This is a genomic window from Rhizobium sp. SL86, from assembly GCF_026672545.1.
Classification (GTDB): domain Bacteria; phylum Pseudomonadota; class Alphaproteobacteria; order Rhizobiales; family Rhizobiaceae; genus Neorhizobium.
In genome coordinates this window covers 1,401,170-1,458,023 of sequence record NZ_JAPPRJ010000001.1, presented here as the reverse complement: position 1 = coordinate 1,458,023, position 56,854 = coordinate 1,401,170, and the positions used below count along the sequence as shown (strand labels likewise).

53 protein-coding genes and 1 tRNA gene (1 of these 54 only partly in view) are annotated in these 56,854 nt (G+C 60.9%); 30 read left to right on the top strand and 24 right to left on the bottom strand.

The genetic code is table 11. The features are described from left to right. Nucleotides 1–274 precede the first annotated feature (274 nt). Nucleotides 275–2,401, top strand: a complete 2,127-nt coding sequence (locus OU993_RS07350) for a DUF3363 domain-containing protein (RefSeq protein ID WP_268155798.1) — start codon at nucleotides 275–277, stop codon at nucleotides 2,399–2,401. An 8-nt stretch (nucleotides 2,402–2,409) separates the two neighbouring features. Here OU993_RS07350 and OU993_RS07345 read toward each other — a convergent pair whose 3' ends face one another. After that, on the bottom strand, nucleotides 2,410–2,610 hold the full coding sequence (locus OU993_RS07345) for a transcriptional regulator (protein WP_326493827.1): 201 nt from the start codon (nucleotides 2,608–2,610) through the stop codon (nucleotides 2,410–2,412). Nucleotides 2,611–2,775: 165 nt separating this feature from the next. Here OU993_RS07345 and OU993_RS07340 point away from each other — a divergent pair, with 165 nt between their 5' ends. Beyond that, a complete protein-coding gene (locus OU993_RS07340; protein ID WP_268155796.1) occupies nucleotides 2,776–3,429 on the top strand; it encodes a hypothetical protein in 654 nt (217 codons plus the stop codon). Nucleotides 3,430–3,603: 174 nt separating this feature from the next. Here OU993_RS07340 and OU993_RS07335 read toward each other — a convergent pair whose 3' ends face one another. Next, nucleotides 3,604–3,990: a hypothetical protein gene (locus OU993_RS07335; protein WP_268155794.1), complete on the bottom strand. Its 387-nt coding sequence runs from the start codon at nucleotides 3,988–3,990 to the stop codon at nucleotides 3,604–3,606. Nucleotides 3,991–5,416: 1,426 nt separating this feature from the next. Between OU993_RS07335 and OU993_RS07330 the strand changes: the two genes are divergently transcribed. Further along, a complete protein-coding gene (locus tag OU993_RS07330) occupies nucleotides 5,417–5,689 on the top strand; it encodes a hypothetical protein (protein WP_268155792.1) in 273 nt (90 codons plus the stop codon). Nucleotides 5,690–5,995: 306 nt separating this feature from the next. Continuing rightward, the gene (locus OU993_RS07325) at nucleotides 5,996–6,856 is read left to right on the top strand and encodes a reverse transcriptase domain-containing protein (protein WP_268155790.1); all 861 of its coding nucleotides are present in this window, start codon (nucleotides 5,996–5,998) and stop codon (nucleotides 6,854–6,856) included. Here OU993_RS07325 and OU993_RS07320 read toward each other — a convergent pair. Then, nucleotides 6,849–7,469 (bottom strand): hypothetical protein, encoded by a 621-nt coding sequence (locus OU993_RS07320; RefSeq protein ID WP_268155788.1) that lies wholly within the window; start codon nucleotides 7,467–7,469, stop codon nucleotides 6,849–6,851. The two genes, OU993_RS07325 and OU993_RS07320, sit on opposite strands and share 8 nt — an antisense overlap. A gap of 1,149 nt (nucleotides 7,470–8,618) precedes the next feature. Between OU993_RS07320 and kynU the strand changes: the two genes are divergently transcribed. The 5 genes from kynU (at nucleotide 8,619) to OU993_RS07295 (ending at nucleotide 13,147) form a co-directional block, all read left to right on the top strand. Further along, complete coding sequence (kynU, locus tag OU993_RS07315) at nucleotides 8,619–9,824, top strand: kynureninase (protein WP_268155786.1); 1,206 nt, start codon at nucleotides 8,619–8,621, stop codon at nucleotides 9,822–9,824. Continuing rightward, nucleotides 9,821–10,660: a tryptophan 2,3-dioxygenase gene (kynA, locus tag OU993_RS07310; RefSeq protein WP_268155785.1), complete on the top strand. Its 840-nt coding sequence runs from the start codon at nucleotides 9,821–9,823 to the stop codon at nucleotides 10,658–10,660. The genes kynU and kynA overlap by 4 nt, the downstream gene beginning before the upstream one ends. A 39-nt stretch (nucleotides 10,661–10,699) precedes the next feature. Continuing rightward, nucleotides 10,700–11,527 carry an alpha/beta hydrolase gene (locus OU993_RS07305; protein ID WP_268155784.1) on the top strand — a complete coding sequence of 276 codons (828 nt, stop codon included), beginning with the start codon at nucleotides 10,700–10,702 and terminating at the stop codon, nucleotides 11,525–11,527. A gap of 123 nt (nucleotides 11,528–11,650) precedes the next feature. Continuing rightward, nucleotides 11,651–12,361: a YoaK family protein gene (locus tag OU993_RS07300; RefSeq protein WP_268155783.1), complete on the top strand. Its 711-nt coding sequence runs from the start codon at nucleotides 11,651–11,653 to the stop codon at nucleotides 12,359–12,361. 3 nt (nucleotides 12,362–12,364) lie between these two features. Further along, complete coding sequence (locus OU993_RS07295; protein ID WP_268155782.1) at nucleotides 12,365–13,147, top strand: YdcF family protein; 783 nt, start codon at nucleotides 12,365–12,367, stop codon at nucleotides 13,145–13,147. A 3-nt stretch (nucleotides 13,148–13,150) separates the two neighbouring features. On the opposite strand, the gene OU993_RS07290 is transcribed toward OU993_RS07295, so the two are convergent. Further along, complete coding sequence (locus OU993_RS07290; protein WP_268155780.1) at nucleotides 13,151–13,624, bottom strand: hypothetical protein; 474 nt, start codon at nucleotides 13,622–13,624, stop codon at nucleotides 13,151–13,153. Between the two features lie 126 nt (nucleotides 13,625–13,750). Here OU993_RS07290 and OU993_RS07285 point away from each other — a divergent pair, with 126 nt between their 5' ends. Next, entirely contained in the window at nucleotides 13,751–14,401 is a 651-nt protein-coding gene (locus tag OU993_RS07285) for a trimeric intracellular cation channel family protein (protein WP_268157557.1), read from the top strand. A 3-nt stretch (nucleotides 14,402–14,404) separates the two neighbouring features. Here the strand turns inward: OU993_RS07285 and irrA are convergent, their stop codons facing one another. Then, a complete protein-coding gene (gene irrA, locus OU993_RS07280) occupies nucleotides 14,405–14,821 on the bottom strand; it encodes an iron response transcriptional regulator IrrA (RefSeq protein WP_268155779.1) in 417 nt (138 codons plus the stop codon). A 284-nt stretch (nucleotides 14,822–15,105) separates the two neighbouring features. On the opposite strand from irrA, the gene fabA reads away from it, so the two are divergent. From fabA to fabI, 3 genes are read left to right on the top strand one after another with little or no spacing between them, the layout of a single operon-like run. Then, a complete protein-coding gene (gene fabA / locus OU993_RS07275) occupies nucleotides 15,106–15,615 on the top strand; it encodes a 3-hydroxyacyl-[acyl-carrier-protein] dehydratase FabA (protein ID WP_268155778.1) in 510 nt (169 codons plus the stop codon). A 54-nt stretch (nucleotides 15,616–15,669) separates the two neighbouring features. Next, complete coding sequence (gene fabB / locus OU993_RS07270) at nucleotides 15,670–16,893, top strand: beta-ketoacyl-ACP synthase I (RefSeq protein ID WP_268155776.1); 1,224 nt, start codon at nucleotides 15,670–15,672, stop codon at nucleotides 16,891–16,893. 4 nt (nucleotides 16,894–16,897) lie between these two features. Then, nucleotides 16,898–17,704, top strand: coding sequence for an enoyl-ACP reductase FabI (fabI, locus tag OU993_RS07265; RefSeq protein WP_268155774.1), 807 nt, complete (start codon nucleotides 16,898–16,900; stop codon nucleotides 17,702–17,704). A 93-nt stretch (nucleotides 17,705–17,797) separates the two neighbouring features. On the opposite strand, the gene OU993_RS07260 is transcribed toward fabI, so the two are convergent. The 5 genes from OU993_RS07260 to rbfA form a co-directional block, all read right to left on the bottom strand. Next, nucleotides 17,798–18,814: a class I SAM-dependent methyltransferase gene (locus OU993_RS07260; protein WP_268155772.1), complete on the bottom strand. Its 1,017-nt coding sequence runs from the start codon at nucleotides 18,812–18,814 to the stop codon at nucleotides 17,798–17,800. Nucleotides 18,815–18,892: 78 nt separating this feature from the next. After that, on the bottom strand, nucleotides 18,893–21,025 hold the full coding sequence (gene pnp / locus OU993_RS07255) for a polyribonucleotide nucleotidyltransferase (RefSeq protein ID WP_268155770.1): 2,133 nt from the start codon (nucleotides 21,023–21,025) through the stop codon (nucleotides 18,893–18,895). A gap of 364 nt (nucleotides 21,026–21,389) precedes the next feature. After that, a complete protein-coding gene (rpsO, locus tag OU993_RS07250; protein WP_215568120.1) occupies nucleotides 21,390–21,659 on the bottom strand; it encodes a 30S ribosomal protein S15 in 270 nt (89 codons plus the stop codon). A 166-nt stretch (nucleotides 21,660–21,825) separates the two neighbouring features. Further along, nucleotides 21,826–22,755: a tRNA pseudouridine(55) synthase TruB gene (gene truB, locus OU993_RS07245; protein ID WP_268155767.1), complete on the bottom strand. Its 930-nt coding sequence runs from the start codon at nucleotides 22,753–22,755 to the stop codon at nucleotides 21,826–21,828. A 24-nt stretch (nucleotides 22,756–22,779) separates the two neighbouring features. Next, nucleotides 22,780–23,193 carry a 30S ribosome-binding factor RbfA gene (rbfA, locus tag OU993_RS07240; protein ID WP_268155765.1) on the bottom strand — a complete coding sequence of 138 codons (414 nt, stop codon included), beginning with the start codon at nucleotides 23,191–23,193 and terminating at the stop codon, nucleotides 22,780–22,782. A gap of 454 nt (nucleotides 23,194–23,647) precedes the next feature. Here rbfA and OU993_RS07235 point away from each other — a divergent pair, with 454 nt between their 5' ends. Both OU993_RS07235 and OU993_RS07230 read left to right on the top strand, forming a co-directional pair. Further along, nucleotides 23,648–24,736 (top strand): DUF475 domain-containing protein, encoded by a 1,089-nt coding sequence (locus OU993_RS07235; protein ID WP_268155763.1) that lies wholly within the window; start codon nucleotides 23,648–23,650, stop codon nucleotides 24,734–24,736. 196 nt (nucleotides 24,737–24,932) lie between these two features. Then, nucleotides 24,933–25,691 (top strand): siderophore-interacting protein, encoded by a 759-nt coding sequence (locus OU993_RS07230; protein ID WP_268155761.1) that lies wholly within the window; start codon nucleotides 24,933–24,935, stop codon nucleotides 25,689–25,691. Here the strand turns inward: OU993_RS07230 and OU993_RS07225 are convergent, their stop codons facing one another. Further along, the gene (locus OU993_RS07225; protein ID WP_268155759.1) at nucleotides 25,692–27,416 is read right to left on the bottom strand and encodes a chemotaxis protein; all 1,725 of its coding nucleotides are present in this window, start codon (nucleotides 27,414–27,416) and stop codon (nucleotides 25,692–25,694) included. It lies immediately after the preceding gene. A 297-nt stretch (nucleotides 27,417–27,713) separates the two neighbouring features. Between OU993_RS07225 and OU993_RS07220 the strand changes: the two genes are divergently transcribed. From OU993_RS07220 to OU993_RS07175, 10 genes are all read left to right on the top strand, one after another. Beyond that, the gene (locus OU993_RS07220) at nucleotides 27,714–28,043 is read left to right on the top strand and encodes an STAS domain-containing protein (RefSeq protein ID WP_268155757.1); all 330 of its coding nucleotides are present in this window, start codon (nucleotides 27,714–27,716) and stop codon (nucleotides 28,041–28,043) included. After that, a complete protein-coding gene (locus tag OU993_RS07215; protein WP_268155755.1) occupies nucleotides 28,040–28,408 on the top strand; it encodes a response regulator in 369 nt (122 codons plus the stop codon). The genes OU993_RS07220 and OU993_RS07215 overlap by 4 nt, the downstream gene beginning before the upstream one ends. Continuing rightward, the gene (locus OU993_RS07210) at nucleotides 28,405–30,513 is read left to right on the top strand and encodes a chemotaxis protein CheA (RefSeq protein WP_268155753.1); all 2,109 of its coding nucleotides are present in this window, start codon (nucleotides 28,405–28,407) and stop codon (nucleotides 30,511–30,513) included. Before OU993_RS07215 ends, OU993_RS07210 begins: the two co-directional genes overlap by 4 nt. Further along, on the top strand, nucleotides 30,510–31,025 hold the full coding sequence (locus OU993_RS07205; protein ID WP_268155751.1) for a chemotaxis protein CheW: 516 nt from the start codon (nucleotides 30,510–30,512) through the stop codon (nucleotides 31,023–31,025). Before OU993_RS07210 ends, OU993_RS07205 begins: the two co-directional genes overlap by 4 nt. A 24-nt stretch (nucleotides 31,026–31,049) precedes the next feature. Continuing rightward, the gene (locus OU993_RS07200; protein WP_268155749.1) at nucleotides 31,050–32,744 is read left to right on the top strand and encodes a methyl-accepting chemotaxis protein; all 1,695 of its coding nucleotides are present in this window, start codon (nucleotides 31,050–31,052) and stop codon (nucleotides 32,742–32,744) included. Between the two features lie 124 nt (nucleotides 32,745–32,868). Then, nucleotides 32,869–34,800 carry a HAMP domain-containing methyl-accepting chemotaxis protein gene (locus OU993_RS07195; protein ID WP_268155747.1) on the top strand — a complete coding sequence of 644 codons (1,932 nt, stop codon included), beginning with the start codon at nucleotides 32,869–32,871 and terminating at the stop codon, nucleotides 34,798–34,800. Between the two features lie 3 nt (nucleotides 34,801–34,803). Beyond that, nucleotides 34,804–35,292 (top strand): chemotaxis protein CheW, encoded by a 489-nt coding sequence (locus tag OU993_RS07190; RefSeq protein ID WP_268155745.1) that lies wholly within the window; start codon nucleotides 34,804–34,806, stop codon nucleotides 35,290–35,292. Nucleotides 35,293–35,303: 11 nt separating this feature from the next. Next, nucleotides 35,304–36,161 carry a CheR family methyltransferase gene (locus OU993_RS07185; protein WP_268155743.1) on the top strand — a complete coding sequence of 286 codons (858 nt, stop codon included), beginning with the start codon at nucleotides 35,304–35,306 and terminating at the stop codon, nucleotides 36,159–36,161. A gap of 6 nt (nucleotides 36,162–36,167) precedes the next feature. Further along, entirely contained in the window at nucleotides 36,168–37,253 is a 1,086-nt protein-coding gene (locus OU993_RS07180; protein WP_268155741.1) for a protein-glutamate methylesterase/protein-glutamine glutaminase, read from the top strand. 192 nt (nucleotides 37,254–37,445) lie between these two features. Next, on the top strand, nucleotides 37,446–38,144 hold the full coding sequence (locus OU993_RS07175) for a ParA family protein (RefSeq protein WP_268155740.1): 699 nt from the start codon (nucleotides 37,446–37,448) through the stop codon (nucleotides 38,142–38,144). 46 nt (nucleotides 38,145–38,190) lie between these two features. On the opposite strand, the gene ccoS is transcribed toward OU993_RS07175, so the two are convergent. The 4 genes from ccoS to ccoG are packed head-to-tail and all read right to left on the bottom strand — an operon-like array spanning nucleotide 38,191 to nucleotide 42,750. After that, on the bottom strand, nucleotides 38,191–38,358 hold the full coding sequence (ccoS, locus tag OU993_RS07170) for a cbb3-type cytochrome oxidase assembly protein CcoS (RefSeq protein WP_268155738.1): 168 nt from the start codon (nucleotides 38,356–38,358) through the stop codon (nucleotides 38,191–38,193). After that, nucleotides 38,355–40,655 carry a cation-translocating P-type ATPase gene (locus OU993_RS07165; RefSeq protein ID WP_268155736.1) on the bottom strand — a complete coding sequence of 767 codons (2,301 nt, stop codon included), beginning with the start codon at nucleotides 40,653–40,655 and terminating at the stop codon, nucleotides 38,355–38,357. The genes ccoS and OU993_RS07165 overlap by 4 nt, the downstream gene beginning before the upstream one ends. Next, the gene (locus tag OU993_RS07160; protein ID WP_268155734.1) at nucleotides 40,652–41,146 is read right to left on the bottom strand and encodes a FixH family protein; all 495 of its coding nucleotides are present in this window, start codon (nucleotides 41,144–41,146) and stop codon (nucleotides 40,652–40,654) included. The genes OU993_RS07165 and OU993_RS07160 overlap by 4 nt, the downstream gene beginning before the upstream one ends. After that, nucleotides 41,146–42,750: a cytochrome c oxidase accessory protein CcoG gene (gene ccoG, locus OU993_RS07155; protein ID WP_268155733.1), complete on the bottom strand. Its 1,605-nt coding sequence runs from the start codon at nucleotides 42,748–42,750 to the stop codon at nucleotides 41,146–41,148. Before ccoG ends, OU993_RS07160 begins: the two co-directional genes overlap by 1 nt. 145 nt (nucleotides 42,751–42,895) lie before the next feature. Between ccoG and OU993_RS07150 the strand changes: the two genes are divergently transcribed. Further along, nucleotides 42,896–43,168 (top strand): hypothetical protein, encoded by a 273-nt coding sequence (locus OU993_RS07150; protein WP_268155731.1) that lies wholly within the window; start codon nucleotides 42,896–42,898, stop codon nucleotides 43,166–43,168. Beyond that, nucleotides 43,165–43,587, top strand: a complete 423-nt coding sequence (locus OU993_RS07145; protein WP_268155729.1) for a type II toxin-antitoxin system VapC family toxin — start codon at nucleotides 43,165–43,167, stop codon at nucleotides 43,585–43,587. The genes OU993_RS07150 and OU993_RS07145 overlap by 4 nt, the downstream gene beginning before the upstream one ends. Nucleotide 43,588: 1 nt before the next feature. Here OU993_RS07145 and ccoP read toward each other — a convergent pair whose 3' ends face one another. From ccoP to ccoN, 4 genes are read right to left on the bottom strand one after another with little or no spacing between them, the layout of a single operon-like run. After that, entirely contained in the window at nucleotides 43,589–44,452 is an 864-nt protein-coding gene (ccoP, locus tag OU993_RS07140; RefSeq protein WP_268155727.1) for a cytochrome-c oxidase, cbb3-type subunit III, read from the bottom strand. Nucleotides 44,453–44,454: 2 nt separating this feature from the next. Next, entirely contained in the window at nucleotides 44,455–44,607 is a 153-nt protein-coding gene (locus tag OU993_RS07135; RefSeq protein ID WP_165216298.1) for a cbb3-type cytochrome c oxidase subunit 3, read from the bottom strand. 12 nt (nucleotides 44,608–44,619) lie between these two features. Further along, a complete protein-coding gene (gene ccoO / locus OU993_RS07130) occupies nucleotides 44,620–45,351 on the bottom strand; it encodes a cytochrome-c oxidase, cbb3-type subunit II (protein WP_268155726.1) in 732 nt (243 codons plus the stop codon). A gap of 12 nt (nucleotides 45,352–45,363) precedes the next feature. Then, entirely contained in the window at nucleotides 45,364–46,983 is a 1,620-nt protein-coding gene (gene ccoN / locus OU993_RS07125) for a cytochrome-c oxidase, cbb3-type subunit I (RefSeq protein WP_268155724.1), read from the bottom strand. Between the two features lie 258 nt (nucleotides 46,984–47,241). On the opposite strand from ccoN, the gene OU993_RS07120 reads away from it, so the two are divergent. Next, a complete protein-coding gene (locus OU993_RS07120) occupies nucleotides 47,242–48,783 on the top strand; it encodes a putative bifunctional diguanylate cyclase/phosphodiesterase (RefSeq protein WP_268155722.1) in 1,542 nt (513 codons plus the stop codon). A gap of 36 nt (nucleotides 48,784–48,819) precedes the next feature. Here the strand turns inward: OU993_RS07120 and OU993_RS07115 are convergent. The 4 genes from OU993_RS07115 to OU993_RS07100 all read right to left on the bottom strand — a co-directional run bounded on the left by OU993_RS07115 (nucleotide 48,820) and on the right by OU993_RS07100 (nucleotide 53,759). After that, nucleotides 48,820–48,896, bottom strand: a tRNA-Pro gene (locus OU993_RS07115). A gap of 122 nt (nucleotides 48,897–49,018) precedes the next feature. Continuing rightward, nucleotides 49,019–50,335, bottom strand: coding sequence for a UDP-glucose dehydrogenase family protein (locus OU993_RS07110; protein ID WP_268155721.1), 1,317 nt, complete (start codon nucleotides 50,333–50,335; stop codon nucleotides 49,019–49,021). A gap of 182 nt (nucleotides 50,336–50,517) precedes the next feature. Then, nucleotides 50,518–51,885: a sigma-54-dependent transcriptional regulator gene (locus OU993_RS07105; protein ID WP_268155720.1), complete on the bottom strand. Its 1,368-nt coding sequence runs from the start codon at nucleotides 51,883–51,885 to the stop codon at nucleotides 50,518–50,520. Next, a complete protein-coding gene (locus OU993_RS07100) occupies nucleotides 51,882–53,759 on the bottom strand; it encodes an ATP-binding protein (RefSeq protein WP_442792882.1) in 1,878 nt (625 codons plus the stop codon). The genes OU993_RS07105 and OU993_RS07100 overlap by 4 nt, the downstream gene beginning before the upstream one ends. Nucleotides 53,760–53,966: 207 nt before the next feature. Here OU993_RS07100 and OU993_RS07095 point away from each other — a divergent pair, with 207 nt between their 5' ends. Together OU993_RS07095 and OU993_RS07090 are read left to right on the top strand one after the other, a co-directional pair. After that, a complete protein-coding gene (locus OU993_RS07095; protein ID WP_268155717.1) occupies nucleotides 53,967–55,298 on the top strand; it encodes a dicarboxylate/amino acid:cation symporter in 1,332 nt (443 codons plus the stop codon). Between the two features lie 289 nt (nucleotides 55,299–55,587). After that, nucleotides 55,588–56,739, top strand: a complete 1,152-nt coding sequence (locus tag OU993_RS07090) for a fumarylacetoacetate hydrolase family protein (RefSeq protein ID WP_268155716.1) — start codon at nucleotides 55,588–55,590, stop codon at nucleotides 56,737–56,739. A gap of 2 nt (nucleotides 56,740–56,741) precedes the next feature. Here the strand turns inward: OU993_RS07090 and OU993_RS07085 are convergent, their stop codons facing one another. Continuing rightward, nucleotides 56,742–56,854, bottom strand: the 3' portion of a protein-coding gene (locus OU993_RS07085) for a DMT family transporter (protein WP_268157555.1). It continues 745 nt past the right edge of the window; only the last 113 of its 858 coding nucleotides appear in the window; its start codon lies beyond the right edge, outside the window; the stop codon is at nucleotides 56,742–56,744.

Below are 56,854 nucleotides of genomic sequence, written 5' to 3'. Positions count from 1 at the left end.
CAAAAAGTCGACCGATTAAGAGGGCAAGATAAAGCGAACCGGGGTTCGCCCGAGCTGCGCCCGTAAGTGATTGTCTGCACATTGTTTTCCAGCTGGAAAACGGGGAAGTGTCGCGGTTCGCGATGTGAGACGAATTTTAGATCCGACTGATCTTCTTTGTGATCTGTGATGATGGCGGCCACCTGCCGCGAGGTGCGCTACGCTGATCTACGCAGGTTCAAGTCTTTTTACGCCGGCCTGCGATGACCGCAAAATGCCTCTTGTCAGGCCAGTGATGGGCACCGAACCTGCCGATATGGCAGACCGTAACGACGACAGTTTCCGCATCAGACCGGGCCCCCCGAAGAGCCGGGGCGCCGGCGCAAGCCTCTACTCGAAGCCGTTCATCACGCAGGTGAAGATCGCCGTTCGCAAGGCCGGCGGAAACCCGGACCGGATCGGCGGGGAGTCGGGCAACGGCGGCGGGCGCTTCAATGCCCGTGGCCGGGGCGCGAAACTCTTAGCCTCCTTTCCTAAAGACGGTGGAGGTTGGACGCGCGACGGCAGCGGCACACGCTTCCGCTCGCGGCGTGTCGTCGTCAAGGCACGGGTGGTCAAACTTGCCCCGCAACGGGGACAGTCGCGCGGTTCCAAATTCCGGGCGGCGACGGCCAAGGCAGTCGACGCGCACCTACGTTATCTGGAACGGGACGGCGTGACGAAGGATGGCGAGAAGGGCAGGGTCTATTCCGCATTTGAGGACGAAGCCGACGGCAAGGCTTTCGTCGAGCGTGGACGCGACGACCGGCATCAGTTCCGGTTCATCGTCGCACCCGAAGATGCAGCCGACATGGCAGACATGCGATCCTTCACCCGCGATCTTATGAAGCAGATAGAAAGCGATCTGGATACCCGGCTGGATTGGGTAGCCGTCGATCACCACAATACCGGTCATCCCCACACCCATGTCATCGTTCGGGGCGTTCTGGACGATGGCCGCATCCTCAACATTGCCGGCGACTATATCGCCTACGGGGTCCGTCATCGGGCCGAGGCACTGGTGACGCTGGAACTGGGCCAGCAGAGCGAACTGGAGGTAGCGGAGAAGCTGCGCCATGAGGTGCAGGCCGAACGCCTGACCCGGCTCGACCGCATGCTGATCGCGGCGAGCCAGGAACAGGGGATCATTGACCTGCGTCTCGATGGCTCCGACAGCTACACAGTCCGGGCCAATCGATCGCTGCTGATCGACCGGGCGAAGCGCCTGGAGCGGTATGGCTTGGCGGATGAGATCGACACCGGGCGATGGACGATCCGCGACAATGCGGAACAGACGCTACGCGCACTCGGCGAGCCCGGCGATATCCTCAAGACCATGCACCGGGCGCTGGAGGATCATGGTCTTGCCGATGGGCGTGGCGCCCGCGATTACATCACCCACGGCAAAAGCATCACCGAGCCCGTGGTTGGACGGGTCCTGGCCAAGGGACTGGCCGGCGACGAGATGAGCGACCGGCTGCATCTGGTCATCGATGGCGTTGACGGGCATACCCATTATGTCGAGACAGCAGACATTCACGGGTTGGAGGATATCCAGCGCGGCCACATCGTGTCCCTCGATCCGATCCCGCCAAAGGCCGAGCCCAGGGCATCCGACATCAACATCCGCGATCTCGCCGCCAACAACGACGGCATCTATCGCCCAAGTGATCATCTGGAGCAGGCGAGGGCAAAGATCGACAAGATCGGTGGTGATCCCGACGCCTTCATCCGCTCCCATGTCCGCCGTCTCGAAGCACTCCGTCGCGCCGGTCATGTCGAGCGTATCGACGCCGATCACTGGAAGATACCCAACGATCTTCCCGAGCGCGGTATGGCCTATGACGCCAGAGACCGGGCGAAGGATTTTACCGTCCGCACGCTGTCCACCCTCGACCTCAACAGACAAATCGGAAGCGACGGCGCGACATGGCTCGACCGGGAGCTTGTCTCACGCGACCGGACGCCACTCGCGCAGGCGGGCTTTGGCCTGGAGGTCAGCGAAGCGCTGGACCGCCGCCGCCGGAGCCTTGTCGATCAGGGGCAAGCCGTGCGTCTCGACAATGGCAGTATCCGCGCGCCGAAGGATCTGCTGGAACGATTGGAGCGAACCGAGATCGACCGCGTCGGACGGCAGATGGCGGCGGAGAGGGGGCTACCCTACACGCCGAGCCAGCCGGGGGAATATGTCAGTGGATCACTGAAGGGCAGCGTCAACCTCGCCAGCGGGCGTTTCGCCATGCTCGATGATGGTATCGGCTTCCAGCTTGTGCCGTGGCAACCGGCGCTCGAGCAGCACGTCGGCCAGCATATCAGCGGCGTGGTCAGAGACGGCGGTCGAGTTGATTGGAGTTTTGCGAGAAAGCGGGGGCTGGGGTTGTGAGGAGGCTGCTATTCCCCGTCGTCGGGCTTTTTCGGGTCTGAAGCCTTTGCCAGCCGGACGCCAACGCCCTGACCGCGTTCCTCTTCGATGAATATCACCCCTGCGTCTTCAAATGCAGCACGCATGATGTTGACCGTGGCTAATTTCAGATCTTCTCCACGCTCCAGACGCGCCACTGTATCCGGTGAAACTCCAGCATTTCGTGCCAAGTCCCGGGTTCCCCAACCGAGCGCTGCCCGAGCCATTTTGGATTGGATTGAATTCATTTCGTAGCGTCGATACGATTTCTGTTGATCTGATTTGCAAAGGTCTTTATCGTATCAGTGATACGAAAGTGGATTTGACGACGGCCCAAGTTATAGGGGACTCGGATCATGGCTGATTCCGACAATAGCAGAACTTTGCCTGCCGTCACGCGACGCAGATTGCTTTCCACGTCGGCGGTATGGCTGGCGGCGCAGGTTGGGGATGTGAATGCGGCGCTTCATTCCGACAACGGTCGCTCTGACCGTGTCGATCCAACGCTGATGTTGTGGCGGGAGTGGAGGGTGGCCCATAATCAGGTCGAGAAGTTCTGCCGAAAACAGCAGCGGCTTGAAACCGCCCTGATCGCGGCTGTCGGGTTCCCCCATGTTGACATTGTCGTGCCCGATCAGGATTGCTTGGTCGCGGCTTTCTCAATGGAGGAGATCGACCACCGATTTGGTGATGCGCCCGAAAACGTCAATGCAATGATGCGTGCCAAGGCGGTTCTTGCACAACGGCAAGCCGCTTGGGACGAACTGGCCGAGCGGACGGGATACAGCCGGGCAAAGCAAGCGGAGGAAGAAGCGTTTGTGCTGCGCGCGGAACGATTGAATGAGCTGTGCGCGCAACCAGCCCGGTCTGTCGCCGGAGCTGCGGCAAAACTCAATGCCGTCCTTTTGATGGCAGAGGAAGACGGTCCCTGTGATGAATTCCCGTGGCCGCAAATACAGGCTGTGATGGCTGACCTGATCGATCTCGGGAGCGGACGTTCGGGAACTTGATCGGACGCAGCATGCCGGTCACGCTTCAAATGCTCGCTTTGCGCCTTCATATCGGTTGTTACGAGTGGAGTATGCAGTTCCTGATAACCGCCACCGTTGGCGACGGATCTAGGTCGGACTCCAGCCTCCAGTTCTGCCTGACACGACCGCATCGGGCAAGAACGGTCAGGAGGGCTAACGCGGGGCCTCCGGTACAGTGTAGTACCTTTTGTCAAACTCACTGAGAACCATTTCCAGCGTCGCCTCGAAAGCGCCGCGTTCGAACATCGTCGACTTAGGCTCGTGCATGTAGCGCCAGTCTACAAAGGCATCCTTGTGCTGATAAAGCACATGTTCAATGCCGTAATCGACATAGAAGATGTTGGGATGATACGGTGCGACCGACTTTTTGAATTCCTGATCCAGTTTTTCCTGACTTTCCGATTTGAGCCGGCCGAATAACTTGGAGAGGTCATGTGACTTGGAGTGTTTAGGGTCATCGAAATCGAAGACAAACCATGCCTTCAATGCCAGCTCCATTGCGAGAGCAAGGAGCATCGGTTCAACCCCCATCTCTTTCATATGAAGGATATCGTCATTGCCGCTAGACGCCTCGCCGGGGAAACTTCGGGTCTTGCGGAGTATCGCCTTCGCAGCGTCGCATATTCGTATGGCTGTCGTTAAGCGATGACTCACCCGTCAATCTCCAGTTCTCATGCGAGCATGGAGCGTGCGTGAGAGTATGGCAACAGGGCGCGCCGCCCAGTGCCGTTGGAAGGGGAGTTTTGCGCCATCATATCGGACGTTTGACGCCCTTCTCGCACTACGCTGAAAGCGGGCGTTACCGCAGTCGCCACGCAACTACTAGATAGTGATGGGTTACCGGATCGGCGCTAAGAAGGGACGTGTGAGCACCCGTACGCTGACGCCGGCATGAAGACCATCCGAATGCCGCTACCGATCTATCTGAAGAAGCACGGGGCGAAAGACATCTGCAGAGAGAAAGCCAAACCGCGTGGAATTAAATGCACAAGCCCCCTGCGGGGCTTTTGCATTTTCGTATAGGTGGGTAGGCAATTTGCGGGGCGCCCCTTGACGGTGCCTCTGAGATGCAGAGATTAAGCGCTTCGCCCGACTCGAAAATAAATTTGGCAGCATTTTCAGCGTGCGGGTGGGACGAGTCTTGTACCAGGCTCGGCGCCGACTCGACGTGACCCCTTGTGGGGTGTCCGCGATATGATATTTTGCGCAGCAAGCAGCCGACGTTCTTCACTTACTCTTTTTGGTGAAAGGACCGGCCATGCACGTCTCTACAAATATCTCAGTTTCATTATGTGGCGTCGTTCACGATCTGCAGAGCGTGAACGCGCGCAGACTTCCATTGACCCCTTCGCCGGCTCCGGTGGCTCGTGGCAAAAATAGATGTGGAGTATTTGTGAATTATATTGACATGGTGTATTCCGCAAAACCGACGGGGTGGCAGAAAATACTGTATAAGGCGCTTGACTCGATCCGATTAAATTTTGGGATTCAAAGTGTATCGCTTCATTTGACTCAAAAGTTTGCCCGTTTCAAGCAATTGCAAGAAAAATTTCCCGTTTTTATATTTCGTCACCCTCGAATTCGCTCCTGGGTGTATTCGATATTGACAGGGAAAAAATATATAACAAACAGTATGTTGCGGCGAAATTCGTCTCGAGGCCCGCCCGTCTTGACTATTCTAAGTGTTTCGACCACCATTTCTGCATTCATAAAACGGAAACAGAAAAGAGCCCGAGTTCATTTAGGACTCCATAGGCGCTCGCGATGTTTTGGAAACTCGGAAGGTTGGGACAATGTTTATGCAGTTAGATCGAGTAACAAGCACTTAATAACGAAGTGCCACGCTTTGATGACTGAACGAGTCATTCGCGTCCGGCGTTTTCAATAGACTGATTTAGTAAGCAAGAAATCGAGAGAATTAGCCACGCACTTCTAAAACGAAGTGCAGGAATGGAGATGCTGTGCCATGTGGTCAGCTATTGAGTTTGTGAATTCGCCATGGGCGCTGGCCGCATTTGTGGCAGCGTGCTTTGTCACGATACTAATCGCGCTTCTGAAGCAGGGGCCGATCCTGACAATTAGAGATATTCCGAGGGAACATCGCCACCTTACAGCGGACAAAATGCTGGAGATTCATAGAGAAAACGCCAAAGCGAGACATCGCTTGGTGCTATTCCTTTTGATCATCCTGATGTTGGTGCTGATCGCAGCATTTGCCTGGGAGGCCTTAGCGCTGTGATCGAGAAAATATCTCCAGCGGGCAATTGCAGGGAGTTGAAAATGCAACTGCCCGCACATACATATATGGTGACTTTAGCAATAGGCTGCGGCTCCACGGCTCTCTGCTGATGGTCGACCCTCGGGTTGTCCTGATGTACGAGCTTCGAGACTTCCCTGTTCTCTCAGTTGACGACTCCATGGTTAAACATGGGTTGCAGTTTGCTGAAGTCTCGCAATGGAGGATTCGCCATGAATAAAATTCAAAAGCGTCTCGACCTTGCTGTAGTGATTCTAACCGGCGTGTACGTCTCTCTGGAGATTATCAATGTCGCTCTGGATCTGCTCAGCAAGGTTGTCAACTATGGCCGTACAGTTCGAAAACTTCCTATATTCCTTTATGCGCAACGGGAAGCCGATCTACGCGCCTAATCCGTTTTCGGAAAAGCTCGGGTGTGACATAAAACGCCAGGTGAACAAGGCGCACACGTTCGACAGCTTCATATACCATTTTAAGGACGGCTCTCACGTCGTTGCGCTCCACCGGCATCGCGCGAACAAATATTTCTGCCGCATCGACATTACCCGCTTCTTTTACAGTATTCAGCGCAACCGCCTGAAGCGAGTGCTTAAAGACCTGGGCATCTTCCGCGCCGAATATTATGCGAAGTGGTCAACGGTAAAGAACCCGTATGAAGGCGGCGGCTATGTCATTCCTTACGGGTTCGTTCAGTCGCCCATCCTTGCGACGCTGGTTCTATCCAAATCTGCGGTCGGAAACTATCTGCGCGGGCTTCACCCCGCCATAACCGTGTCTGTGTACATGGATGACATTTGCCTCTCGGGAAATGACCTCGAAGCGCTCCAGGTTGCTTTCGATGGCCTTCTGGCGGCAGTAGCTGAGGCGGGATTCTCTCTTAATGATGAGAAGACCCGACCACCAGCCGAAGCCATCGACATATTCAATTGCAGCCTTGAGCAGGGCGACACCAAAGTGCTGCAGGAGCGCGTGGATGAATTCTATGCGGTAGAGCGGACCCCGCAGAGTGAGGAGGGGTTCGAAACATATCGCGATATCGTTGAATCACATACATGGCGCATCGGCGCCAAGAAACGGCGGCGCCGCGCGTATTTCCGCAGTAAGCCCAAAGTTGCTTCCGTAGCTCCTGCTGTTCCCGAAGCTACCTAAGTCTTCCCGTATTAGCGCCGGTCAACATGCCGAGCGCGAAGCCGATTATCGTGGTGATTGTTTTTTCTGCAAAGGCGGTTTTCGTTTTGTCCTTCGAGAAGACATACATCAGGCAGAACACAACCAGTACGAAGGCGACCAGCCCGAGGATGATGTAAAGAAACATGTTGGGCGAGTGGTCTTCGGCCGGCGACGTCTGAGCCGCCTGTTGGGCGTGAGCGGGGCTGAACACATCGGGTACTAAATCAAGAGAAGCCCGGCGCTCAACGTAGGGCAGGGAACGCAGCAATTCCTTTGTTGCAGAGATATCCGCCGTCAGGGTCTCCACCAGTTGCACGGCCTTGGGGTTGTCCGCCACCATCACTTTCAATGTCGCGGCATCCATGCCTGATTTCTCGAGGCGGTTCAATATCGCTTTTTGGTCGAAGTCAGAAAGCTGCCAGACGGTGACCTGTTCTGGCTTCCAAAACCTATAAAGAAGATCGGAGACCGATCCTGCTATAAGGGTCATCATAAGCGCCGCCATTACTGATGACGTCAGCAGCCGGAATAAGCTCCTGATCTTTTGGCTCTGCGTTTTTGCCTGTGCGCTTTCAGAATCGTTCTCGGCCATGTTCCCCACCCCATTGCTAATCGATCTATAGCAGGAGTTCTTGCCACAGAATGACAGAGACAGTGAAGGCGCAAAGCGGCCATTGGAAATCCACCTCACAAAATCCGCAGAATACCAGCACCGGGAGTAATTTCCGCTCTGCGCAGAGAGCTGCCGGTCGGTGTGCCGCCCTGGTAGTGACGGACAGCGCAGGGAGCAGGCTTTGCTCCTGAAACAGACGGTAGCACCTCAATCAACGTGACCGGCCGAGGCTGGCGCCAATCCTGGCCGACAGCAGGCTCTCAGAAACTTTGTCCATACGGAATAACCCGATCACCCTCACCGCCGCTGATGGGGACAGTGAGGCAAAGTGCCTCCGGCCTGACCTCGATTTTGGCGGGGTGTTGCTACTGTATCAACATCCATTGGGCCTTGACTTCAGCCAGAACTAGTGTGGACTGTTACATAATATTGCTGTGTCCTAAGCCCCGTCAGAAGGTACGCGCAGGCTTATTTTCTTAAATCAAAAAAGGAGAGCATTCATGGCACTTAAACCAGGACCGAAGCCGATAGCGAAATCCACAGGGAAACCGGATCAGCGCCGCCGTGATAACAAAACGACACCAGGGAATACACCGTCCCTCAAACCTAGCAAGTCCACCAAATAAGGCGCATAAAACAGGGCTCTCGCTGATTTGCACGTCTACCCCGGTATACAATTAAACCTGCGGGAATTGCCGCGCGGACTGCGTGCTTGTCGGATGTTGGATGTCAGCTTTCTCGAATTCCCCGCCGATACCGGTCAGTCCGATAACGGCCCTATACCGGGCGACAGGGTAGTCGGTTCGTGTCTTTTCAAGGCAGCAGATAAGTCTACGCTGCGATTTTGGGAACGCGCCGCTCGGTCAATCGCAGGAATCGTTGGTTGAGGGCCCCCGCAACCAGAAATCAAAACGATAATCCACAAAAGCCCCCAAAGGGGGCTTTCGGCGTTCATGGGACGCCTTGCCGTCATCGCGATCACCGGCGGCTATCCAGCCATGCAGAGCCGGTTTTCTGAAAATCTCCTTTAAACTTAAAAGGTCTCTGGTATTCTCCTCAGCATGGTTCAGGTGAGGCGGCTTCGCACCTCGCTGCGCATGCCCGCTTGAACGAGAGGGGACAAAGACGATGACGGATTTTGCACAGACACGCCGCCTGTTTCACCTGCCCGACGGCGTGATCTATCTGGATGGAAACTCGCTCGGGCCACTGCCGAAGGCAGCGAAGGATCGTGTCGCGGCCATGATGGTCGACGAGTGGGGCGACATGCTGATCCGTGGCTGGAACGAGGCCAACTGGATGACGATGCCGCGGCGGATCGGCGATCGGGTCGGCCGGCTGATCGGTGCGCCGGATGGCTGCGTCGTGATGGGCGACACCCTCTCCATCAAAGTCTACCAGGCGTTGGCTTCCGCCCTCGACATCATGGCCGAACAGGATCCGAAGCGGCGCACCATCCTGTCGGACAACGGTAATTTTCCCTCCGATCTTTATATGGCCGAGGGCCTCATCCAGACGCTCGACCGCGGTTATCAGTTGAAAGTGGTGACGCCTGAGGAAGTCGAGGCCGCGATCGACGAGACGATCGCCGTCACCATGCTGACGGAAGTCGACTATCGCACGGGCCGTCTGCACGACATGAAGGCCCTCACCCGCAAGGCCCATGCCGTCGGCGCACTCACCGTCTGGGATCTCGCCCATTCGGCTGGCGCCATTCCGGTTGACCTTGCCGGCGCCGATGCGGATTTTGCGGTGGGTTGCAGCTATAAGTATCTGAATGGTGGTCCCGGCGCGCCGGCCTTCATCTATGTCTCGCCCCGCTGGGCCGATCGCGCCCGCCCGGCCCTGTCCGGCTGGCTGGGACACGAACGGCCTTTCGCCTTCGACCTGCATTACCGGCCGGGTGATGGCGTTGACCGGATGCGGGTGGGTACGCCGCCGATCCTGGCGCTCGCAGCGCTTGATGCCGCGCTTGATGCCTGGGAGGGTGTCGACATGGCGGATGTCCGCGCCCGATCCATGGCGCTTTGTGACCTGTTCATCACAAAGGTGGAGGCGCGCTGCCCGGAACTTAGCCTCGGTTCGCCCCGCGACGGTTCGAAGCGCGGCAGTCAAGTCTCGTTTCTGCACGACGAAGGTTACGCGATCATGCAGGCACTGATTGCCCGCGGCGTGATCGGCGATTTTCGCGCGCCGAACGCCATCCGTTTCGGTTTTACGCCGCTCTATATCGGCGAGGCGGAGGTGATGGCCGCGGTCGACATCCTGGCGGACATCATGACCAACCGGCTCTGGGATCAACCGCAGTTCAAGCAGAAGGCGCTCGTGACATGACATCGAAACCCTATGATCCCGCCCAGGAAGGCGCCGAGATGTCCTTCCGCGAGCGTATGTCCTACACGGACTATCTGCAGCTCGATCCGATCCTCTCGGCGCAGAAGCCGTTGTCGTCGGCACATGACGAACTGCTGTTCATCATCCAGCACCAGACATCGGAACTCTGGATGAAACTCGCGATCCACGAGATCACCTCGGCGATCAGCGCGATCCGCCGCGACGATCCGCAGCCGGCCTTCAAGATGCTGACGCGGGTGGCGCGGATCTTTGAACAGCTGAATGGTGCCTGGGACGTGCTGCGCACGATGACGCCCAGCGAATATACCGAATTCCGCAACGCGCTTGGCCAGTCGTCCGGTTTCCAGTCCTACCAGTACCGGGCGATCGAGTTTCTGGCGGGCAACCGCAATCTGGCCATGCTCGGCCCGCACAGCCACCGTCCGGACCTGATGGAGCATCTGGAAGCGATCCTGGCGAAACCGAGCCTCTATGACGAGGCGATCCTGCTTCTGGGGCGAAACGGCTTCGAGATCGGCGATGATGCGCGGCGCATGTCCTGGCGCGACAAACGCGGCGAGAGCGAGGCGGTGCTTCAGGCCTGGCGTGCGGTGTATGCGGAGCCCGCCCGTTATTGGGATCTCTACGAACTGGCGGAAAAGCTGGTGGATTTCGAGGATTATTTCCGTCGCTGGCGTTTCAACCACGTGACGACCGTCGAGCGGGTGATCGGCTTCAAACGTGGAACAGGCGGCACCTCGGGCACGCATTATCTGAAGAAGATGCTGGAGGTCGAACTCTTCCCGGAACTGTGGCGGGTGCGTACGGTACTCTGAGGGGCGCCATGACGCGCGACAGGAACGAGCGAGGACACGATGCTTTTTTACCGGATCACCGATTGGGACGATGCCTATACCAACGGCGCGAACATTCCGCGCGGCGACACATGGCCGGCTGCCTGGGTGGAACCGGCGAAAACCTTCCGAGAGGCGCTGGCCGCGGAAGGACGCGCCCGGCTCGATCTTTCCTATGGTGAAAAGCCTCGCAATCGTTTCGATCTCTTCCTGCCGCAAGAGGCCCCGAAGGGTCTCGTCGTCTTTGTGCATGGCGGATACTGGCAGGCGCTCGACAAGTCCTATTGGTCGCATCTGGCAGCCGGAAGCCTCGCGCATGGTTATGCGGTCGCCATGCCGAGCTATACGCTCTGCCCCGAGGCCCGTATCGGTGAGATTGTCGAGGAGATTGCCGCCGCGATTGCCGATGCCGCCGGAGAAATCGACGGACCGATCCACCTGACCGGTCATTCGGCCGGTGGCCACCTCGTCACGCGTATGGTGGCTGCAGGCTCGCCGCTCGCCGCGCCCGTGCGGGAGCGGGTGCGCACGGTGGTCTCCATCTCCGGCGTGCATGATCTCCGACCGCTGGTGCTGACCGGACTCAACCGGAACCTGCGGCTCGATGCCGAAGAGGCTGCCGCGGAAAGCCCGGTGCTGATGACGCCGTCTGCCGATACCCGCCTTTTCTGCTGGGCCGGCAGCAACGAGCGGTCGGAATTCATCCGCCAGAATGCGCTGATGGCAAGCCTGTGGCTCGGACTCGGTGCGGAAACCGGCGCCTATGTGGAGCCTGACCGCCACCACTTCAACGTCATCGACGGACTGGCCGATCCTCAGCATCCGCTCACCCTCACGCTGTTGTCCTGACCGCAGCAGAATGTGATCGGGCGGTTTTCGCGGAACCGCTTTCATGCGGAGGCTTTGACCGGATAGGTTTGCCTGGGGGGCGATTCGCATGCGGCCTTTTCCGCATGCAGCCTGGGGCAGCACATGACACGCGAGAGACGGCGCAAGATCATCCGAACACAGCGGACCTGGACGGGGCTTGGCCTCGTTGCCGCGATTTCCTTCATTGCGGGACTGACGGATGCGATCGGTCTTCGGCTCTCGGGTGATTTCGTCTCGTTCATGACGGGCAATACGACAAGAGCCGCCATTGCCCTGGCAGATGGCGACTGGCATCACGGTTTCGTCCTGCTCGCTGCCATTTTTGTCTTTGTCATCGGCAATGCGCTTGGCATCATCGTGGCGCATCTGGTGCCGCGACGGATTTTTGGCGTGCTGGCAAGTGTCGCGCTGCTTCTCGCCTTCGCATCGATCCTGCAGGCCGAGCAGTTCCGCCTGTTGCGCTTCTATCTGGTGGTGGCTTCGATGGGCATGGTCAACGCGACCGTGGAGCACATCGAGGGGCTGCCGATCGGCCTCACCTATGTTACGGGCGCTTTGTCCCGTCTCGGGCGTGGCATTGGCCGTTTTGTGATGGGAGAGCGCAATCTCGACTGGACCATCCAGGCGGTTCCGTGGTTCGGCATGGTCTCCGGTGCGATGTGCGGCGCTCTGCTCGGTCTGTCGGTGCCAGACCATGCGCTGGTCGTGGCCGCAGTCCTGGCAATGATCGTCGCACTCTCGTCGCTTTTCATCCGCAGAACCCTGCACAGGCGTTTCAATCAACGCACCCTGTCGAGCTCCAGACGCAAGTAGCTGATGTTTTATCTCTCGAAAATCTTCTGGCTGCTGGTGCAGCCGCTCTCGCTCGCCTTTTTCCTGGCGGCTCTTGCGGCGCTGGCCTGTCTTGTGCGGCGAGGAACCATCGGCGGCTGGCTTGCCGGCCTGTCGGCGCTCACCCTGTTCGTGACGCTCTACACGACGGCGGGCAATGTGTTGCTGCAGTCGCTGGAAGATCGGATCCCGCGCGCTGACCGGGCGCCGGACACGATCTCCTGCATCATCATGCTGGGCGGCGGCGTCGAGAACGAGGTGATGAGCGGGCGCGGTGGCGTCGAGTTCAACGCTGCGGCCGACCGCTATACGGAAACGCTGCGCCTGGCGCTCGCGCATCCGGATGCAAAAATCCTCGTTTCCGGTGGGGATGGTTCGTTCAGCGGCCGTTATGAGGGCGAGGCCGGCGCCTCGGCAGCGTTCTTTGCGGCCTTCGGCGTGCAGCCGGAGCGGCTGATCCCGGAGAACGCCTCACGCAATACCTGGGAAAACACGCTGAACACGAAAAAGCTTCTGGAGCAGGAAGGCTTGAAGGACTGCCTGCTGGTAACCTCGGCCTTCCATATGCCGCGCTCTATCTCCCTGTTTGCGAAGGCGGGCCTCACGGTCACGCCTTGGCCGGTGGATTACCGCACCAGCGGAACGCTGACGCTTGGCTTCGACTTTACCCAGCCGTCGCTGAATGCCCAGAACACCTCCACCGCCGTGCGCGAATGGCTCGGCCTCCTCGGTTATTATTGGGTGGGCCGTATCGACTGGCCCTTCTGAGCATTATTGCTTCGAGATGGTGACCATGCGCGCACCGCGCACCCGGACCGTCATCTGGCACTGCTTGTCGTCGGTGCGGTCGCAATAATGCGGCGCCATCTTGAAGACGAACACCATGTTGCCGAAGCGCTTGACGAAATCGTAGCCGAAGATCTGGGCAGTTGCGATCATGAAATAACCGCCCTCCTTGACCTGCAGGTAGAAATTATAGGGGCAGCCCTCGTCATTGCAGCCAACACCCTGCTTGCCGTTGCAGCTCAGATCGCCGTGATTGGCAATCGCATCGATGATCCCGTCATTGTTGATGTCGAGGCGGGTGATGAACTTCTCGCCGAACTGTACGCTCTGACACTGCTTGCGGAAGAAGTCCTTTTCGTAGATTTCCGGATCACTGAGCAGCTGCTGTTGTGCGGCGGCGAGAGACGGCAGGAGTATGAGCGCAATCAGCTGAACGACCGCGAAGACAAGAGTCCGCACAAGCATCTTCCTTTTGTTCAATCGTCTGTAGACAAAGCCGTCGATCCGATGGCCGCCGGGAGCTTAGGCGATTATTATTTAAGAAAATGCACTTGCGCGACGCTGGTGCCGGAGAACCCAATGGCCGTGTCCCTTCTGACCCTTCTGGACTATGCGGGTGTCGCGCTGTTTGCGGCAACGGGTGCGCTGGCCGCCTCGCGCAAGCAGCTGGATCTCATCGGTTTCCTGTTCTTCGCCGCCGTCACCGGGGTCGGTGGCGGCACGCTACGCGATCTCGTGCTGGGTCAGGCGCCGGTGTTCTGGGTCAAGGATCCGACCTATCTGGTGATCTGCGGCGGCGTCGGCATCTTCCTGTTTCTCACGGCACATCGGGTCGAATGGCGTTATCGCCTGCTGATCTGGCTCGATGCGGTCGGGCTTGCCGCCTACAGTGTCATGGGTGCGGCCAAGGGGCTTGCCATCACCGGTTCGCCGACGATTGCGATCGTCACCGGCACCATGACCGCGACCTTCGGTGGTATCTTGCGCGATCTCATCGCCAATGAGCCGTCGATCCTGCTGCGCCCGGAGATCTATGTGACGGCGGCGCTTGCCGGTGCAGCCGCCTTTACGGCCACGGCGCTCCTGGGGCTTCCATTGCCTTACAGTTCGGCCGCCGGCATTTTCACGGCCTTTGCCCTGCGCGGCGGCGCCATTCATCACGGCTGGACATTGCCGCGTTATCGCCCACGTCCCGGCCGGCCCGCAGACGAAGCGATGAAAAAGAAGAGGAAATAGGGATCAGGATTTCTTTTCGCGCAGGCGGATGATCACATCCACATGGGCGATTTCCATGCCCGCGGGCGGATCCGGAAGATTGTCGATCTGCAGATTGCTGACCGGAATGTCGAGAACCTCGTTGCGGCCTTCAACGAAAAAGTGGTGATGATCCGAAACGTTTGTATCAAAATAGGTCTTGGCGCTTTCGACCGCGAGAACGCGAATCAGCCCGGCTTCTGTGAACTGGTGCAGGGTGTTGTAGACGGTGGCGAGCGACACCGGCACGCCGGCGGTCGTGGCTTCCTCGTGCAGTTCCTCCACCGTCAGATGGCGGTCGCCCTTGGCGAACAGAAGGTCGGCCAGAGCCACGCGCTGGCGCGTCGGGCGCAAGCCGAAGTGGCGCAATCTGGTTTCCACATCCATGCTGGCGTCGGCCATAGGCGGCTCAAGCTCCGTCAACCCAGTATTTCTCGATTTTTCGATATAACTTTTGGCGCCGCTTCTTTCAATAGCTTCCTCAAAGCTTCTGGTTTTCCGTTGGGCGAAATGCAAAAAATTGAGCGTGAGTCCCCTAGTTTGGCGGGTCGGGTTCCTATATGCGGACCTATCTCACTACGGAAACGGCAACCATTAAGTCTGGCTGTCGGTGCCTTGCGCTTCAATTTACAACGGTCTTGCTTTAAAGACGCAGGAACCGACGACGAGGGGGACACAGAGACCTCATGGACAGCAGAAAATCCAGTTTCACTTATGAAGAGCTTATTGCCTGTGCACATGGCGAACTCTTCGGACCAGGCAATGCGCAACTGCCTCTGCCGCCCATGCTGATGGTCCACCGGATCACCGAGATCTCGGAAACCGGCGGTGCCTTCGACAAGGGCTATCTGAGGGCGGAATATGATGTGCGGCCCGACGACTGGTATTTTCCCTGCCATTTCGAAGGCAACCCCATCATGCCCGGCTGCCTCGGCCTTGACGGCATGTGGCAGCTGACGGGTTTCTTCCTGGGCTGGCTGGGTGAGCCCGGTCGCGGAATGGCACTGTCCACCGGCGAGGTGAAGTTCAAGGGCATGGTCCGCCCGCAAACCAAGCTTCTCGAATACGGGATCGACTTCAAGCGCGTCATGCGCGGTCGTCTGGTTCTCGGTACGGCTGATGGCTGGCTGAAGGCGGACGGCGAAACCATATATCAGGCATCCGACCTGCGCGTCGGATTGTCCAAGGACAAATAAGACGCCCGGACACGCGGTTCGGGTGCGTCAGGAAACAAACAAGGGTTAGATCAGATGCGACGGGTAGTTGTCACCGGCCTCGGTGTGGTGTCCTCGATCGGCAACAATGCCGCGGAAGTCACCGCCTCTCTGCGCGATGCCAAGTCCGGCATTTCCTTCTCCAGCGACTTCGCCGAACATGGCTTCAAGTGCCAGGTCTGGGGTCGTCCGAACATCGACACTGCGGATCTCGTTGATCGTCGCGCCATGCGCTTCCTGTCTCAGGGCGGCGCCTGGAACCACGTGGCGATGAAGCAGGCGATTGCCGACGCAGGCCTTGAGGACAAGGATTACGCCGAAAACGAACGCGTCGGCATCATCATGGGTTCGGGCGGTCCCTCTACCCGCACCCTGATCGAAGCGGCCGATATCACCATCAAGAACAACAGCCCGAAGCGCATCGGCCCGTTCGCCGTGCCGAAGGCGATGTCTTCGACGGCGTCTGCCACGCTTGCCACCTGGTTCAAGATCCACGGCGTCAACTACTCGATCTCGTCGGCCTGCTCGACCTCGGCACACTGCATCGGCAATGCGGTCGAGATGATCCAGTGGGGCAAGCAGGACATGATGTTTGCCGGCGGCCATGAGGACCTCGACTGGACGATGTCGAACCTCTTCGACGCCATGGGCGCCATGTCGTCCAAGTACAACGATCAGGCGGCAACGGCGTCCCGCGCCTACGACGTCAACCGTGACGGCTTCGTGATTGCCGGCGGTGCGGGCGTTCTGGTTCTGGAAGAACTGGAGCATGCGAAGGCCCGCGGCGCCAAGATTTATGCCGAAGTGGTCGGTTACGGCGCAACCTCGGACGGTTACGACATGGTCGCCCCGTCGGGCGAGGGTGCCATCCGCTGCATGCGGCAGGCATTGGCGACCGTTGAAGGCTCTGTCGATTACATCAACACCCACGGCACTTCGACGCCGGTGGGTGATTCGAAGGAAATCGGCGCCATCCGCGAAGTGTTTGGCGACAAGATGCCTCACATCCAGTCGACCAAGTCGCTGACCGGCCATTCGCTCGGCGCAGCCGGCGTTCAGGAATCGATCTATTCGCTCCTGATGATGCAGGCGGGCTTCATTGGCGAAAGCGCTCATATTCAGGAACTCGATCCGGAATTCGACGGCGTGCCGATCGTGCGTGAGCGCATCGACAATGCCAAGATCGACATTGCCCTCTCCAACTCCTTCGGCTTCGGTGGCACCAACGCCACGCTCGTCTTCCAGCGTTACAACGGGTAAACCCATGAGCGGTATCATGCAGGGTAAGCGCGGCCTCATCATGGGCGTCGCCAACAATCATTCGATCGCCTGGGGCATCTCCAAGGCGCTCGCCGCCCAGGGTGCCGAACTCGCCTTCACCTTCCAGGGTGAGGCGCTGGGACGGCGTGTGAAGCCGCTGGCGGCGGAGGTCGGGTCCGATTTCGTCCTGCCATGCGACGTGGAAGATCTCGCCTCGGTCGATGCGACCTTCGACGCGATCAAGGAACGCTGGGGCAAGCTCGATTTCGTCGTGCATGCCATCGGTTTTTCCGACAAGAACGAGCTGAAGGGCCTCTATTCGGACACCACGCGGGAAAACTTCAGCCGCACCATGGTGATCTCATGCTTCTCGTTCACCGAGATCGCCAAGCGTGCCGCCGAACTGATGGTCGATGAAGGCGCCATGCTGACGCTGACCTATGGCGGCTCCATGCGGGTAATCCCCAACTACAATGTCATGGGCGTCGCCAAGGCGGCACTCGAATCCTCCGTCCGCTATCTTGCTGCCGATTACGGTCCGAAGGGCATTCGCGTCAACGCGATCTCCGCCGGTCCGGTTCGCACACTCGCCGGCGCCGGCATTTCGGATGCCCGCGCCATCTACTCCTGGAACCAGAAGAACTCGCCGCTGCGCCGCACCGCAACGATCGAGGATATCGGCGGTTCCGCGCTCTACCTCCTGTCGGACCTGTCGCGCGGCGTCACCGGCGAAATCCATTACGTGGACGCTGGCTACAACATCACCTCGCTGCCGACGCTGGAGCGTCTGCGCAACGCCGACGCCGAATAAACCGGCATCGCTCTCTTGAAAAGAAAGAGGCCCCGGATGCGCGTCGCATCCGGGGCCTCTTGCGTTTCTGCCACCCGGTTTGACGGGTGTTGATTACTTGCGGGCCTGCAGCACCTTAAAGCGGGCATTGCGGCACACTTCGCCGCTGTCCTTGAACTCGGAAGCCAGGACCGGCTCATAGGGAAGGCCGCGATTGGCGACCATCAGCAGTTGACCACCGATGCGCAGCGCAGAGGCGGCGGCCTTGATGAAAGCCTGCCCGATCGCCGGGTCGGCCGCATGGCCCTCATGGAAGGGCGGATTCATGATGACGAGATCGTATTTCTCCTTAACCGGCTCGGAGACGAGATCCTGCCAGAAGAAGCGGGCCGGAAGGTCCGGGCAATTGGCCGCAAGATTCTTCCTGGCGAATTCCAGCGCCCGGTGATCGGCCTCGAACAGATCGATACGGTTGGTGCGCGGTGACGCTTCCGCCAGCATGACGGAGAGATAACCCCAGCCGGCGCCGAGATCGGCGGCATTGCCGTCAAAATCCCGCGGCAGGCGGCTGGCGAGCAGCTCCGAGCCTGCGTCGATCCGGTCATGCGAGAAGGTGCCTGGCACGGTCTCAAAGCGGTTCTCGATCAGTTGCGGCTGTTTGGAGAACTTTGCGACGGCTGCCGAAACATCCGCGGGGCGAGCGAACCACGCGACCACGCCGTGATATTTCGGCATATGCTCGATGGCAAAACCGAGATTGGCGATCTGCTTGCGCAGCGGCTGCACGCCGTCTTCCTTCGAACCCGCCAGCACGATCAGGCCGCCTTCGCGCACGCGCGACAGTGCCTCGGCGACATTCGCCTCGTTTTCACCCTTGTGCTTGCCACAGAGGATCAGCGCGCCGTCATAGGCCTCACCTTCCACCTCGGGCACCACATGCGCGCCATTGACGCTGAGCGGCCGAAACAGCGGGCGTAGCGGCTGTACGTTGACGATCTCGGCGGCAAAGCCGTCCGGCAGGCGCGGGCCGGCTTCGGCCGCCAGGAACAGAATACGCTCTCCTTCGCCCGGCACGGGAAGTGTTCCGATGGCAAAGGGGTGGAACAGGGTTTTTACGGCATCGCGGATCATGGTGGTCTTCCGGATCTTCAATAGCAAAAAGGGCGCGGAAACCTCCCGCGCCCCAGGAACATGGAAAGCGTCGAAAGCTTATTCGGCGGCTTCGCCTTCAGCCTTCTTGATTTCCTGGCCGGTGGCCTGGTCAACGACCTTCATCGACAGGCGAACCTTGCCGCGCTCATCGAAGCCCATCAGCTTGACCCAGACCTTGTCGCCTTCCTTGACGACGTCGGAGGTCTTCGCAACACGCTCGGAAGCGAGCTGCGAGATGTGCACGAGGCCGTCGCGGGCGCCGAAGAAGTTGACGAAGGCGCCGAAGTCGGCGGTCTTGACGACCGTGCCTTCGTAGATGGCGCCGACTTCCGGCTCGGCCACGATCGAGTGGATCCACTTGCGGGCCGCTTCGATTTCCTTGCCGGAGGCAGAGGCGATCTTCACGGTGCCGTCGTCTTCGATGTTGATCTTGGCGCCGGTCTTCTCGACGATTTCGCGGATGACCTTGCCGCCCGAACCGATGACTTCACGGATCTTGTCGACCGGGATGTTCATCACTTCGATGCGCGGTGCAAATTCGCCGAGCTGGCCACGGCTCTCGGTGATGGCCTTGGCCATTTCGCCGAGGATGTGGTTGCGGCCGCCCTTGGCCTGGCTGAGCGCGACCTTCATGATCTCTTCGGTGATACCGGCGATCTTGATGTCCATCTGCAGCGAGGTGATACCGGCTTCCGTGCCGGCAACCTTGAAGTCCATGTCGCCGAGGTGGTCTTCGTCACCGAGAATGTCGGAGAGAACCGCGAAGCGATCGCCTTCCAGGATCAGGCCCATGGCGATACCGGCAACCGGCTTTGCCAGCGGAACGCCGGCGTCCATAAGAGCAAGCGAGGTGCCGCAGACGGTCGCCATCGAAGACGAGCCGTTCGACTCGGTGATTTCCGAGACGACGCGCAGCGTGTAGGGGAACTGTTCAGGCGTCGGCAGCATCGGGTGAATGGCGCGCCATGCAAGCTTGCCATGACCGATTTCGCGGCGGCCCGGGGAGCCCATACGACCGGTTTCACCGACGGAATAGGGCGGGAAGTTGTAGTGGAGCATGAACTGCTCCTTGTACATGCCCGTCAGGCTGTCGACATACTGTTCGTCTTCGCCGGTGCCGAGCGTCGCAACAACGAGCGCCTGGGTTTCACCGCGGGTGAAGAGGGCCGAACCGTGCGTGCGCGGCAGGATGCCGACTTCAGACACGATCGGGCGAACGGTTTCCAGATCGCGACCGTCGATGCGGCTCTTCGTGTCGAGGATGTTCCAGCGAACGATCTTCGCCTGCAGGTGCTTGAAGACGGCGCCAACGACTTCCGCCGTGTACTTGGCTTCGCCATCGGCCGGCAGGAAGTGAGCCTTCACCTTGGCCTTGACGGCATCGACGGCAGCGTAACGATCAGCCTTCTGGGTGATCTTGTAGGCGTCGCGCAGTTCGGCTTCGGCAAGCTTCAGCATTTCGGCTTCGAGTTCGGAATGATCTTCCGGCTCGAATTCGCGCGGTTCCTTGGCAGCCACTTCGGCGAGCTTGATGATCGCGTCGATGACCGGCTGGAAACCCTTGTGGCCGAACATGACGGCGCCGAGCATGACGTCTTCGTTCAGTTCCTTGGCTTCCGATTCAACCATCAGGACGGCGTCCTGGGTGCCGGCAACAACGAGGTCGAGGCTCGACTCGTCCATCTCGTCGAGATGCGGGTTCAGAACATATTCGCCGTTGATGTAACCAACGCGCGCACCGCCGACCGGGCCCATGAAGGGAACGCCGGAGAGCGTGAGAGCTGCCGAGGTTGCGACCATCGACAGGACGTCCGGGTTGTTTTCCAGGTCATGCTGGATAACGGTGACGACAACCTGCGTGTCGTTCTTGTAGCCTTCCGGGAAGAGCGGGCGGATCGGGCGGTCGATCAGGCGGGAAACGAGCGTTTCGTTTTCCGACGGACGGCCTTCGCGCTTGAAATAGCCACCCGGAATCTTGCCGGCGGCGTAGGTCTTTTCCTGGTAGTTGACGGTGAGCGGGAAGAAATCCTGGCCCGGCTTCGGCTCCTTGGCGGAAACGACGGTGGCCAGAACAACAGTCTCGCCATAGGTGGCGATGACGGCGCCGTCAGCCTGGCGGGCAACCTTGCCCGTTTCCAGCTTCAGCGGGCGGCCTGCCCATTCGATTTCGACGGAATGCGTATTGAACATGATTCAAGTCCTTCTTGCGCGGCGGCGACGCCTCTTCCGGAGAAGATGCGGGCTCTGGCCTGCGCTTGTGGTGACACGATCACGGGCAAGACAACGGGAGGCTTTCATCGGTCCGAACGCCTGTTCGAACACGCAAAAGGATGACCGGAGGAAACTATCCTGATCATCGCGCGCCGCATCGTCACTGCGGCGAAAGCATCCGGCAATCCTGCCCCATGACAGGTCATCGGTTACGTTTGGCAGGTCCGGCCCATCCGGGCCCGCCAGGAAAATTCGCCCGTCTCGGGCAGCATGTGGTCCGGACTGTCTCGCCCGGATGGACAACCGGCGGACAATCGACTGATCGCCCGCCGGATCGTTTGTCTTAGCGACGGATACCGAGGCTCGCGATGAGCTTCGTGTAGCGAGCTTCGTCCTTCTTCTTCAGGTAATCGAGAAGCGAACGGCGGCTCGAAACCATCTTGAGGAGACCACGACGCGAGTGGTTGTCCTTCTTGTGGCCCTTGAAGTGTTCGGTGAGGTTGTTGATCCGCTCGGTCAGGACAGCAACCTGGACTTCCGGCGAACCGGTGTCGCCTTCGACGGTTGCGTATTCCTTGATGAGGGCAGCCTTACGCTCTGCAGTGATCGACATCGGACAATCCTTTCTGATGTGAGGAATTGAGGGACGCCACAAGCCGGGATGTCGTCCAGCTTCGGCCATGAAAGCCAGGAGCGGCCCGCATTGCAGGCCGCCTAGCTGGCGGTGCGTATAACGCATCCGGCCAGTAATGGAAAGCGGAATGTTCTGCCGCGGTGTCTCAGACGAAAACCCGCTTCGGGCGGAATTCGCCCTCGCCGATCTCGCCGATCGCGACGAGTTTGCCGTCGGCGAGCGCCACGGCCTCCGGTTCTGCCACGGGCGCATCGCGGCCGCGCAGGATGATCGGATTGCCCATGCGCAGGCGATGGGCCTGATCACCGGTGATGCGGATCTGCGGCAGGGCCGACAGCGCCTCGCTGGTATCGACGAGGAAAGCATCGAGTGCCGCCAGCCGCTCGTCGCGGTCTTCGATCTCTTCGAGCGCCACCAGATCCGCCAGCGGCACCATCGTCTCTTCGGCGAAGGGGGCGACGAAGGTGCGGCGAAGGCCCGAGATATGGCCAAAACAGCCGAGTTCGCGGCCGAAATCACGCGCCAGCGAACGCACATAGGTGCCCTTGCCGCATTCGACTTCAAAGAAGGCCCGGTCGGTCTCGACCTTCAGCAGCGTCAGCCGATGGATTTCCACCTCGCGCGACGGGATCTCCACCGTCTCGCCGTCACGGGCGAGATCATAGGCGCGTTCGCCGCCGATCTTGATGGCGGAAAACTGCGGCGGAATCTGGCTGATAATGCCGGTGTAACGCGGCAGCAGCGCGCGGATGTCGTCTTCGCCCGGACGGTTCGTCGAGGTTTCCGTCACCTCGCCTTCCAGATCGTCCGTCGAACGTTCTTCGCCCCAGGTCACGGTGAATTCGTAGATCTTGCGGCCGTCCATCACGTAAGGCACGGTCTTTGTGGCATCACCGAGCGCGATCGGCAACATGCCGGAGGCCAGCGGATCGAGCGTGCCGGCGTGCCCCGCCTTCTGGGCGTTGAACAGCCACTTGATCTTGCCGACGGCTTCGGTGGAGCCGAAATCGACCGGCTTGTCGAGGATCAGCCAGCCGGAAACCGGCCGGCCCTTGGGTTTGCGGGGTTTGGACATGTTACTCTTGTCTTGTCAGTCTTGTCAGTCTTGTTCGTCTGAACCGGTCTCGCCGGCAAGATCGCGCTGCACTTCGGGGGAACGCAGCAGCTCGTCGATCTTCTTGTAATTGTCGAAGCTGGTATCGTCGCGGAAACGCACTTCCGGCATGTATTTCATCTGGCGCAGCTGGCCGCCCAGCCGGCCACGGATGAACTTTGCGTTGCGGTTCAGCGCTTCGATCACCTTGGCATGGTCCGACACACCGAGCGGCGTCACATAGGCGGTCGCGATCTTCAGATCCGGCGACATGCGCACTTCGGAGACGGAGATGACGGTCTTCTCGATCAGGTCGTCGCGCACTTCGCCGCGCTGGAGCACCTGGGTGATTGCGGCGCGAACCTGTTCGCCAACACGCAGCATGCGCTGCGACGGCGCAGAGGATGTAGCTTTGCTCATTGTTGTTTTTCTTTCCTTCGGGCCAATCTTCAGGTCGGCAGAATAACAGAAACCAGACCAGATGGCGCGGGCAGGCGTGCTCCATGCCCTCAGTTGCGGCAAAGGTCAAGGTTTGCGCCGGTTTCAGGCGGAATTCTTCAACCAAGACGGCCTTTTTACACCCATCGCACGCTGCACCCGCACGGATGATCTTGACCTTTGGCAAGAATCCGCCATTTTCCCGGTGTCTCCCCGAACAAGACCGATACCGGGGATGGAACACTGGTGCCGGGCCCCTCTGGCGAGAGTTTTTACGGCGCTCTCGCGATGTCGGTACCGCCTGCAAATCGAGCCGGCGGATTGAAGCAAACATGAAGCCTACCATCCTGATACCGGGTGCACCCTTTGGCGTGCGGCCCTTTTTCGCATTGAACCTCAAAACATCTGACACCGCTTGCCACGGGGAGGTCTCAGCATGAGCCAGACCCCCTCCTCGAACAGCACGCTCGGCTATTTTCGCTGGGCCTTTATCGTCACCGTCATCGGCCTGATCCTCGGCGGTGTGCTCGGCTGGCAGTCGAGCGGCACGATCGGCGGTATGCTGACCGTCTTTTTCATCTGTGCGGTGCTGGCGGTTCTCGAAATCTCGCTGTCCTTCGACAATGCCATCGTCAACGCGAACAAGCTGAAGGACATGACGCCGGTCTGGCAGCAGCGCTTCCTCACCTGGGGCATCCTGATTGCCGTCTTCGGCATGCGCATCGTCTTCCCGCTGCTGATCGTCGTCATCGCCGCCGGCATCGGCCCGATCGATGCGATCATGCTGGCTGCCGCACGGCCGGAGGAATATGCGCGCATCATGCATGAGGCGCATCTGCCCATCGCCGCCTTTGGCGGCACCTTCCTGATGATGGTGGGCCTCACCTTCTTCTTCAATCACGAGAAGGATGTGCACTGGGTCGAGGTGATCGAAAGCCGCGTGGCGCGTTTTGCCACGATCAAGGGCGTCGAAATCGCCTTCGTGCTGTTGCTGATCATGCTGTTCTCGCAGCTGCTGCCGGAAGCGGAGGCCTCCACCTTCGTTCACGCGGCCGTCTACGGACTCCTGACCTTCCTTTTGGTGGAAGTGCTGGGCGGCGCGCTCGATGCCTCGCAAAAGGCGATGAGCGAAGCGGCGAAGGGCGGACTTGGCGCCTTCATCTACCTCGAAGTGCTGGATGCCAGCTTCTCCTTCGACGGCGTGATCGGCGCCTTTGCACTCACCCAGAACCTCTTCATCATCGCCATCGGTCTCGGCATCGGCGCCATGTATGTCCGCTCCATGACCATCATGCTGGTGGAGAAGGGCACGCTCGCCGAATACCGTTATCTGGAACACGGCGCCTTCTATGCCATCCTGATCCTGTCGGTGATCATGTATGTGCAGACGCTGGTGCATATTCCGGAAGTCATCACCGGTCTCGGTGGAGCCGGCCTCATCGGCCTGTCGCTCTGGTCGTCTATCCGCCACAACCGGATGGAACGCCAGCATGCGGAAGATCTGGAACTGCGACGAAGCGTGTAAGCCCGGTCATCATCGGTCGAGAACCGGAAGAGACAGGCCCTTCGGGGCCTGTCTTGCGTTCCGGGCCATAACGTCGCTTGTCAGGCAGGCCTGGCGCACAAAAAGATGACTTTAACCAGAAGGAATAAAGCGCTATCCAGCATCCATGCTAGATGGCCGCCCTGGGAGCGGTCCCCCTATGGAACAGGAGCACAGGATGGATCAGCCCGCTCACCCCGCAGCGCAACCGCCCCGCCAGCGCCCGCAGCTTCCCGCCTGGACGCTGACGGTCACCGATGCCTTCGATATCTCGAGCGGCATGCGCAGGGTTCTCTTCACCACCGACCGCGTCGCGGACTTTTCCTACAAACCCGGACAGGACATCGTCTTCTTCCTGCCGGATCCGTCCGGCGAACACGGTCGGCGCCATTATACCATTCGCAGTTTCGACCGTCAGACCGGTGAAATCGCCGTCGATTTCGTCATGCACGGGGCGACGCTCGGACCGAGTTTCGCGCGAAACGCCAAGGCTGGCGATACGGTGGAGGTCAAGGGCCCGCGCGGACGCATCGTCTTCAACCCGGAGGCCGACTGGCATCTGTTGACCGGCGACGCGACCTGCATTCCCGGCATTCTGCACATTCTGGAGGAATTGCCGGTGGGTGCGCGGGCCTTCGCTTTCATCGAGGTGCAGGATTCCTCCTGGCAGCAGGGCTTCGAAACGAAGGGCGATGTGGCGATCGAGTGGATCCATCGTGGCGAAACGCCGGCCGGACCGAGCAGCATCATGCTCGACCGTATTGCCGCCTTCGGCCTGCCCGAAGGCCGCGGCCAGGCACTGATCATCGGTGAAACCAGCAATGTGCGTGCCCAGCGCCATCACCTGATTGCCCGCGGCCTTGCGCGCGAGCAGATCGCCTCGGAAGGCTATTGGCGTCCTGGCCGCAATGGCGGCCATGATCACGTCGACGACTGATCAGAACAGCGCGGCATCCAGATCGTCGTCGGAGAGCACCGTCAGCGGTGCCTCTTCCGGCGCAACGGTGCCGAGGATTGCCGCGTGCAGTTCGCGTTCGGAGGCCATGGTGTAGAGCCGGTTGATGCGCGGGCCGAGGACGGCGATGGCCGCTTCGAGACCCTCCGCACTGAGGCTTTGTGTCGGATCGAGGCGGATGTCTTCAGCGCAGCGGCGCAGGACCTCGCCAAGATCCGCCTGGAAATCCAGTTTTGCGAGCGCGGCGTTCATCTGCTCGATTCCGCGCTGGCCTTCGCCACTCATCTGATGCAGATCCGACTCGATCCGATTGCAGACAGAGCGAATACGCTGCAGCGCGTTGTCCAGGCGGGTATCGAGACTGTTCATGTCGACGAGATCCTGCGGCTCGTCGATCAGCGCCTGCGCTGCCGTTTCCAGACCCTTCAATTCACCGACGATCTTTTCGGCGACCTCGTCCAGCTGACCGGCAAAAATGCGCAGTTCGGCGGTGACCACATTGATCGCCTTGCCTTCTTCGCCAATCTTGCCGCAGCGCAGGTTGGTGTTGAGCGCCATGTAGTGAATGTCGCCGCGCACCACCTGAACAAGGCTGATGCCGTCGAGCAGGGTTTGCACGGTGCTGAGGATCTGCCGGGTCATTTCCGCAGCCGCGGCGGCCACCTTTTCGATTTCACCCACCGCCTCGCGCGCTTCCGTCACACAGGCCTCCAGGCTGCGCATGGAAAAGGCATCCTCGCCCTCGCCTTCACCCATCATCGACCGCTGGATGTCGTTGATCTGGAGGAGATCGGAGCGGAAACTGGTGATCGTGTCGATGATCTTGCCGGTGTCGCGGTCGAAATCGCGGCGTGACTGGTCCAGTTGGGCGGCAACAAGGCTGGCAATGAGATTGGAGAGCCGCGCGCGCTGCTCGTCCGTCAGCGCATTGGCCTCGGCCGATGCCAGGTAGTCTGCCAGATGTTCGAAACTCGCCTGGCAGTGTTCGATCCGCTGGCGTGTGATGTCGCCAACCTGCATGGAGGACAGGACCGCTGCGAGCTTGTTCTGCACCCCCATCGCGATCCGCTTGACCTCGGCCGCACGTTTGGCCAGCGTCTCGCCCTGCAGGCGCAACTGGTCCATGCCCCCGGTCAGTCCGTCGATGATCCTGGGCACGGTCTGCCCATAACGGTTGACGATGCTGTCTCCCTTGGCGATCACCGGCCCGATGCCGGCGCCGAGCTGTGTCAGGCTGTCGGAGAAGCGGTTGACCTGGTCACTGCCCTCCTGGATCCTCTGCAGGATCTCCTCCGCAAATCCGGCAAAATCGGAAATGCCGGCCCCGGTGATCTTTGCCGTGACCGCAAAGGTCCGCAGATAACGCAGCGTTTCCTGCATGCTCGAGACATGCGGGCGCACCAGCCGTTCGGTGGCGGCAATCTCGCGGAACTGGATCTGACGCGAGGCTTCCGTCTGAGTGAGGGAGGAAAGCGCGGCCGCCGTCGTTCCAAGTTCCTGCAGGGTGGCGCCTGCCGTTTCCTCGTCCAGCGAATTGGTCAGCGTATCCAGCGACGAAATCATCTTGTTCAGCACGTCGAGCACCGACAGAAGCACAGCGCCGCCATCCAGGAAACGCTGTTCGATGCGGGAGCGCGCCTCTTCCATACGTGCGGCAGAAGCATGCGACCAAGTGTCGGTCTGGGCAATCTTTGCACTCAATGCCACTGAATGGCCTCCGCTATCTTTGGTTGCATTTCATCCGGTTGTGTTTTGCGCATCCGCAGAACGGAAACACCTGCCGGCGCACGCCGATACATTGGAAGTAGTAGCGCGTGCATATTAAGAAGTTGCAAAAATAACAGGCAAATGAATGCCTCTGGTTAAGTTTCCATTATCGATGGGCCAAGTTACCGAATTCATAATTCAAAACCAGTAAAAACTGGTCCCGATATTTTATGGCCTTGTTAATTATGATGCCGCATCTTTGCCGTGTAACTCATCAACTCATCGGCGGACGACAACGTGCAATCTTCTGTTACCGGGCCCTTTACATGTGAGCTGAGCGATCCCCTGACGGTTCGTTTTGTTGGCGGGCATCAGGAGGCATTGCTTGGTGCGCTTCTTGGTCATGAGAACGTTGAGATATCGGTTTCGTCCGATCTGGTGTGTGATCTGAGTTTTCTTCAACTTTTGGAATCAGCCCGTGTTTATGCGGGCACGGCCGGTCGTGTTGTTCGTCTGTCGCGTGCGGCGGACGGGAACCTTTTGGATCTTCTCGAGCGATCCGGGTTTCTGTCTGGCATGACGGCGGAGGATCGTCGCTTCTGGCTTCACGAAGGAGTAATGCCATGAACGCCCGCATTTTGACCGTCGACGATTCCGCCAGCATCCGGCTGACCACGCGTGTCGCCTTGTCCAATGCCGGTTATGCCATCACCGAGGCGGTGGATGGCATGGACGGGCTCAGCAAGCTGAAGGGCGGCCAGTTCGATCTGGTGGTGACGGACCTGAACATGCCCAACATGGACGGTCTGACGATGATCCGCGAGCTGCGCAAGATCCCGTCCTGCATGGGGGTTCCGGTGATCTTCCTGACGACGGAATCCGACAACGAGCTGAAACAGCAGGCGAAGTCTGCCGGGGCGACCGGCTGGCTGACCAAGCCGTTTGACCCGGAAAGCCTGGTCAAGATCGTCAAGAAGGTGCTTGGCCGATGAGTTTCCCAGATCCGATTGCCGTCTTCCGCACCGAGGCCGCCGAACTGCTGGAGCAGGTGGAATCGGGTCTTCTGGATCTCAACCACGATCTCTCCGACAAGGAGCAGGTGGATGCGGTCTTTCGCGGGCTGCATACGCTGAAAGGGTCCGGGGCCATGTTCGGCTTCGAGGCGCTGGCGGCCTTCACCCATCATTGCGAGACGGCCTTCGACCAGGTGCGCAAGGGCATCGTGCCGGCAACCCATGATCTGGTGACCGCCGTCCTTGGCGCCACCGACCACATGCGGGCCTTGATCGAGGTGCCGGGCGGTGATCATGACGCCGTCAGCGAGACGCTTCTGTCGCGTCTGCGTGCCGCCGTCGCCGCCGCCGGTCATCCGGCAGGGGCGACACCTGCCGCCCATGCTGGTCCTGTCGCATCATCGGCCGCATCGCCGGCCGCACCGGTCGAGGCCGCCTCGGCGGCTGGGCAAAAATCCGCCACCACCACTTACAGGATCCGCATCGGCCTGCCGCAGAACGCCATGGCGAACGGCACCAATCCGGTCGGGCTTCTGGACGAGCTTGCCGAGCTTGGCACGGCGACCATCCGCGCCGATCTCAGCCGCATTCCGGCGATCGATGATCTGATTGCCACCGATCTTTATGTCCGCTGGGACGTCGAGCTTGTCACCGACAAGCCGCGTTCGGCGATCGACGACGTGTTCATCTTCGTCATGGACGAGATGGAGCTTGTGGTGACGGTCGTCGAGCCGGGGGCCGCCCCGGCTGCGGTTGCCGCTGCTGCAACTCCTGCGGCGCCCGCAGCCTCTCTACCATCTGCTGCCCCGCCGGCCCCGGCCGCCCCGGTTGCCGCGCCGGTTGCCGCGCCGGCCACGCCCGCCGCTTCTGGCCGCGGTGCGCCGCAGGCCGACGCCAAACAGCAGAAGGCCGCGGAAAATGTCCGCGTGCCGGCCGAACGCCTCGACGAACTGATGGACCGTGTCGGCGAACTGGTGATTGCCCAGTCGCGCCTCAGCCAGCTGGCCGGCTCTAGCGGCGACCTGATGCTGCGCGCCGTCTCGGAAGATGTGGAGCGCCTGTCGGGCGAGCTGCGCGACACGATGATGGTGCTGCGCATGGTGCCCGTTGCCCAGCTCTTCGGCCGTTTCCGCCGCCTCGTGCATGATCTTGCCATCGAGACCGGCAAGGCGATCGAGCTCGTCACCGAAGGCGAGACCACCGAGGTCGACAAGAGCGTCATCGAACGGCTGGCCGATCCGCTCGTGCACCTGGTGCGCAATTCCTGCGACCATGGCCTGGAAAGCGCCGACGAGCGCCGCGCCGCCGGCAAGTCGCCGACCGGTCGCATCTTCCTCTCCGCCCGCCAGCAGGCCGGCGAGGTGATCATCACCATCAAGGACGACGGCCGCGGCATCAACCGCGAGCGGGTGCGCGCCAAGGCGGAAAGTTCCGGCCTGATCGCGCCCAATGCCAGCCTCTCCGACCAGGAACTCCTGCAGCTGATCTTCCAGCCCGGTTTCTCCACCGCCCAGCAGGTGACGAACCTGTCTGGCCGCGGTGTCGGCATGGATGTGGTCAAGCGCACCATCGATGCGCTGCGCGGCACGATCAACGTCGTCTCCAAACCCGGCGAAGGCTCCGAGATCTCGCTGGCCATCCCGCTGACGCTTGCCATCATCGACGGCCTGCTCGTGCGGGTCGGGACGGGCCGTTACGTCATCCCGCTCTCGGCGGTGGAAGAATGCCTCGAGCTTTCCGTCGAGGAGGACATGCGCTCGCGCGGCCGCAGCTTCATCTCGCTGCGCGACAGCCTGGTGCCCTTCATCCGCCTGCGCGACCTCTTCGAGACCGGCACCAAACCCGATCCCTTCCAGAAGGTGGTGGTCATCTCCACCGGCGCCGAACGCGTCGGCCTCGTCGTCGACCAGATCATCGGCGACCACCAGACGGTGATCAAGGCGATGTCCAAGCTGCATCATGACGTGGTGACCTTCTCGGGCGCCACGATCCTCGGCGACGGTGGTGTCGCCCTAATCCTCGATGTCGCCCATCTGGTGGCGGCCGGTCAGCAACAGGAGGCGCATTTGCGCGCGGCAGGATGAGCGAAGCATTGCGCAAACTACCCGAACACCTCTGGGAAGGCCGCGAGGAACTGGAAGTCCTCACCTTCGAAATCGCCGGCGAAATGTTCGCGCTCGAAGCGGTCCACGTCCAGGAAATCCTCGACCTCCTGCCGGAAACGGCCGTGCCGGGCGCCAAACCCTTTGTCGCCAGCGTCATCAACTTCCGCGGCAAGGTCATCCCGCTCGCCGACATAAGGCTCGCCTTCGGCATGGAGGCGACCACCACCACCATCGACAGCCGCATCATCGTCATCGAACTCGACATCGATGGTGAGGCAACACTGACCGGCATCCGCACCGACAAGGTGCACGAGGTCACGACGCTTGAAAAATCCCATGGCGAACCGCCGCCCAGCGTCGGCATGCGATGGAGACCGGACTTCATCGACTGCCTCGTCCGAAGACACGGCGAGTTCATCATCATTCCAAATCTCAAAACAATCTTCTCCGCTCAGAATGAGCGGAACTCACAGCATGCCCAGCAGGGCTGAACGCGACGTCAAGGGGGTTATACCATGCGTGCAACCATTAAATTGAAACTGGCGGTGGCTTTCGGCTTTGTCATCGCCATGCTGATTGCCATTGCGACGCTCGGCGTCTTCAGTCTGGGCAATCTGAATGCGACGTTGGAAAACGTTGTCGAAGGTCCGGCCACGCGGCTCAACCTGGCGCAAACCATGAACAATGCGCAGTTGCAGCAGCTTCGTCAGCAGAAGAACATGCTGCTCGCCACCGATATGAAGGCGGTCAATGAGTACGCGACCACGGCCGCAGCCTACCGGAAGGAATTCGACGATGCCTACCAGGCCGTCCTTCTGCTGGCGACCGAACAGGGCAAGGTTCTGTGGAACAAGCTCAACACCTTCGAAATCGAATATCGTAAGCAGGACGACCAGATCAAGAACCTGATCCTGTCCGGTGACCGTGAGGGGGCTCTGCGCATCTCGACCACCGAGAACCGCGCGACGGTCAATGAAATCGACAAGCTGCTGACGGAAGTCGTCGAGCTGGAAAGCTCGCGTCTGAAGGAAGCCAAGCTTGCGGCTGGCGAGGATTATCGCACGACGCGTCTCATCGTCCTGTCGGTTGCCGGTGGTGCCCTTCTGATCGCCGTCATTGCCGCCATCTGGATTGCCATGTCGATCAACCGCGGCCTTCGCACTGCCGTCACCGCCGTGCAGAACATCGCGGACGGTGATCTGACCACGACGGCAACGATCACCACACGCGATGAGATCGGCGAACTCCTGGGTTATGTCAACGCGATGATCGAGCGCCTGCGCGGTGTTGTCGGCGATGCCGTCTCCGCCTCCGACAATGTCTCGTCCGGCAGCCAGGAACTCTCGGCAAGTTCGGAGCAGCTTTCCCAGGGCGCGACCGAACAGGCCTCTGCCGCCGAACAGGCCTCCGCTTCGATGGAAGAAATGGCCGCCAACATCAAGCAGAATGCCGAAAACGCCGCCCAGACGGAAAAGATTGCCCGCCAGTCCTCGCGGGATGCTGAAACCTCGGGCCAGGCCGTCAACAAGGCCGTCGGTGCGATGCGGACGATTGCCGAAAAGATCTCGATTGTGCAGGAAATTGCCCGTCAGACCGACCTTCTGGCCCTGAACGCTGCGGTCGAGGCGGCGCGTGCCGGCGAACACGGCAAGGGTTTTGCGGTCGTCGCGTCCGAAGTCCGCAAGCTTGCCGAACGCAGCCAGGCCGCTGCCGCCGAAATCTCGGCTTTGTCGGGTGATACCGTGCAGGTCGCGACCGAGGCCGGTGAGATGCTGAACCGCTTGGTGCCGGATATCCAGAAGACCGCGGAACTCGTCTCGGAAATCTCGGCTGCCTGCCGTGAACAGGATATCGGTGCGAGCCAGATCAACGAGGCGATCCAGCAGCTCGACCGCGTGACGCAGCAGAACGCGTCGGCGTCGGAAGAAATGTCGGCGACCTCGGAAGAACTTGCCGCCCAGGCGGAAGAACTGCAGGCCTCCATCGCCTTCTTCCGCGTCGAACGGGCCAAGGTTGCACGGGCGCCGATGAAGGCCCAGGCTGCTCCGGCCGCCGTGAAGAGGGCACCGTCGCCGAGACCGGCCGCCGCGCCGGCTCGCCCATCGGCCAATAGCGTTGCCGCCCAGCAGGCACGTGTCCAAGGCTTCGCGCTCGATCTCTCGATGGGCGGACCGGACGACGATGATGCTGCATTCCGCCAGAGTGCCTGACGAGATGGAGCATCCCGACATCGTCGGGATGCTCCATTAGTGGTTTCTAAAATCTTTGCCGATACTTCTCTTGAAGGAGCGGTCGTTTCAAGCGGAATATTTGGGTTCCGTGGAAGGTTACAAGATGCGCTTTACGATCAAATTGAAATTAGCTGTCGCATTCGGGCTGATCATCTGCCTGGCGGGAGCCATGTCCCTATTGTCCGTCACGAACCTGTCGTCGCTCAACAGCGCGATCACCGACATCGTCAAGGGCCCGGCCGAAAACCTGCGTGATTCCAGCCGGTTGTCCAAGGCGGTCCTGATGAGCATTCGCGCCGAAAAGAACGCCATCATCAACACCGATCCGGCCAAAATCGTCGAGTATGTCCGCGAGGCGAACGAGGAGCGGGCGACCGTTGAGAAGTCCCTCAGCCTGCTGAGCGATAGCCGTGATGCCGCAATCCTGCAGAGCATCAGCGAATTCCGCAGTTCGTTCCAACGCTTCGTGCGTATTCAGGACGAGGTCCTGAAGCTTGCGACCGAAAACACGTCCGACAGCAATCGCAAGGCCGGGGAACTCTCGATGGGAGAGGGAGCCATGGTCGCCAACGCGCTGTTGCAGGCTGTCGCGAACCTGGACAAATCCGTCGCCGATGACCTTGCAGAGACCGACGAGAGCACCAATCAGCTGTATGCATTGTCGCGAACGGTCCTGCTTACCGGCGCGGGGATTTTGCTGATCGGCTCGATCGCGGTTGCGACCTGGCTCGCCGCAAGCATCAACCGCGGTCTGAACGCCATCAAGGACGTGACCAGTGCCGTGGCGATCGGGGACCTGCACAAGGAGGTCACCATCCGGACCAATGACGAAATCAAGGATGTCGTCGATACCGTCAATATCATGACGGCCAATCTGCGCCAGACGGCTGCCGCGGCCGACCGGATTTCGCTGGGAGATGTCAGCGTCTCCGTCAAGCCGCTCTCGGACAAGGATACGCTCGGCATTTCGATGGCGCAGATGGTCCAGTACCTGCAGCAGACCGCCGCGCTGGCAACCACCATTTCCGAAGGCGACCTGACCGTCACCGCCCGCCGGCAATCCGATGCGGACGCGCTTGGCATTGCGCTGGAGAACATGGTGGAGCGCCTGCGCAGCGTGGTCGGCGATGCCCTGGCCGCCTCCCATAACGTTTCGTCCGGCAGCCAGGAACTCTCGGCAAGTTCGGAGCAGCTTTCCCAGGGCGCGACCGAACAGGCCTCTGCCGCCGAACAGGCCTCCGCTTCGATGGAAGAAATGGCCGCCAACATCAAGCAGAATGCCGAAAACGCCGCCCAGACGGAAAAGATTGCCCGCCAGTCCTCGCGTGATGCCGAGACCTCGGGCCAGGCCGTCAACAAGGCCGTCGGTGCCATGCGCACGATCGCGGAGAAGATTTCCATCGTCCAGGAAATCGCCCGTCAGACGGATCTGCTGGCTCTGAACGCTGCGGTCGAAGCGGCGCGTGCCGGCGAACACGGCAAGGGTTTTGCGGTTGTCGCATCCGAAGTGCGCAAGCTTGCCGAACGCAGCCAGGCGGCCGCGTCTGAAATCTCGGCACTCTCCGGTGACACCGTCCAGGTGGCGACCGAGGCGGGCGAGATGCTGAACCGCTTGGTGCCGGATATCCAGAAGACCGCCGAACTCGTTTCGGAGATTTCGGCTGCCTGTCGCGAGCAGGATATTGGTGCGAGCCAGATCAACGAGGCGATCCAGCAGCTTGACAAGGTGACGCAGCAGAATGCCGGTGCCTCGGAAGAGATGTCGGCCACCTCGGAAGAACTTGCCGCCCAGGCGGAAGAACTGCAGGCTTCGATCGCCTTCTTCCGTGTGGAACGGGCCAAGTCTGCCCGGTCGACCACGAAGGCTGCTCCGGCGGTTGCAAATAAGGCATCCGCGGGCCAGCCGGCTGCCGGGTTCTCCCGCGGGTCCAACAACAGCATTGCCACGCAGCAGGCGCGCGTGAAAGGGTTTGCCCTTGATCTTTCGATGGGCGGACCGGATGACGATGACCTCAACTTTCGGGAAAGTGCCTGAACCATGTCAACAGCCTCAGAAGCACAGTTCGTGACATTCAGCCTCGGCGAAGAGATCTTCGCCGTGCCGGTCGACGTGGTCCGGGAGATCCTGGACCACGAGGATCCGTTCAAGATCCCGCATGGTCCCGACTACCTTCTCGGTCTTCGCGACGTGCGCGGCCAGGGCGTACCCGTCATCGATCTGCGCCTGAGGCTCGGCATGAGCCGCACCGAAAAGACGCCACACACGCGTATCCTGGTGCTCGACGTGCCGGTGGAGGGCCGGGTCCTGGCGCTCGGGCTGGTGGCTGACAGGGTCTACGAGGTCGTGCCGTTCCAGAGCGGCCAGATCGAGGATGCCCCGGACATCGGCATCCGCTGGCGTTCCGACTACATCGCCGGCGTCGTGCGCCGCAACGGCGGCTTCGTCGTCATCATCGATCTCGCCCGCCTTTTCTCCGATTCGGGCGCAGCCCTTTCCGGCTTCGGGAAGACGCAGAACGTCGCATGAGGAGTTCCCGCGTGGCAACAAGCAATGCAGTGGTCCATCAACCGATTGATGATCGATTGAGCAAGCGGAATTTCGACCGCCTGGGTGCCTACATATACAAATACAGCGGCATCAAGATGCCGATCACCAAGGTGACGATGCTGGAAGGGCGACTGCGCAAACGTCTGCGCGCAACCGGCATCGAGACCTTTAATGCCTATTGCGACTATCTGTTCGAGCACAATGGCCTGGAAACGGAATCCATCTACCTGATTGACGCGGTCACCACGAACAAGACCGATTTCTTTCGCGAGCCGAAACACTTCGAATATCTGGCGGAAAAGGCCATACCCGATCTCCTTGCTCAGGGGCATCGGCAATTGAAGGTGTGGAGTTCCGCCTGTTCAACGGGGGCCGAACCCTTCACACTGGCCATGGTCCTGCAGGAATTCATGGAGGGTAAGCCGGATCTCTCCTTCAAGGTGATTGCGACTGACCTGTCGACGGAGGTCCTGCAAACGGCAAGGCGCGCGGTCTACACGCGCGACATGATCGAACCCGTTCCGCGGCCTCTGCGCCGGAAATACGTGATGGAGGCCGTCGATCCGCGCCGCAGCGAGGTCCGCATCGCGCCGCACCTGCGTCGGCATGTGGGGTTCGGACGCTTGAACCTGATGGATGACACCTATCCGGTCGACGAGATGCAGCATGTCATCTTCTGCCGCAATGTGTTGATCTATTTCGACAAGCAAACTCAGTTGCATGTTCTGTCCCGTCTTTGCGATTGCTTAGTGCCTGGCGGCTATCTTTTCATAGGTCATTCGGAAACGGCTTCCGGTCTCAGCCTGCCGATCAAACAGGTGGCCAACACGGTCTTCAAACGGGTGTAGCGCATCATGCAAAAACCAAAGATCCGGGTTCTTATTGTCGATGATTCGGCGAGCATCCGCCAAACGTTGACACAAATCCTCTCTCAGGATCCCGAGATCGAGGTCATCGGCGTTGCCTCCGATCCCTTTGCTGCCGCCAAGAAGATCCGCGAGGAAATCCCGGACGTTATTACGCTGGACGTCGAGATGCCGCAGATGGACGGCATCACCTTTCTGCGCAAGCTGATGTCGCAACACCCGATTCCGGTCGTCATGTGTTCCTCGCTGACGGAAGAGGGTTCGGAAACACTGCTTCAGGCGCTTGATGCGGGTGCAATCGACATCATTCTGAAACCGAAGATCGGTGCCGCAGATCATCTGGCCGAGAGTTCGGAACGGGTATGCAATGCCGTGAAGGGTGCGGCGCGTGCGCGCATGGGAAAACTCCGCCGTTTCAGACCGAAGTCCGAAATGGTCCAGGCCAAGCTGACCGCCGATGCGGTTCTGCCGCCGCCGCGGGCCGGCGCCATGGCCAAGACGACGGAAATGGTCGTCTGCGTTGGCGCCTCCACGGGGGGGACGGAAGCGCTTCGGGAGCTTCTGGAGGCGCTGCCGGCCAATGCGCCGGGCTTGGTCATCGTTCAGCACATGCCGGAAACCTTCACCGCTGCCTTTGCCAAGCGCCTGAACGGCCTGTGCGAAGTGGAGGTCAAGGAGGCGGTCAATGGCGATCCCGTTTTGCGCGGCCATGTGCTGATTGCGCCGGGTGACAAACACCTTCTCCTGGAACGGCGTGGCGCCCGATACGAGGTGAGCGTCCGCGAGGGGCCGCTCGTTTCGCGCCATCGCCCGTCTGTCGATGTGCTGTTCCGGTCCGCGGCGCGTTGCGCCGGTGCCAATGCCATGGGCGTGATCATGACCGGCATGGGCGATGATGGTGCCCGCGGCATGGAGGAAATGCACCAGGCGGGAGCCTTCACCCTTGCCCAGGATGAAGCGACATCCGTGGTTTTCGGCATGCCGAAGGAGGCGATAGCCAGAGGAGGCGTCGACCGGGTCGTGCCCCTGCAGCAGATCGCCCAGGAGATCATGGCGGCCGATCGCCGTCACTGAGCCCGCCGTCGGCGGTTGTGGCCCAGGCCCTTGCAGATGATGGTACAACTTCAGGCCGAAAATTGCCGCGGCAAGGCCAGCATCCACGTCCGGCTTTTCCGGTTTATTAACCATGTTGCAGAAGAATGAAGGGGCACGATCTCAGTGCCGAGTGAGAGCGATTTACGGCTCGCGAACCTTCAGGGACCGGACATGCCCGTCATTACCTTCGCCAATACCAAGGGAGGCGCCGGCAAGACCACCGCCGTGCTTCTGCTTGCAACAGAGCTTTCCCGTATGGGTCATCGCGTCACCGTGCTGGATGCGGATCCGCAGTTCTGGATGTCCCGGTGGTACGATCTGTCTCAGCCCCTGCCGCGGCTCACCGTCATTCCCTATGTCACGCAGGCCTCTATCGACCGGCATCTGCAGGAAATGGCCTCCGCAACCGACTATTTCCTGATCGACCTTCCGGGTGCCCGCAGCCCGCTTCTCGCCAAGGCGATCGGTCTGTCCGATCACGTGCTGATCCCGATCCAGGGCTGCGCCATGGATGCGCAAGGGGGCGCGCACGTGCTGGAACTTCTGCAGTATCTGGACGCCAAGCTCGGCCTGAAGGTGCCGCATTCGGTCGTTCTCACCCGCGTCAATTCCATGGTGACGACCCGTGCCCTGCTCGCCGTGAAGGGCTTGCTGGCGCAGCGTAATGTCGACGTGCTGAACACGCCGATCATCGAGCGCGCTGCCTTCCGCGATGTCTTCGATTGCGGTGGAACGCTCTACACGATGAGCGCGGATCGGGTGAGCAACCTGGACAAGGCTCGCGAAAATGCCCGGCTTTACGCCGAAGAGATCATCCGCCGGGTTCCGGCCGTGGCGGTAAAGCCCCGGATGGCCCAATCGGCCGCCTGATCGGCGCATCCATGAATTTCGACAAAGGGGGCTGATGCGGGTGTCATCAGCCCTTTTTGCGTTTGTCCTTTGGCAGGTCTTCGTCATTGAGGACACGCCAGGCGGCGCCGTCCAGGTCGTCATATTGCCCACTTCTCAGCGACCACAGAAAGGCGCCAAGCCCCAGTCCGCCCAGGAACAGTGCGATCGGGATGAGGTAAATGAGCATATTCATGCAGCTTGCGCCTTCGTGCCGAGATTTGCGCCGTCACGACGTTGCGGATCGGCAAGTCCGATCGCTGCGCTGCGGATTTGGTTGAGACGCAGGGCATTCACGACGACGATCATCGACGAGGTTGACATCGCCACCGCCGCAATGAGCGGCGTGGCATAACCGGCAATGGCAATCGGCACTGCAATCACGTTATAGCCGATGGCGAGCGCGAAATTCTCGCGAATGAGCCGACCGGCGCGGCGCGATACATCGATCGCCAGCGGAACGGCGCCAAGGCTCTCATGCATGAAGACGAAATCGGCGGCCTGGCGGCCGATATCCGCTGCCGTGGCTGGCGCCATCGACACATGGGCCGCACTGAGCGCCGGCGCATCATTGATTCCATCGCCCACCATCAGCACCTTATGGCCCTGGTGTGCGAGATCCTGGATGGCGTCTGTCTTGCCGCGCGGGGAAAGCTCCGCCTTCCAGTTCACGATTCCGAGACGGGCAGCGAGCCGCGCCACGACGCCCTGTCGGTCGCCGGACAGGATGCCGAGCGTGTAGCCTTTTTCCGACAATTCGCGTGTCGCCTCTTCGGCACCTCGGCGGACCTGATCCTCGAAGGTGAAGCAGGCCAGTTCGCGACCGTCGAGGGACAGGACGACTTCGGAGACGTCGTCTTTATCCGCGGTGCTGTTGCCCGGGCAGGCGAAGATCCGTTTACCGAGGCGCGCCTCGCCCTCTGCCAGACGCGCCACGAGCCCTTCGCCCGGCCGTTCCTCCACCGTGGCAAGGACCGGGCTCGGGCCACGATGCGCCGCATAGATCGCCTGCGACAGGGGATGGCGGGAAGAGGAGGCAAGCGCTGCCGCCAGCGCCAGATGGGCGGGAAGACCGCTCGACTGCAGCAGCCGGGGCGTTCCGAGCGTCAGGGTTCCGGTCTTGTCGAAGACGACCGTATCGGCCTCCGCCAGGCGCTCCATGGCCGAGCCGTCCTTCACCATGATGCCGTTGCGGAACAGGCGTCCGGCGGCAACGACCTGCACTACGGGTACGGCGAGGCCGAGTGCGCAGGGGCAGGTGATGATGAGAACCGCAATCGCGATCAGCAGCGCCTGTTTCCAGTCTCCGCCACCGATCCCCCAGCCCAGAAAGGTCAAAAGCGCCAGAAGGTGGACCGCAGGCGAATAGATGGTCGCCGCGCGGTCGGCGATGCGCCGGTAACGGGCGCGTCCGCCCTCGGCGGCTTCCATCAGGGAAATCACCTCGGCCAGGAAGGAATCCCGTGCACTCGCGGTCGCACGGACCATCAGACCGCCGGTGAGGCTGACGGTTCCGGCCTGGACAGGATCTTCCGGTTCGACCGCAACGGGTGCGCTTTCGCCATTGACGATGGAGAGATCGAGATCGCTTCGTCCCTGGATGACGATGCCATCGACGGGGATACGGTCACCGGCCGCAACGGCAATGACATCACCCGGAACGACGTCCCGTACGGGGCGATACTCGCGGCTGCCATCCGGCTGAACGACCAGCGCCCCGCGCGGCGCCAATCGGGCAAGGCCGGTCACTGCTGAGCGGGCACGGTCGCGCATGATGTGGTCCAGCGTGCGGCCGATCAGCAGGAAGAACAGGAGCGAGGCCGTCGCATCGAACCAGACATGTTCGCCGCGGTGGATCGTCTCCCACAGGGAGACCGCGTAGGAGAGCGTGATCGCGAGCGCGATTGGCACGTCCATGTTGGTGCGTCCACTGCGCAGCGCCGCAAAGGCGGACCGATAGAAGAAGCGACCGCCATAGACGAGTGCCGGTGCCGCGATCATCGCCGAGATCCAGTGGAAGAGGTCGCGCGTCGAGGCGTCCGCCCCGGACCAGACGGAGACCGACAGCAGCATGATGTTGGCAGCAGCAAATCCGGTGACCGCGACCCCCCGGATCAGCTGGGTCTTCAGCTGGTCCGCCTCGTCCGCTTCCGTCGAAAAGAGGTGGGCATCGTAGCCGGTGGCGCGGCGGATGACATCGGCGAAATCCGCAGGATTGGTAGGGGCCTCTTTCGGGCCGGCCTGCCAGACGATCGACACCCGTTTCGTCGACAGGTTGACGCGCGCCTTGGTAACGGCCGGCAGCCGGCCGAGCGCGCTTTCCACCGCGGAAATGCAGGCCCCGCAATGGACGCCCGGCACGCTGAGATCCGTCTGCAGCAGACCGTTGCCGAGATCGCGGCTTGCCAGCAACAATTCTTCACGCGACGGCAAGCCGTGCGCGGCACGCTCGATCTCCAGGGACGATTCGGTTCCCGGCGCGCAGCAACTCATTGTCCGTCCCCGATCACCGCGATGCGCTGGGTGTGATGCAGGATCCGCTGATCGTCGCGAAGCGCCGAGATCTCGACGATCCAGTGACCCGGCAGGACCTCTCGGCTCGCCTCGAAAAGACCGTCGCCGAGATCAGAAAGCTGAACCTGAAAATCCTGGTGATCGCCAACCGGCCGCCGGAAGCTCGCGGTGACCCGATCGGCAAGCACGGGCCTCCCCGTGGCATCGGCGATCGCGTAGCGGACAACGCCGTCTTTTACCGTGAGGCTGCCGGAAATGCCGCTGCCATTCAGCTTACGGGCTTCGGCGACCTTGGTGTTGAACTGCTGGCTCGCGACATAGGTGTTTTCCACCACGATGCCGCTCCAGCTGTGGATCGCCTGATAGGCCATGAAGAAGTTGACCGAGATGATGGTGCCGAAGAAGAGGCAGATCACGCCCAGCATATGCCAGCCGGTAAAGACGAATTCCTTGGCCTGACGGGTGCTCATCACTTGGCTCCGGGTGTGTAGAAGGTGGCGTTGTAGACGTCGCGCTCGTGGCTGGAACGGTCTTCGGCAATGAAGCGGAAGCCTTCCCGTGCGTCCTCGACGGCATGTTTGGGCAGCGTCACGAAGACCTTGAGCGTGGTGGCCTTGTCCGGTTCCACCGGGATTGCGAAGACGCGGTCGGAATAGTCGCTCGACACTTGCGGGATTTTCATCTCGGCCGTGCTGAGCCCCTGCATCGACAACAGGATCGTCCGTTTTTCGGGGATCATGTTCAGCAGGCGGATGGTGTAGCCGTTGCGGATCGAGCCGTCCGATTCCACCACGAACTGCGGATTGCGGTCGTGGACGACATTGACCTCCAGACGGTCGCGACTGAGCAGTGCGACGATGAGGCCGATGCCGACGGCGCTCCACACGCCCATGTAGACGAGCGTGCGCGGGCGGAAGATGACGCGCCAGTTGAAATGGCGCACCTTGTCGCTGAAGCTGCCATCGTCGCTGCGCACGCGCTTCGGATCGATCGAGGTGCGCCCGTTGTCGGTGGCGAGCGCCATGTTCGACTGGTATTCGTTGAGGGTCGCATACGCGATGAGGCCGCGTTCGCGTCCCAGCTTGTCCATGACCCCGTCACAGGCATCGATACAAAGCGCGCAGGTGATGCAGGCAAGCTGCTGGCCGTCGCGAATGTCGATGCCCATGGGACAGACGGCGACGCAGGCATTGCAATCGACGCAGTCGCCGACGACCTGATTGGCGCTCGCCGCCTTCTTGGCGTGTTTGCCGCGCGGCTCGCCACGCCAGTCGTTATAGGTCACGACGAGCGAGTTCTCGTCCAGCATGGCACCCTGGATGCGTGGCCAGGGGCACATGTAGATGCAGACCTGTTCGCGCATCAGGCCGCCCAGCACATAGGTCGTGGCGGTCAGGATTGCGACGGTGGAGTAGGCCACGTAGTTCGCCTGTCCGGTGACGAAATCGAAGGCGAGAGAAGGGGCGTCGGCAAAATAGAAGATCCAGGCGCCGCCGGTGGCAACCGCGATCGCAAGCCAGGTTGCATGCTTTGCTACGCGCTTCCACAGCTTGGACAGGCCCCAAGGGGCAGTTTCCAGCTTCATGCGGGCATTACGATCGCCTTCAATGAACCGTTCGACGGCCATGAAGAGATCGACCCACACCGTCTGGGGACAGGTATAACCGCACCAGGCCCGTCCGACGGCGGATGTCACCAGGAAAAGGCCGAAGCCGGCCATGACGAGAAGGCCCGCGACGAAGAAGAACTCCTGCGGCCAGATCTCGATGAAAAAGAAATAGAAGCGACGGCCGGCCAGATCCACCAGCACGGCCTGGTCCGGCGCATAGGGGCCACGGTCCCAGCGGATCCAGGGCGTCAGATAATAGATGCCAAGCGTCACGGCCATGACCAGCCACTTGAACCGCCGGAACTGCCCTTCGACCCGCTTGGGAAAGATCTTCTCGCGCGCCGAATACAGAGGCTCGGGATTGGGAGAGGCGGACGGAGAGGACTGGCCCGTCACCCTCGCATCGGTTCCCGGCTGGCCGGCGCCGGCGTCGATATGTTCAGAATGTGCGGTTTCGAGTGACATGGGTTTCCATCCTTGATCACCGAAACCCTGCCTCCAAAATGCCTGTTATTCCTTGATGGAAATCAATCCTCGAGGTGCGACCTTTGCGCCCAATATGGCAAGGCCCGGCATTCTCGCGTATATTGGTTGCAACAGGAGACGGTCCATGGGCAAGCACAGACTGGAAATCGAATTGACGGATGACCTTCTGTCGCGCATCGACAGCGTGTCGGCCCGCACAAACCATTCCCGCATGGATGTGGTGGTCGAGACACTGCGGGAGCACCTGCCGGCGACGAGTGGCGAGGATAACGCGGAAGCGTGGCAAAATCGCAAGGACAGAATTCGGGCGCTGTTGCAAGACGCCTCGCGTCATTCGTCCGGACTGTCAGGTGATGAGGTGCTCAGGGAAATACGAGAGTTTCGTGGCAACGAATGAGTAAGGCGCGCCACAGGATCTACGTCGATACAAACATTCTGATTTATGCCGTTGACGGAGACCCGCACTATCGCGCGATGGCGCAGGATTTGCTCGACAGTGTGGAGCCTGAAACAGAGTTGGTATCAAGCGAACTGGCGCTCGGCGAATGTCTTCGAGGCGCACTGCGGCGAGGCAACCACGACAGCGCTGACGTCTATCGACAACTGCTTTTCGACAAAGAGTTCATCACGCTTGCCCCCGTCACGCTGTCTCTGATCGAGCGCGCCGCCGAATTGGGCGCCGAACTCAACATGAAGCTTATCGATTCCCTGCATGTGGCGACCGCCGAGTTCTGCGGCTGCCATCTCTTCATGACAAACGACCGGGGCATTCGCGCCCCGGCCGGTCTTTTGCTGCAGTATCTGTCGGAGGCGTGATTTATTCGCCGCCGCCGAGAGAGTGGATGTAGACGGCCAGTTCCTTGACGGTGGTGTCGCCGAGGCGCACCTGCCAACCCGGCATCACGCCGTGCTTCGGCTGGCGGATCTGCTGAGCGATCTCTGCTTCGTCCTTCACCTTCAGCCAGATGGCATCGGCCAGATTGGGGGCGCCGAACTCGCGGTTACCCTTGGCATCCTCGCCGTGGCAGGACGCACAGTTGTCGATGAACAACTGCTTGCCGGGCTCGACCATGGCGGTATCGCGCGGCTTGCCGGTCAGGCTGACGACATAGGCTGCAACCTGCCGGATTTCCTCGGGCTTCAGGATGTCGGCGAAGGCCGGCATTTCGGAGATCCGGGTGTCCGCATCGTCGGCATACCGGATACCGTGGGCAATCGTCTGGTGAATGGCCTCGGCGCTACCGCCCCACAGCCAGTCGTCGTCGTTGAGGTTGGGATAACCCGCCCCGCCGGCGGCACCGGAACCGTGGCATTGGACACAGTTGACCTTGAAGGCTGCGGCACCGGCCGCGGTGGCAAACTGGGTCATCTGCGGGTCGGCGAGGATCTGGTCGAGGGACGAGTTTGCGATCTTGTCGCGCACGCCGGCCTGCGCCGCCTTGGCGCTCACCATTTCTGCCGCCAGTTCGCTGCGGCTGGAATAACCCAGAACCCCCTTCGTTGCATCCGTCAGCATCGGCCAGGCCGGATAGATGACGGTATAGACAAGCGCCCAGATGATGGTGGCGTAGAAGGTCCAGAGCCACCAGCGGGGCAGCGGATTGTTCAGTTCGCGGATCCCGTCCCAATCATGGCCTGTGGTTTCGACGCCGCTGATGTCATCAATATGTTTGTCCGCCATGATCAATCCTCCTTCAGAGGGATTTTTGCGGCCTCGTTCGCCGAGGTGCTCGCGCCGGGAAGCAAGGTGAAGATCACCACGCCGACGAAAAACAGGGTCATTGCCAGAAGGCCCCAGCTGTCGGCGAAGTGACGCATTGCGGTATAGACTTCCATCACCAGACCTCCTCAGCGATAACCGGTGGCATCGTCATAGGTCGTGAAATCGACCAGCGTGCCGAGCATCTGCAGATAGGCGACGAGCGCGTCCATCTCGGTGAGTTTCGCCGGATCGCCGTCGAAATCGCCGATCTTTGCCTTCGGATAGCGGGCGAGAAGCGCCGAGGTATCGGCGTTCGGGTCCGCCTGGGCGGAAAGATCCGCCTTGGCGTTCTGCAGCATCTCTTCCGTGTACGGCACGCCGACAAGGCTGTTGGCCTTGAGGTCCATCGTGACGTCCGTCACCTGGAGCGGCGTTTCCTTCAGGAAGGCGTAGCTCGGCATCACCGATTCCGGCACCACATCGCGCGGGCGGATGAGGTGCTGCACGTGCCATTCGTTGGAATAACGATCACCGACACGGGCGAGATCCGGCCCGGTCCGCTTCGAACCCCACTGGAAGGGATGGTCGTACATGCTCTCGGCCGCCAGGCTGTAGTGGCCATAACGCTCCACTTCATCCCGGAACGGGCGGATCATCTGGCTGTGGCAGACATAGCAGCCTTCGCGGATGTAGATGTTGCGGCCGGCAAGCTCCAGCGGTGAATAGGGCCGCATGCCTTCCACCTTCTCGATGGTGTTATCGAGGTAGAAGAGCGGCGCGATTTCGACGATACCGCCGATCGAGACCACGAGCAGCGAGCCGACGAGAAGCAGGGTCGCGTTGCGCTCGATGAACTGGTGTTTCTCCATAATGGACATGGGATCCACTCCTTATTCGGCGGGCTGGAGACCGGCAGGAACGACGCCGGGAAGCGATTCCTCCCGCTCGTAGCCGAGGATGGTCATGGTGATGTTGAAGGCCATGATGAGTGCACCAACCAGGTACATGGCACCACCAACGGCGCGCAGCACATAGTAGGGGAACATGGCTCCGACGGTTTCGGCGAACGAGTAGACCAGGAAGCCCTGATCGTCATATTCGCGCCACATCAGGCCCTGCTGGACGCCGGCGACCCACATGACGGCGGCGTAGACGACGATGCCGAGCGTGGCGAGCCAGAAGTGCCAGTTGACCATGGCGAGGCTGTAGAGGCGGTTGCGGTTCCACAGCTTCGGAACGAGGAAGTAGACCGCGCCGAAGGAGATCATGCCGACCCAACCGAGCGCACCTGAGTGAACGTGACCGATGGTCCAGTCCGTGTAGTGGCTGAGCGAGTTGACGGCCTTCACCGACATCATCGGGCCTTCGAAGGTCGACATGCCGTAGAAGGCGATCGCAATCACCATCATGCGGATGATCGGGTCTGTGCGGATCTTGTCCCAGGCGCCGGACAGCGTCATCAGGCCGTTGATCATGCCGCCCCAGGAGGGCATCCACAGCATGATCGAGAACACCATGCCGAGAGTCTGTGCCCAGTCCGGCAGGGCCGTATAGTGCAGGTGGTGCGGGCCGGCCCAGATATACATGAAGATCAGGGCCCAGAAGTGGATGATCGACAGGCGGTAGGAATAGACCGGGCGGCCTGCCTGCTTGGGCACGAAATAATACATCATGCCGAGGAAACCTGCCGTCAGGAAGAAGCCGACGGCATTGTGGCCGTACCACCATTGCGTCAGCGCGTCCTGCACGCCGGCAAAGGCTGAATAGCTCTTGACGCCTAGGAAGGAGACCGGGATAGACAGGTTGTTGACCACGTGCAGCATGGCGATCGTGACGATGAAGGCCAGGTAGAACCAGTTCGCCACGTAGATATGCGGTTCCTTGCGCATCAGGATGGTGCCAAGGAAGGCCACGAGATAGGCGACCCAGACGATGGTCAGCCAGAGGTCGACATACCATTCCGGCTCGGCATATTCCTTGCCCTGGGTAATGCCCAGCAGATAGCCGGTTGCGGCCATGACGATGAAGAGCTGGTAACCCCAGAAAACGAACCAGCCGAGCCCGTCACCACCGAAGAGGCGCGCGCGCGACGTGCGCTGCACCACATAGAACGACGTACAGAGCAGCGCATTCCCCCCGAATGCGAAGATGACGGCGGAGGTGTGCAGCGGGCGCATGCGTCCGAAGTTGAACCACGGACCGAAATTCAGGTCCGGGAAGGCAAGCTGCAAGGCGACGACCACGCCAACCAGGAAGCCGACGCATCCCCAGAAGGTGGTGGCGATTGCGCCGTATTTGACGACCTCGTCGAAATAACCGGACCGGTCGGGCGCGGCCTGGCCGGCCGGCGCGAACTTGACCCGACGCAACATGACGATCGTAGCCGCCGTCAGCGTGAAGAAAAGCACCCACATATGGGCTGAAAACAGATGATCGTGGGCGAAGCCGGCACCCAGAAGCGCCAGGAACGCCCCCACGGTCAGCGCCACGATCGGAACGGTGTTGTTCATTGGAACATCCCCCAAAGGCGAACAGTCACGGGTTATCGTCAGGTTTCCCCGACATACCCCTCCGCTTGAACTCATCTCACCCGCAGGGCGAGCAGGCCTTGATCTGAATCAAGCTGATAGGACTGGCTTAATGAGGGGGTGCTCATAAATCCTCGGTTCCTTATCGGTTTTTTAAAGCGGATAGGGAAACATGAGCCCTTGCGGAAATGCCCATCCGCATCGCGGCCATGACGGCCACCAGTCGATTGGCCGGTCACTATGAACATCTATGCCAGGAAAGCTGTTTGGCAGGCGTGGCTGCTGGGCGCGGTGGGTGTTGCAGCCTTTGCCGTCTTCGTGCATTTCGATGCCTACGAGTTGCTTCTGACCTTCCTGCAGGAGCATGAGGATTATGAACTCGACGAAGTCCTGCTCGCGCTGGATATCTTTGGCCTCCTCAGTCTGATCTATGGCATCCTGCGTCTCTGGGATTTTCGTCAGGAGAAGACGCGGCGCCAGAAGGCGGAATCGCAGGTCGACTGGATGGCGCTGCACGATCATCTGACCGGGCTGCAGAATCGCCATAGCCTGGAACGCCGGCTTCGCCAGTGGGAAGAGGCCCCCAACTCGACGCGCAAATTCTCGGTCCTGATGATCGATCTCGACGGATTCAAGCGCATCAACGATCTCGTCGGGCATCATGCCGGCGATGTTGTGCTGACGACCATTGCCGCGCGGCTGCGCGAGCACGTGGCGGACGACAACCTTTTCCGCATGGGAGGTGACGAATTTGTGGCCGTCATCGACACGCCAAGCCTCGCGCTCCCGGTCGCCACGGCCCTCCTCCAATCGCTGAACCGCCCGGTCCCCTTCCACGACACGACACTCGATGTCGGCGCCAGTATCGGCGTTGCAACTGCGCCCACCGATGGCGCCACGGGTGCGGAATGTCTGCGGGCGGCGGATGCGGCGATGTATGCGGCAAAATCGGCCGGACGCGGCAAGGTCCAGGTCTTCGACGCCGCCATCCGCGAGCGGGCGCAGCGGCGTGATCTCGCAGAGCGCAATCTCCGCCATGCCGTCGCCTATGGCGGCATCAGACCCTTCTATCAGCCGATCATAGACCTGCATTCCGGCAAGATCAGCGGTTTCGAGGCGCTTGCCCGCTGGCAGATGGAGGACGGAAGTTTCATTTCACCCGTCGATTTTATTCCTTTGGCCGAAGAAAGTGGCCTGATGACCAAACTGACGGATCTGTTGCTGCGACAGGCCTGCAGGGACGCGGCCGGCTGGCCCGCTGATACGCGCCTTTCTTTCAATATCTCGCCCATACAGCTGAAGGACAGGATGCTCGGTCTTCGTATCCTCGCAATTCTGATGGAGACCGGGTTCGATCCGCGCAGGCTTGAGATCGAGATCACCGAAACCGCGCTGATCCAGGATCTGGAGACGGCGGCATCGGTCCTCAGCGAATTGCGCACTGCGGGAATTTCGGTCGCTCTCGATGATTTCGGCACCGGTTATTCCAACCTGGCGCAGCTTTCCAACTTCAGCTTCGACAAGATCAAGATCGATCGAAGCTTCGTGACGTCGTTCCAGGATCAGCAGAAGCAGGAAAAGATCGTCAGGGCCATCGTTGGCCTCGGGATCGGCCTCGAGGTGCCGACGACTGCCGAAGGGATAGAAACCGAAGACCAGCTTTCGAGCCTCTCCAGCATGGGCTGCACCTACGGCCAGGGTTTTCTTTTCGGCAAGGCAATCCCGGCCGACGAAGCGCTGCGGATGTTCGACGCAACGATTGCCGTGCCTCTGAGGGCATAATCAAGCAGATTTCGGGGATTTTCGGGAGTTTTAAACTGGTCGGAGTGGAGTGATTCGAACACTCGACCCCCACGTCCCGAACGTGGTGCGCTACCAGACTGCGCTACACTCCGTGACCAGTGGCGCCCATATAGACGACAGATTTTTATTGCACAAGCTCTCTGTGACGTTTTTTTTGAAAGTCTGGTGACAACGAAGCAGCCGAAGGCGATGGCTGCTTCGTGTCTTGTGTGGATTATTCCGCAGCGACCTGACGTCCGACCCCGAAATAGCTCACGCCGTGGCGGGTCACTTCCTCGGCGGGATAGACGTTGCGCAGGTCGACCATCACCGGCTGGGCCATGATCTGTTTCAGGCGGCGGAAGTCGAGCGCGCGAAACGCATCCCATTCCGTCACCAGCACCAGCGCATCGGCACCTTCGGCGATCTTGTAGGGATCCGTGCCGAACTCGACGCCCGAGAGCATGCCGCGGGCAATCTCCATGCCTTCCGGGTCATAGGCATGGATCTTTGCACCGTGATCCTGCAGCGCCTGGATGATCGAGATCGACGGCGCGTCGCGCATGTCGTCGGTGTTCGGCTTGAAGGTGAGGCCGAGGATGGCAATCTTCTTGTCGCGCACATTGCCGTCGCAGGCGGCCATCACCTTGCGGGCCATGGCGCGCTTGCGTGTATCATTGACCGCCACCGTCGTTTCGATGAGGCGCACCGGGCTGTCGTGATCCTGCGCGGTCTTGACCAGCGCCATGGTGTCCTTCGGGAAACACGAACCGCCATAGCCCGGGCCGGCATGCAGGAACTTGTCGCCGATGCGTTTGTCCATGCCGATGCCCTTGGCGACCTTCTGCACGTCGGCGCCGACCTTTTCACAGAGATCCGCCATCTCGTTGATGAAGGTGATCTTCATCGCGAGAAACGCATTGCCGGCATATTTGATGAGTTCCGAGGTGCGGCGGTCGCAGAAGAACAGCGGCGCGGAATTGAGATAAAGCGGCCGGTAGACCTCGCGCATCACCTCGGTGGCGCGCTCGTCCTCCGAACCGATGACGATACGGTCCGGGCGCTTGAAGTCGGAGATGGCCGCTCCTTCGCGCAGGAATTCCGGGTTGGAGACGACGGCAAAATCGGCGTCCGGCCGCTCGGTGCGGATGATCCGCTCCACCTCGTCGCCGGTGCCAACCGGAACCGTCGACTTGGTGACGATGACGGTAAAACCCTTCATCGCATGGGCGATCTCTTTTGCTGCGGCATAAACGAAGGAGAGATCCGCATGGCCATCGCCGCGGCGCGACGGCGTGCCGACCGCGATGAAGACCACGTCGGCATCGGCAACGGCTGCAGCCAGATCCGTGGTGAAGGTGAGGCGGCCCGCCTTGACGTTCGACTTCACCAGTTCATCGAGGCCCGGCTCGTAGATCGGGATCACGCCGTTGCGCAGCGCCTCGACCTTTTCCGCGACATTGTCGACACAGGTCACCTCATGGCCGAAATCGGCAAAACAAACGCCGGAGACCAGACCCACATAGCCGGCACCAATCATCGTGATACGCATCTATTTCTCTCTTGCATGACCCGGCAGAACAGCGGGTGAAGGATCAGCTACAGGACAAGCCATATAGGCACGACACGGCGCTTTCAAATGGCGACCGCCGATTTCTGCCGGACCGCTGGCGCGGTCCATCCTAGACAAGGATATGTGACAGACGGATATCAACGGTGTGGCGGAGCAATTCCCTAACCGTCGCCACGCGTGGAAAAGGCGCCGCGCACGATGCCGTGCCGCTGCAGCTTGTCGTAGAACGTCTTGCGCGGAATGCCGAGCGCCTCGATGGTTTTGCGCACGTCGCCCTCATGCGCCATCAGCGTCTCGCGGATGATTTTTGCCTCGATCCGCGCGATCCGGTCTGGCAGGGCATCCACCGCCTCAGTCTCTCGTCCGGCAGGAAGCGCGCCGGCACGGTCGGCAACCGGCTCCAGGCCGAGCACGAAACGCTCTGCAAAATGCGTCAGTTCGCGCACGTTGCCCGGCCAGTCATGGTCTGCGAGGTGGCGGGACACTGCCGAGGAAAGCTGCGGCACCTCGCGGGCAAAGCGGCGGGCGGCGCGTTGGGTGAAATGGCGGAAAAGAAGCGGAATGTCGTCCCGACGCTCGCGCAAAGGCGGGATCGACAGCGTCACTACGTTTAGCCGGTAATAGAGATCCTCGCGGAAATCGCCCCGCTGCGCCGGATCGCCGAGATCGACTTTTGCGGCCGCCACGACCCTGAGATCGACCGGACGGATCTCGTTCGTGCCGAGCGGCGTCACCTCGCGCATCTCCAGCACGCGCAGCATATGCACCTGCGTGCCGGGTGGCATGCTTTCGATTTCATCGAGGAACAGGGTGCCGCCACTGGAATGTTCGATGCGTCCGACGCGCCGCTTCTGTGCTCCGGTAAAGGCGCCGGCTTCGTGGCCAAAAAGTTCACTCTCCATGATCTGTTCGGGCAGCGCGCCGCAGTTTAACGCGACGAAATTGCCTTTCGTGCGGCGGCTCCAGCGATGCAGCAGGCTCGCCACCACCTCCTTGCCGGTGCCGGTCTCGCCGGTCAGCAGCACGTCGACATCGGTATCGGCAATCTGCCGCAAGGTTCGCCGCAGTCGCTCCATCACCGGCGTCTGGCCGATCAGCGGCAGATCGCCGTCCTCGGTCTCGGCCGCCTGGCGAAGCGCCCGGTTTTCCAGCACCAGCGCCCTTTTTTCGGCGGCACGTTGCACGCACTGAACCAGTCGATCGGCGGCAAACGGCTTGGCGATAAAATCATAGGCCCCGTCCTGGATCGCTTTTACCGCCATGGGAATGTCGCCATGTCCCGTGATCAGGATCACCGGCAGCTGCGGATCGATCGTCCGGACGCGGTCGAAGAGTTCGAGGCCGTCGATGCGTGGCATCAGGACATCCGAGACGATGATGCCCGGAAAATCGGCGTGGATATTGGCGAGGGCCTCGATCGGTGATTCGAAGGCGGACACGGCAAAACCGGCGAGTTCGAGCGTCTGGCTTGTGGCGCGCAGCAGTGCACGATCATCGTCGATCAGGATGACGGGAGAGGGGCAGGTCATGGGTTGGCTCGCTTGAGCGTGACGGAAAAACGCGTGCCTGTCGGGCGGCTTTCGACGCCGATATGCCCGCCGTAGTCGCTGATGATATCCTTGGCGATGACGAGACCCAATCCAAGGCCCGCCTCCTTGGATGTGTTGAAGGGCGTGAACAGCTGCCGCAGCACCTCCGGCGCGATGCCGGGGCCGTTATCCTGCACGACAACAGTGACCGTTCCCGCGGCCTCCTCGACAAACGCCCGCACCTGACCGCCCGGCAGCGTTTCGATCGCCTCCAGCGCGTTCTGCAACAGGTTGATCATCACCTGCTCCAGCCGCAGACGATTGCCGAGCACCAGGAGAGACGGGTTCGGCAGATCAAGGACAAGCGCCTCGAGCCGGCCGGCAAACCGGCTCTTCAGCAGCATCACGGCGCCGGTCAGCACATCCCGGACCGGAACGGGTTCCGGTGCAGAACGGCCCTTGCGGGCAAGTGCCTTCAGATCCTGGGTGATGGTGCCGATCCGCTCCGTCAGTTCGGCGATCTCTGTCAGGTTGCTGGAAGCCGGTTCCAGCTGCTGGCGGTCGAGATAGGTCCTCGCATTGTCGGCATAGGCGCGGATCGTTGCAACGGGCTGGTTGATCTCGTGCGCGACGCCGGCGGCCACCTGCCCGAGGATCGCCAGGCGATTGGCCTGCACCAGTTCCTGCTGCACGCCCTGCAAGCGTGCCTCCGTTGCGCGGTGATCGGCAATTTCCGCCTCCAGCCTGTCTCTGGCCTGCCGAAGAGCGAGCGTGCGGGCCTCGACCCGCTGTTCCAGTTCCAGGCGGGCTGCCTGCTCGGTCGCAATCCGCGCCAGCACCTGCTGGCGCCGGCGAATGAGAAAGGCAACGAGCCCCAGAAAGGGCGCGAGCAGCAGCAGGGCCGCCATCTGCGCCTGGCGGATGGCAGCATTCAGCGCCGGCTCGACCGGCAGCAGGAAGTGGAGCGACCAGGGCGTCGACGGGACCGGCAGGCCGACCTCGACAAATCCCTCGCGGGTACCGCCCGGAAGTGCTGTCTCCACACGGCGGGCATTCTCGCTGAGTGGGGCGCCAGAGAGAATGGGCAACGGCAGCAGCATCTCCTCGCCGAACTGGCGGCTTGATCTTACCCGGCTCAGGACCTCCGGAGAGGCGGTGCCGAGCGACATGAACCGCCACGACGGAATGCTGGTGATCAGCACCACGCCGTTATCGTCTGCCACAAAGGTCGGCCGCAGCGCATCGCGCCAGTCACTCTCCAACTGGTCGAATTCCGTCTTGACCACCACGACGCCGAGCGGCCTGCCGGCGGCATCATCGACGCGGTGGGAGATGTAGAGCCCGGGCCTGCCGCTGACACTGCCGAGTGCGAAATGTTCAGCCCGGCCCTTGTCGATCGCCCCGGAAAAATAGGCCCGGAAGGCATAATCGCTGCCGACGAAACTCGACGGTTCCCGCCAGTTGCTGGCGGCAATCGACAGGCCCTTCACGTCGATGACGTAAAGGACGGAGGCCGATGTGCCGGCAACAAGATCCTCCAGCTTGCGGTTCAGCGCCGCGATCCGGGCGCTATCTGGCGCCTTCAACGCCTCTTCCACCTCCCGGTCACGAGACAGGATGAGAGGCAGCGAGCGCGGACGCTCCAGCACGGCGCGCAACAGGGCCACCTTCAGGCCCGCATCGGCTCGCCCCTGCCGTTCGAGGCTCTCAAGTGCCGTGCGGGTGGCGATCTGCTGGGCGAGCAGAAGCGACCCGGCAGCCAGCAGAAGGCTGGTGCAGGCAAACAGGACCCAGGCACGGGCGCTGTTGGTGCCCCACGCAAGAAGGCGTTTGCGGCTGGCGGAGGGGAAGCGTGTCATCGGATGATTGTGCATGAATCCGCCAGCTCTGTAAACGGAAAGTGCGAAAATCCGCACAAATCAGAGAGCGGCGTCCGATGGATTTCTAGAAATATAGCGTGATTACAGATAGATAGATGTTGTCCCTTGGTCTGGCACGGCATTTGCGAAGCAAGCTGCATCATCAAAGACCGCCCCGGGAGAACCGTTGAGACGGTGGGGGCGCGCTGGAGGATCAGACACATGGATTTGCATCTTGATGCCGCCACGCCGCGCGGCAAAATTCCGCTGTATCGACAGCTCTACGTCCAGGTGCTGGTGGCGATTGCCGCCGGTATCCTGCTCGGTCATTTCTATCCCGAATTCGGCGCCTCGCTGAAGCCACTGGGTGACGCCTTCATCCGTCTCGTCAAGATGATCATCGCCCCGGTGATCTTCCTGACGGTCGCAACCGGCATTGCCGGCATGTCTGACCTGAAGAAGGTCGGTCGTGTGGCCGGCAAGGCGATGATCTACTTCCTCGCCTTCTCGACGCTGGCGCTGATCGTTGGACTGATTGTCGCCAACGTCGTCCAGCCCGGTGCCGGCATGCACATCGATCCGGCCTCGCTCGACGCGAAAGCCGTCTCGACCTATGCCACCAAGGCCCACGAGACCTCGATCACCGGTTTCCTGATGAACATCATTCCGACGACCATCGTCGGAGCCTTCGCCGAAGGCGATATTCTGCAGGTGCTGTTCTTCTCCGTGCTGTTCGGCATTTCGCTCGCCATGGTCGGCGATCGCGGCAAGCCGGTCACCGATTTCCTCAATGCCGTCACCGCGCCGATTTTCAAGCTGGTCGCCATCCTGATGAAGGCTGCGCCGATCGGCGCCTTCGGCGCCATGGCATTTACCATCGGCAAATACGGCATCGGCTCGATCGCCAACCTGGCGATGCTCATCGGCACCTTCTACCTCACCTCGCTGCTCTTCGTCTTCGTGGTGCTCGGTGCCGTCGCCCGTTACAATGGCTTCTCGATCGTGGCGCTCATCCGCTACATCAAGGAAGAGCTTCTGCTGGTCCTCGGCACGTCCTCCTCGGAAGCGGCTCTGCCCGGTCTGATGCAGAAGATGGAACGTGCCGGCTGCAAGCGTTCGGTTGTCGGTCTCGTCATCCCGACGGGTTATTCGTTCAACCTGGACGGCACCAACATCTACATGACACTTGCTGCCCTGTTCATTGCCCAGGCAACGGATATCCAGTTGTCGCTTGCTGATCAGATCCTGCTGCTTTTGGTGGCCATGCTGAGCTCCAAGGGTGCGGCCGGCATCACCGGTGCCGGTTTCATCACGCTGGCGGCGACGCTCTCCGTCGTTCCGGCGGTTCCGGTTGCCGGCATGGCGCTGATCCTCGGCATCGACCGCTTCATGTCGGAATGCCGGGCATTGACCAACTTCGTCGGCAATGCGGTGGCCACCATCGTCGTTGCACGCTGGGAAAACGAACTGGACCAGACGAAGCTGGCGGAAGCGCTGGCGGGCCACCTGCCGGCAGAACCGACTGCCCCGGCCGTCTTGCAACCGGCGGAATAAGTTTCCTCCCAAGGAAAGAGACCGCAACGTCTCAAGAAGATGGGCCGCCCGAGACGATGTCCGTGGCGGCCCACTCTCACAAACCCGCTCTCACAAACCCGCCGTCGATCCGGCGGGTTTTCTGTTTCGGGACCGCGTTATCCCCTCCTGCTGGCCGGACGCGATCCAGTACGGCGACCAAACGTCGGAGCCGGCGGTTGACCGGGAACCGGTTTTCATCCGCAATCTTTCGTATAAAACAACGGGCGGCAGGCGGAAGCGGTCTGCCAACGCAGATTGGGAGAGAGACATGCGGATTGAACACAGCCTGAGACCGGTGGACCTGTTGCCAAAGGAGGAGGCCTGCCTGGTCGGGCGCGTCTGGTCACGCAGCGCCGAAGGCCCATGCCTGGTCACGGTGCGGGGGGAGCGCCTGTATGACCTGACATCCTTCGGCCCGACCATGTCGCTGCTGTTGGAGCGCGACGATCTTCTGGAGGTGGTCAACAGCAGTTCGCTTGCCGATCTCGGTCCGCTTGCGGACTATCTGGACGGCAGTGCCGGAGAACTTCTGGCACCCATCGATCTGCAGGCGGTGAAGGCTGCAGGCGTGACCTTTGCCGACAGCATGCTTGAACGCGTGATCGAGGAACAGGCGCGTGGTGATGCGTCGCGTGCGCAGGATATCCGCGCGCGGCTGGCGCCGGTCATCGGCGACAATCTGCGCGGTCTGGTGGCCGGATCGCAGAAGGCCGCCGAGGTGAAGGCGCTGCTGCAGGAGATGGGCCTCTGGTCGCAATATCTCGAGGTGGGCATCGGCCCCGACGCCGAGATATTCACCAAGGCACAAGTCATGTCGGCGGTTGGTTGCGGGGCGAAGGTCGGCATCCACCCGATCTCGCAGTGGAACAATCCGGAGCCGGAGGTCGTCCTCGTCCTGCGCGCCGACGGCACGATCATCGGTGCGACGCTCGGCAATGACGTGAACCTGCGCGACGTGGAAGGCCGCTCGGCGCTGTTGCTCGGCAAGGCGAAGGACAACAATGCGTCCTGTGCGATCGGCCCGTTCATCCGTCTTTTTGATGCTGCGTTCACCCTCTCGCACGTGGAAGAACTCAAGGTCTCGCTGCTGGTCGAGGGCACGGATGGTTTCACGATGAGCGGCGAAAGCCATATGGCGGCGATCAGCCGCAAACCGGCAGACCTTGCCGGGCAGCTTCGCAATCGCAATCATCAGTATCCGGACGGTGCGGTTCTTTTTCTCGGCACCATGTTTGCGCCGGTCAAGGACAGGCGGGCGCCCGGCCAGGGGTTCACGCACGAGATCGGCGACCGGGTGGAGATCTCGACGCCGAGCCTCGGTCGCCTCGTCAACTGGGTGGACCGCAGCGATGCCTGCCCCGAATGGACATTCGGAACCGGCGCGCTGATGAAGAATCTCGCGCAGCGCCGGCTGTTCTGACGTTATTCGGGCACGCTTGGCAGCACGCTGTCTTTCTTTTTCAGCTGCTGTTCGCGGAAGAAGATGAAGAGACCCGAGCCGACGATGAGAGCGGCGCCCACCAGCATGGTCGGGC

Coding starts and splice junctions, on each gene's coding strand:
- OU993_RS07340 (WP_268155796.1), top strand. CDS start 2,776: ATGGCTGATTCCGACAATAGCAGAACTTTGCCTGCCGTCACGCGACGC.
- OU993_RS07260 (WP_268155772.1), bottom strand. CDS start 18,814: ATGATCCGCGATGCCGTAAAAACCCTGTTCCACCCCTTTGCCATCGGA.
- OU993_RS07175 (WP_268155740.1), top strand. CDS start 37,446: ATGCCCGTCATTACCTTCGCCAATACCAAGGGAGGCGCCGGCAAGACC.
- OU993_RS07145 (WP_268155729.1), top strand. CDS start 43,165: ATGAGTAAGGCGCGCCACAGGATCTACGTCGATACAAACATTCTGATT.
- OU993_RS07215 (WP_268155755.1), top strand. CDS start 28,040: ATGAACGCCCGCATTTTGACCGTCGACGATTCCGCCAGCATCCGGCTG.
- fabB (WP_268155776.1), top strand. CDS start 15,670: ATGCGACGGGTAGTTGTCACCGGCCTCGGTGTGGTGTCCTCGATCGGC.
- kynA (WP_268155785.1), top strand. CDS start 9,821: ATGACATCGAAACCCTATGATCCCGCCCAGGAAGGCGCCGAGATGTCC.
- OU993_RS07180 (WP_268155741.1), top strand. CDS start 36,168: ATGCAAAAACCAAAGATCCGGGTTCTTATTGTCGATGATTCGGCGAGC.
- OU993_RS07350 (WP_268155798.1), top strand. CDS start 275: ATGGGCACCGAACCTGCCGATATGGCAGACCGTAACGACGACAGTTTC.
- OU993_RS07320 (WP_268155788.1), bottom strand. CDS start 7,469: ATGGCCGAGAACGATTCTGAAAGCGCACAGGCAAAAACGCAGAGCCAA.
- ccoP (WP_268155727.1), bottom strand. CDS start 44,452: ATGGCGGACAAACATATTGATGACATCAGCGGCGTCGAAACCACAGGC.
- OU993_RS07160 (WP_268155734.1), bottom strand. CDS start 41,146: ATGAGCACCCGTCAGGCCAAGGAATTCGTCTTTACCGGCTGGCATATG.
- OU993_RS07165 (WP_268155736.1), bottom strand. CDS start 40,655: ATGAGTTGCTGCGCGCCGGGAACCGAATCGTCCCTGGAGATCGAGCGT.
- OU993_RS07330 (WP_268155792.1), top strand. CDS start 5,417: ATGTGGTCAGCTATTGAGTTTGTGAATTCGCCATGGGCGCTGGCCGCA.
- fabI (WP_268155774.1), top strand. CDS start 16,898: ATGAGCGGTATCATGCAGGGTAAGCGCGGCCTCATCATGGGCGTCGCC.
- OU993_RS07105 (WP_268155720.1), bottom strand. CDS start 51,885: ATGACCTGCCCCTCTCCCGTCATCCTGATCGACGATGATCGTGCACTG.
- fabA (WP_268155778.1), top strand. CDS start 15,106: ATGGACAGCAGAAAATCCAGTTTCACTTATGAAGAGCTTATTGCCTGT.
- OU993_RS07150 (WP_268155731.1), top strand. CDS start 42,896: ATGGGCAAGCACAGACTGGAAATCGAATTGACGGATGACCTTCTGTCG.
- OU993_RS07300 (WP_268155783.1), top strand. CDS start 11,651: ATGACACGCGAGAGACGGCGCAAGATCATCCGAACACAGCGGACCTGG.
- OU993_RS07230 (WP_268155761.1), top strand. CDS start 24,933: ATGGATCAGCCCGCTCACCCCGCAGCGCAACCGCCCCGCCAGCGCCCG.
- OU993_RS07325 (WP_268155790.1), top strand. CDS start 5,996: ATGTCGCTCTGGATCTGCTCAGCAAGGTTGTCAACTATGGCCGTACAG.
- OU993_RS07090 (WP_268155716.1), top strand. CDS start 55,588: ATGCGGATTGAACACAGCCTGAGACCGGTGGACCTGTTGCCAAAGGAG.
- OU993_RS07110 (WP_268155721.1), bottom strand. CDS start 50,335: ATGCGTATCACGATGATTGGTGCCGGCTATGTGGGTCTGGTCTCCGGC.
- OU993_RS07205 (WP_268155751.1), top strand. CDS start 30,510: ATGAGCGAAGCATTGCGCAAACTACCCGAACACCTCTGGGAAGGCCGC.
- OU993_RS07235 (WP_268155763.1), top strand. CDS start 23,648: ATGAGCCAGACCCCCTCCTCGAACAGCACGCTCGGCTATTTTCGCTGG.
- OU993_RS07305 (WP_268155784.1), top strand. CDS start 10,700: ATGCTTTTTTACCGGATCACCGATTGGGACGATGCCTATACCAACGGC.
- rbfA (WP_268155765.1), bottom strand. CDS start 23,193: ATGAGCAAAGCTACATCCTCTGCGCCGTCGCAGCGCATGCTGCGTGTT.
- ccoN (WP_268155724.1), bottom strand. CDS start 46,983: ATGAACAACACCGTTCCGATCGTGGCGCTGACCGTGGGGGCGTTCCTG.
- OU993_RS07120 (WP_268155722.1), top strand. CDS start 47,242: ATGAACATCTATGCCAGGAAAGCTGTTTGGCAGGCGTGGCTGCTGGGC.
- OU993_RS07135 (WP_165216298.1), bottom strand. CDS start 44,607: ATGGAAGTCTATACCGCAATGCGTCACTTCGCCGACAGCTGGGGCCTT.
- pnp (WP_268155770.1), bottom strand. CDS start 21,025: ATGTTCAATACGCATTCCGTCGAAATCGAATGGGCAGGCCGCCCGCTG.
- OU993_RS07195 (WP_268155747.1), top strand. CDS start 32,869: ATGCGCTTTACGATCAAATTGAAATTAGCTGTCGCATTCGGGCTGATC.
- ccoS (WP_268155738.1), bottom strand. CDS start 38,358: ATGAATATGCTCATTTACCTCATCCCGATCGCACTGTTCCTGGGCGGA.
- irrA (WP_268155779.1), bottom strand. CDS start 14,821: ATGGCCGACGCCAGCATGGATGTGGAAACCAGATTGCGCCACTTCGGC.
- rpsO (WP_215568120.1), bottom strand. CDS start 21,659: ATGTCGATCACTGCAGAGCGTAAGGCTGCCCTCATCAAGGAATACGCA.
- OU993_RS07100 (WP_442792882.1), bottom strand. CDS start 53,759: ATGCACAATCATCCGATGACACGCTTCCCCTCCGCCAGCCGCAAACGC.
- OU993_RS07210 (WP_268155753.1), top strand. CDS start 28,405: ATGAGTTTCCCAGATCCGATTGCCGTCTTCCGCACCGAGGCCGCCGAA.
- OU993_RS07200 (WP_268155749.1), top strand. CDS start 31,050: ATGCGTGCAACCATTAAATTGAAACTGGCGGTGGCTTTCGGCTTTGTC.
- OU993_RS07295 (WP_268155782.1), top strand. CDS start 12,365: ATGTTTTATCTCTCGAAAATCTTCTGGCTGCTGGTGCAGCCGCTCTCG.
- OU993_RS07190 (WP_268155745.1), top strand. CDS start 34,804: ATGTCAACAGCCTCAGAAGCACAGTTCGTGACATTCAGCCTCGGCGAA.
- ccoG (WP_268155733.1), bottom strand. CDS start 42,750: ATGTCACTCGAAACCGCACATTCTGAACATATCGACGCCGGCGCCGGC.
- kynU (WP_268155786.1), top strand. CDS start 8,619: ATGACGGATTTTGCACAGACACGCCGCCTGTTTCACCTGCCCGACGGC.
- truB (WP_268155767.1), bottom strand. CDS start 22,755: ATGTCCAAACCCCGCAAACCCAAGGGCCGGCCGGTTTCCGGCTGGCTG.
- ccoO (WP_268155726.1), bottom strand. CDS start 45,351: ATGTCCATTATGGAGAAACACCAGTTCATCGAGCGCAACGCGACCCTG.
- OU993_RS07335 (WP_268155794.1), bottom strand. CDS start 3,990: ATGAAAGAGATGGGGGTTGAACCGATGCTCCTTGCTCTCGCAATGGAG.
- OU993_RS07095 (WP_268155717.1), top strand. CDS start 53,967: ATGGATTTGCATCTTGATGCCGCCACGCCGCGCGGCAAAATTCCGCTG.